The 43,024-nt window shown below is 69.5% G+C and carries 44 protein-coding genes, 1 tRNA gene and 1 pseudogene (1 of these 46 cut by a window edge); 22 read left to right on the top strand and 24 right to left on the bottom strand.

Going from position 1 to position 43,024, the window contains the following annotated elements:
- The 3 genes and pseudogenes from NJ4_RS10365 to NJ4_RS10355 form a co-directional block, all read right to left on the bottom strand.
- Positions 1-425: pseudogene (locus NJ4_RS10365) on the bottom strand (hypothetical protein); the annotation flags it as partial.
- Complete coding sequence (locus tag NJ4_RS10360; RefSeq protein ID WP_067434038.1) at positions 422-670, bottom strand: phosphopantetheine-binding protein; 249 nt, start codon at positions 668-670, stop codon at positions 422-424. The gene NJ4_RS10360 and the pseudogene NJ4_RS10365, both read right to left, overlap by 4 nt.
- A gap of 33 nt (positions 671-703) precedes the next feature.
- A complete protein-coding gene (locus NJ4_RS10355; RefSeq protein WP_067434035.1) occupies positions 704-1,528 on the bottom strand; it encodes an SAM-dependent methyltransferase in 825 nt (274 codons plus the stop codon).
- A gap of 38 nt (positions 1,529-1,566) precedes the next feature.
- On the opposite strand from NJ4_RS10355, the gene NJ4_RS10350 reads away from it, so the two are divergent.
- Positions 1,567-2,256: an LbetaH domain-containing protein gene (locus NJ4_RS10350; RefSeq protein ID WP_067434032.1), complete on the top strand. Its 690-nt coding sequence runs from the start codon at positions 1,567-1,569 to the stop codon at positions 2,254-2,256.
- A 16-nt stretch (positions 2,257-2,272) separates the two neighbouring features.
- Here the strand turns inward: NJ4_RS10350 and NJ4_RS10345 are convergent, their stop codons facing one another.
- Together NJ4_RS10345 and NJ4_RS10340 are read right to left on the bottom strand one after the other, a co-directional pair.
- Positions 2,273-3,463, bottom strand: coding sequence for a glycosyltransferase family 4 protein (locus NJ4_RS10345; protein WP_067434029.1), 1,191 nt, complete (start codon positions 3,461-3,463; stop codon positions 2,273-2,275).
- A gap of 5 nt (positions 3,464-3,468) precedes the next feature.
- A complete protein-coding gene (locus tag NJ4_RS10340; RefSeq protein WP_067434071.1) occupies positions 3,469-4,449 on the bottom strand; it encodes an NAD-dependent epimerase/dehydratase family protein in 981 nt (326 codons plus the stop codon).
- 124 nt (positions 4,450-4,573) lie between these two features.
- On the opposite strand from NJ4_RS10340, the gene NJ4_RS10335 reads away from it, so the two are divergent.
- Genes NJ4_RS10335 through NJ4_RS10325 form a run of 3 tightly spaced genes read left to right on the top strand, consistent with a single transcriptional unit; the run spans position 4,574 to position 7,505 of the window.
- Complete coding sequence (locus tag NJ4_RS10335; protein WP_169799241.1) at positions 4,574-5,470, top strand: class I SAM-dependent methyltransferase; 897 nt, start codon at positions 4,574-4,576, stop codon at positions 5,468-5,470.
- Positions 5,467-6,441, top strand: coding sequence for a GDP-mannose 4,6-dehydratase (gene gmd / locus NJ4_RS10330; RefSeq protein ID WP_067434023.1), 975 nt, complete (start codon positions 5,467-5,469; stop codon positions 6,439-6,441). The genes NJ4_RS10335 and gmd overlap by 4 nt, the downstream gene beginning before the upstream one ends.
- Positions 6,438-7,505 carry a GDP-mannose 4,6-dehydratase gene (locus NJ4_RS10325; RefSeq protein ID WP_067434020.1) on the top strand — a complete coding sequence of 356 codons (1,068 nt, stop codon included), beginning with the start codon at positions 6,438-6,440 and terminating at the stop codon, positions 7,503-7,505. The genes gmd and NJ4_RS10325 overlap by 4 nt, the downstream gene beginning before the upstream one ends.
- A 126-nt stretch (positions 7,506-7,631) precedes the next feature.
- Here the strand turns inward: NJ4_RS10325 and NJ4_RS10320 are convergent, their stop codons facing one another.
- A complete protein-coding gene (locus tag NJ4_RS10320) occupies positions 7,632-8,438 on the bottom strand; it encodes a class I SAM-dependent methyltransferase (RefSeq protein ID WP_217996821.1) in 807 nt (268 codons plus the stop codon).
- 94 nt (positions 8,439-8,532) lie between these two features.
- Here NJ4_RS10320 and NJ4_RS10315 point away from each other — a divergent pair, with 94 nt between their 5' ends.
- The gene (locus NJ4_RS10315) at positions 8,533-9,597 is read left to right on the top strand and encodes a glycosyltransferase (protein WP_082748384.1); all 1,065 of its coding nucleotides are present in this window, start codon (positions 8,533-8,535) and stop codon (positions 9,595-9,597) included.
- Positions 9,598-9,670: 73 nt separating this feature from the next.
- Here NJ4_RS10315 and NJ4_RS10310 read toward each other — a convergent pair whose 3' ends face one another.
- A complete protein-coding gene (locus tag NJ4_RS10310) occupies positions 9,671-10,864 on the bottom strand; it encodes a hypothetical protein (protein WP_067434014.1) in 1,194 nt (397 codons plus the stop codon).
- 124 nt (positions 10,865-10,988) lie between these two features.
- Between NJ4_RS10310 and NJ4_RS10305 the strand changes: the two genes are divergently transcribed.
- A complete protein-coding gene (locus NJ4_RS10305; RefSeq protein ID WP_067434066.1) occupies positions 10,989-11,876 on the top strand; it encodes a TylF/MycF/NovP-related O-methyltransferase in 888 nt (295 codons plus the stop codon).
- 94 nt (positions 11,877-11,970) lie between these two features.
- On the opposite strand, the gene NJ4_RS10300 is transcribed toward NJ4_RS10305, so the two are convergent.
- Positions 11,971-12,615, bottom strand: coding sequence for a CatB-related O-acetyltransferase (locus NJ4_RS10300; protein ID WP_067434012.1), 645 nt, complete (start codon positions 12,613-12,615; stop codon positions 11,971-11,973).
- Between the two features lie 13 nt (positions 12,616-12,628).
- A complete protein-coding gene (locus NJ4_RS25630; RefSeq protein WP_157551041.1) occupies positions 12,629-13,954 on the bottom strand; it encodes an oligosaccharide flippase family protein in 1,326 nt (441 codons plus the stop codon).
- A 141-nt stretch (positions 13,955-14,095) separates the two neighbouring features.
- On the opposite strand from NJ4_RS25630, the gene NJ4_RS25625 reads away from it, so the two are divergent.
- Together NJ4_RS25625 and NJ4_RS10285 are read left to right on the top strand one after the other, a co-directional pair.
- Positions 14,096-14,962: a sulfotransferase domain-containing protein gene (locus tag NJ4_RS25625; RefSeq protein WP_169799240.1), complete on the top strand. Its 867-nt coding sequence runs from the start codon at positions 14,096-14,098 to the stop codon at positions 14,960-14,962.
- On the top strand, positions 14,959-15,750 hold the full coding sequence (locus tag NJ4_RS10285) for a class I SAM-dependent methyltransferase (RefSeq protein WP_067434004.1): 792 nt from the start codon (positions 14,959-14,961) through the stop codon (positions 15,748-15,750). Before NJ4_RS25625 ends, NJ4_RS10285 begins: the two co-directional genes overlap by 4 nt.
- A gap of 98 nt (positions 15,751-15,848) precedes the next feature.
- Here the strand turns inward: NJ4_RS10285 and NJ4_RS10280 are convergent, their stop codons facing one another.
- Together NJ4_RS10280 and NJ4_RS10275 are read right to left on the bottom strand one after the other, a co-directional pair.
- Positions 15,849-16,292 carry a thioredoxin family protein gene (locus NJ4_RS10280; protein WP_067434001.1) on the bottom strand — a complete coding sequence of 148 codons (444 nt, stop codon included), beginning with the start codon at positions 16,290-16,292 and terminating at the stop codon, positions 15,849-15,851.
- A gap of 41 nt (positions 16,293-16,333) precedes the next feature.
- Complete coding sequence (locus tag NJ4_RS10275; RefSeq protein ID WP_067433998.1) at positions 16,334-16,636, bottom strand: MoaD/ThiS family protein; 303 nt, start codon at positions 16,634-16,636, stop codon at positions 16,334-16,336.
- A gap of 55 nt (positions 16,637-16,691) precedes the next feature.
- On the opposite strand from NJ4_RS10275, the gene NJ4_RS10270 reads away from it, so the two are divergent.
- Together NJ4_RS10270 and mshD are read left to right on the top strand one after the other, a co-directional pair.
- Positions 16,692-17,420 (top strand): response regulator transcription factor, encoded by a 729-nt coding sequence (locus NJ4_RS10270; RefSeq protein ID WP_067433995.1) that lies wholly within the window; start codon positions 16,692-16,694, stop codon positions 17,418-17,420.
- 17 nt (positions 17,421-17,437) lie between these two features.
- Complete coding sequence (gene mshD / locus NJ4_RS10265) at positions 17,438-18,316, top strand: mycothiol synthase (RefSeq protein ID WP_067433992.1); 879 nt, start codon at positions 17,438-17,440, stop codon at positions 18,314-18,316.
- A gap of 19 nt (positions 18,317-18,335) precedes the next feature.
- Here the strand turns inward: mshD and NJ4_RS10260 are convergent, their stop codons facing one another.
- On the bottom strand, positions 18,336-19,367 hold the full coding sequence (locus tag NJ4_RS10260) for an alpha/beta hydrolase (protein WP_067433989.1): 1,032 nt from the start codon (positions 19,365-19,367) through the stop codon (positions 18,336-18,338).
- An 82-nt stretch (positions 19,368-19,449) separates the two neighbouring features.
- Here NJ4_RS10260 and NJ4_RS10255 point away from each other — a divergent pair, with 82 nt between their 5' ends.
- Genes NJ4_RS10255 through NJ4_RS10245 form a run of 3 tightly spaced genes read left to right on the top strand, consistent with a single transcriptional unit; the run spans position 19,450 to position 24,200 of the window.
- Entirely contained in the window at positions 19,450-20,526 is a 1,077-nt protein-coding gene (locus NJ4_RS10255) for a hypothetical protein (protein ID WP_157551038.1), read from the top strand.
- Positions 20,523-21,974 (top strand): hypothetical protein, encoded by a 1,452-nt coding sequence (locus tag NJ4_RS10250; RefSeq protein WP_067433984.1) that lies wholly within the window; start codon positions 20,523-20,525, stop codon positions 21,972-21,974. Before NJ4_RS10255 ends, NJ4_RS10250 begins: the two co-directional genes overlap by 4 nt.
- Positions 21,975-22,025: 51 nt before the next feature.
- Entirely contained in the window at positions 22,026-24,200 is a 2,175-nt protein-coding gene (locus NJ4_RS10245; protein ID WP_082748373.1) for an RNA degradosome polyphosphate kinase, read from the top strand.
- Positions 24,201-24,227: 27 nt separating this feature from the next.
- Here NJ4_RS10245 and NJ4_RS10240 read toward each other — a convergent pair whose 3' ends face one another.
- The gene (locus NJ4_RS10240; protein ID WP_157551036.1) at positions 24,228-25,247 is read right to left on the bottom strand and encodes a hypothetical protein; all 1,020 of its coding nucleotides are present in this window, start codon (positions 25,245-25,247) and stop codon (positions 24,228-24,230) included.
- A gap of 125 nt (positions 25,248-25,372) precedes the next feature.
- Here NJ4_RS10240 and NJ4_RS10235 point away from each other — a divergent pair, with 125 nt between their 5' ends.
- The 5 genes from NJ4_RS10235 (at position 25,373) to pstB (ending at position 30,504) form a co-directional block, all read left to right on the top strand.
- Entirely contained in the window at positions 25,373-26,230 is an 858-nt protein-coding gene (locus tag NJ4_RS10235; RefSeq protein WP_067433978.1) for an NUDIX hydrolase, read from the top strand.
- Positions 26,231-26,400: 170 nt separating this feature from the next.
- A complete protein-coding gene (gene pstS / locus NJ4_RS10230) occupies positions 26,401-27,525 on the top strand; it encodes a phosphate ABC transporter substrate-binding protein PstS (protein ID WP_067433975.1) in 1,125 nt (374 codons plus the stop codon).
- Positions 27,526-27,625: 100 nt separating this feature from the next.
- Complete coding sequence (pstC, locus tag NJ4_RS10225) at positions 27,626-28,576, top strand: phosphate ABC transporter permease subunit PstC (RefSeq protein WP_067434059.1); 951 nt, start codon at positions 27,626-27,628, stop codon at positions 28,574-28,576.
- Positions 28,577-28,580: 4 nt separating this feature from the next.
- Positions 28,581-29,705 (top strand): phosphate ABC transporter permease PstA, encoded by a 1,125-nt coding sequence (pstA, locus tag NJ4_RS10220; protein ID WP_067433972.1) that lies wholly within the window; start codon positions 28,581-28,583, stop codon positions 29,703-29,705.
- A gap of 19 nt (positions 29,706-29,724) precedes the next feature.
- Entirely contained in the window at positions 29,725-30,504 is a 780-nt protein-coding gene (pstB, locus tag NJ4_RS10215; RefSeq protein WP_067433968.1) for a phosphate ABC transporter ATP-binding protein PstB, read from the top strand.
- Between the two features lie 73 nt (positions 30,505-30,577).
- Here the strand turns inward: pstB and NJ4_RS10210 are convergent, their stop codons facing one another.
- The 9 genes from NJ4_RS10210 to NJ4_RS10170 all read right to left on the bottom strand — a co-directional run bounded on the left by NJ4_RS10210 (position 30,578) and on the right by NJ4_RS10170 (position 37,863).
- A complete protein-coding gene (locus NJ4_RS10210) occupies positions 30,578-31,696 on the bottom strand; it encodes a hypothetical protein (protein ID WP_157551032.1) in 1,119 nt (372 codons plus the stop codon).
- Positions 31,697-31,840: 144 nt separating this feature from the next.
- Positions 31,841-32,845, bottom strand: a complete 1,005-nt coding sequence (locus NJ4_RS10205) for an inorganic phosphate transporter (RefSeq protein ID WP_067433962.1) — start codon at positions 32,843-32,845, stop codon at positions 31,841-31,843.
- A 4-nt stretch (positions 32,846-32,849) separates the two neighbouring features.
- Positions 32,850-33,467: a DUF47 domain-containing protein gene (locus NJ4_RS10200; RefSeq protein WP_067433959.1), complete on the bottom strand. Its 618-nt coding sequence runs from the start codon at positions 33,465-33,467 to the stop codon at positions 32,850-32,852.
- A gap of 76 nt (positions 33,468-33,543) precedes the next feature.
- Complete coding sequence (locus tag NJ4_RS10195) at positions 33,544-35,751, bottom strand: heavy metal translocating P-type ATPase (protein WP_067433956.1); 2,208 nt, start codon at positions 35,749-35,751, stop codon at positions 33,544-33,546.
- Entirely contained in the window at positions 35,741-36,634 is an 894-nt protein-coding gene (locus NJ4_RS10190) for a hypothetical protein (protein ID WP_067433953.1), read from the bottom strand. Before NJ4_RS10190 ends, NJ4_RS10195 begins: the two co-directional genes overlap by 11 nt.
- Positions 36,631-36,837 (bottom strand): heavy-metal-associated domain-containing protein, encoded by a 207-nt coding sequence (locus NJ4_RS10185; protein ID WP_067433950.1) that lies wholly within the window; start codon positions 36,835-36,837, stop codon positions 36,631-36,633. The genes NJ4_RS10190 and NJ4_RS10185 overlap by 4 nt, the downstream gene beginning before the upstream one ends.
- Before the next feature lie 43 nt (positions 36,838-36,880).
- Complete coding sequence (locus NJ4_RS10180) at positions 36,881-37,174, bottom strand: metal-sensitive transcriptional regulator (RefSeq protein ID WP_067433948.1); 294 nt, start codon at positions 37,172-37,174, stop codon at positions 36,881-36,883.
- Positions 37,175-37,269: 95 nt separating this feature from the next.
- The gene (locus NJ4_RS10175; RefSeq protein ID WP_067433946.1) at positions 37,270-37,455 is read right to left on the bottom strand and encodes a hypothetical protein; all 186 of its coding nucleotides are present in this window, start codon (positions 37,453-37,455) and stop codon (positions 37,270-37,272) included.
- Between the two features lie 204 nt (positions 37,456-37,659).
- Positions 37,660-37,863 carry a cold-shock protein gene (locus NJ4_RS10170; protein ID WP_045548871.1) on the bottom strand — a complete coding sequence of 68 codons (204 nt, stop codon included), beginning with the start codon at positions 37,861-37,863 and terminating at the stop codon, positions 37,660-37,662.
- Positions 37,864-38,191: 328 nt separating this feature from the next.
- Here NJ4_RS10170 and NJ4_RS10165 point away from each other — a divergent pair.
- Together NJ4_RS10165 and NJ4_RS10160 are read left to right on the top strand one after the other, a co-directional pair.
- Positions 38,192-38,264: transfer RNA gene (locus tag NJ4_RS10165), tRNA-Lys, on the top strand.
- Positions 38,265-38,332: 68 nt separating this feature from the next.
- Positions 38,333-40,039 (top strand): hypothetical protein, encoded by a 1,707-nt coding sequence (locus tag NJ4_RS10160; RefSeq protein WP_157551030.1) that lies wholly within the window; start codon positions 38,333-38,335, stop codon positions 40,037-40,039.
- Here NJ4_RS10160 and NJ4_RS10155 read toward each other — a convergent pair.
- Positions 40,028-40,552 (bottom strand): GNAT family N-acetyltransferase, encoded by a 525-nt coding sequence (locus tag NJ4_RS10155; protein ID WP_067433941.1) that lies wholly within the window; start codon positions 40,550-40,552, stop codon positions 40,028-40,030. The two genes, NJ4_RS10160 and NJ4_RS10155, sit on opposite strands and share 12 nt — an antisense overlap.
- A gap of 75 nt (positions 40,553-40,627) precedes the next feature.
- On the opposite strand from NJ4_RS10155, the gene NJ4_RS10150 reads away from it, so the two are divergent.
- Entirely contained in the window at positions 40,628-41,284 is a 657-nt protein-coding gene (locus NJ4_RS10150) for a PaaI family thioesterase (protein ID WP_067433937.1), read from the top strand.
- 1 nt (position 41,285) lies between these two features.
- Here NJ4_RS10150 and NJ4_RS10145 read toward each other — a convergent pair whose 3' ends face one another.
- Complete coding sequence (locus NJ4_RS10145) at positions 41,286-42,743, bottom strand: NAD(P)/FAD-dependent oxidoreductase (protein ID WP_067433934.1); 1,458 nt, start codon at positions 42,741-42,743, stop codon at positions 41,286-41,288.
- A gap of 184 nt (positions 42,744-42,927) precedes the next feature.
- Between NJ4_RS10145 and NJ4_RS10140 the strand changes: the two genes are divergently transcribed.
- Positions 42,928-43,024, top strand: partial view of an ATP-binding protein gene (locus NJ4_RS10140; protein ID WP_281178292.1) — the 5' end (the start) only. Its footprint extends 893 nt past the window's final position; only the first 97 of its 990 coding nucleotides appear in the window; its start codon is at positions 42,928-42,930; its stop codon lies off the right edge, out of view.

Genomic DNA, 43,024 nt, shown 5'->3' with positions numbered 1-43,024 from the left:
CGAACTGGCGACGGGTCGGTCAGAACTGGCGACGGGTCGATGAAGACCGCCGAGGCGTGGCCCGGTGAGAGCGCCAGCAGATCGTCACGGCGGGTCAGCACGACCGTGTGGTCGAAAGATTCCAACTGGGGCAGGAGCTCACCGACCGGGGTGTCAGGTTGGTACTGACAGGCCTCGACGCCGGCCAGCGCGGCACCGGCCAGCAGTCGGATCACCCAGGCGGCGTCCGGTTCGACGATCGCGAAACGGTCCATACCGGCCCGAACTGGCGACGGGTCACCCCGAACTGGCGACGGGTCGGCGAAGAAGGCGGCCAGGGCACGCGCATCACGCAGCAGCTCGGCGTACGTCGGCGAACCCTCGGGCGTGACCACCGCGACCTGGTCGGGCGCGGCGGCCGCGGCACGCGCGAGGAGTCGGATCATGCGGTTGCGGGGACCTCGTAGAACGCGAGGATGTCGCCCACGGTCTGCGGGAGCTCGTCGCCGGAGGAAAAGGGGTCGGTGCCGAACTCGTCCTCGAGCATGGCGGAGAGCTCCGCCGCCTCGAGGGAGTCGAGCTCGAGGCCGTCGCCGTAGAGGCCAGTGGCCGAGGAGAGGTCCGCGGCAGACTTGTCGGCGCGGCCGAGGAACGTGGTGATGACGGCGAGGGTCTGGTCCGGAGAGGTCACGATCGGGTCCTTGTCAGTGGTGGGTTGAACGGGTCAGAGCGGCGACTTCACCGCAGCGAGGATTCCATAGCCGAGGGTTCCGTCGCTCCAGAACTCCTCGAGCACGTGGGTGGAGCGCACGAAGTCGGCGACGCCCTGCTCGCCGAGCAGCCCGAGCAGGGTCGCGGAGTGAGCGGTGACGTTGGCGCGCCAGGCGGCGAAGGTGGGCAGTGTCGGGACCGAGATGTCGGTGGCCTCCACTACGGTCATGCCCAACTCCTCGAGAAGGGAGGCGTAGACCGACAGTGGCTCCATGTGCGCGTCGCCGAAGGCCGCCCGCAGCACCGCAAAGTCGTCCCTGCGATCGCGCACCTCCAAGAACGGGATCTCGCGCTTGCGGATGATGTCGCACAGCACGAGCCGGCCCTCGGGTGCCAGCACGCGCGCCGACTCCGAGAGCAGCCCCGCACGATCACGCATCAGATGGGAGGACTCCAGCGCCCAGACCACGTCGAACGCGCCGTCGGGCAGCCCGTTCGCCGTCCCGTCACGCTGCTCGAAGCGGGCCTCGACCCCGCGCGAGCGGGCCAGCGCGGACGCCGCGGCGACGCCACTGGCCGACGTGGTGATGCCCAGCACGCGGGCGCCCAGCTGCTCGGCCAGGTCACACGACTGGCGTCCGGTACCGCAGCCGATGTCGAGCACCCGGTCGCCTTCGCCGATGCCGGCCAGCTCGAGCATCTCGGAGGTCAGGGCGGCCGTCGCCTCGTCGAGCGGGGTGGCCGGGTCGGCGAAATAGCCGTAGTGGAACTCCTCGCCCATGATCAGCGTCCACGCCTCGTGCACCCGGTCGTAGTGGGCAGCGGGTTGGGTGCTCATGCGGGTGCTCCTTGGCTGGAAATGGTTATGCTCACGCCGTGCATCTCATCCTTGTCGTCCTCATGGTCGTGCTGCCGCAACGGCTCAAGCACCTGCTGGCCCGCCACGTGCTGAAGTGGGAGATCCACCCCACGGCGTACGTCGGCCGCAGCCTGATCCTGGTCGACAAGGTGACCCTCGGCCCCGGCTCCAGCATCGGCCCCGGCAACGTCATCCGCGACCTCGCGGAGCTGCGACTCGGGGAGGGCGCCAGCATCGCGACCCGCAACCGCATCGCCGGCATCCCGCTCAGCTCGACGGTGTTCACCAAGCCGACCCGCGACCCGAGCCTGGTCCTCGGCGACTACGCGATGATCACCGTCGCCCACGAGCTCGACTGCTCCGACCGCATCGAGCTCGAGGACTACGCGGTCGTGGCCGGTTTCCGCTGCTCGATCCTGACCCACAACCTGAACCTGGTGAAGGACCGTTTCGAGTCCAAACCGGTCGTGCTCGGCGCCCGCAGCGTGGTCATGTCGAACTGCACCCTGCTCAGCGCGGGGGTGCCGGAGCGCTCGATCATCTCCGCCGGCTCGGTGGTCACCACCCCGTTGACCGCCAACCTGACGCTCTATCGCGGCAACCCGGCCGAGGCGGTCCGGGCGCTGCCGGAGAGCCTGAGATTCTTCCACCGGGTGGGCCTGCAGGCGCAGATCGCCGACGAGGTGGCGGCGCTGCAGGACCTCTGAGGGCGGGCGGGAGGGGTCAGCGAGCAGCAACGCGCAGGATCTCCTCGAACTTGTCCGCGCACCCGGCCAGGGCGAACGACTCCTCGGCCAGGTCACGAGACTTCTCCCCCAACAGGTCGCGCAGCTCGGCGTCGACGATGACGCCGCGCACCCACTCGGCGGCGGCCCCAAGCGACTCTGCGGTCGGCGGCAGCACGCAGCCCTCGACGGAGGCGATCATGCCGGCGGCCAGATTCTCCGCGGGCATCAGGCCGAGCACCGGCCGGCCCGCGCACAAGTAGGACAGCGTCTTCGAGGGCACCGAGAAAGCGCCGGCGTCCTGCTCGAGCAGCACCACCAGCACGTCGCCGGAGCCGAGCACCTCGGGCAGTCGCTCGTAGGGCTGGAACGGCAGCAGCGTGACGGGCACGTCGAGGCGCGCCGCCTCCTCACGGAGTACGTCGACAGCGGGGCCCTCGTTGACCACGACCAGGCGCACCGGCTGCCCGCCGTCGATCACCTCACGGGCCAGGCCGACCAACAGCTCGGGGTTGTGCTTGAGACCCAGGGTGCCCGAGTAGACGATCGTCCGCACGTCGTCGAGCTCGTTCTCGACCGCCCAGTCGTTCTTGCGCGGCACCGGGTAGATCTCGTCGAGCGGCGCCCAGTTCGGGATCACCGTGGTCTTGTCACCGGTGCCCCACGCACGGTGCACGTCGAGGAACGAGTCGGCGATCACGACCACGGCCGCGGCGCGGCGCGAGCACCACTTCTCACCGGCCTCGATCGCCTTGCCGACCAGGGCGAACGCCCGCGAGAGCTGCTTGCCGGCGAACGACTTGATCGCCACTGCCTGCACGTCCTGGTGCCACAGCACCCACGGCGTACGTCGTACGAGAAGGAACAGCGAGAGCACCACCAGCGTGGGGATCGGCGCGTTGGCCACCAACACCGCGTCGGGGCGCTCGGCACGCGCCAGGCGGGCCAGCTCGACGCCGTACTTCAGCTCCTGGAGCAGACGGCGCGCGAAGGCGAGCTTCTCGATCCTCTCGCCGGCACCGATCGGGCGGAACCGCAAGGACTCGCCCGGCTCGGCGCGCAGGTGGCCCTTGCCCGAGGAGTAGGCGTCGCACCACGAATGGGTCACGTCATGGCCCCGCGCGGCCAGCTCACGGCTGAGCTCGACCTGGAAGGGGTGCCCGGCGTAGTCGTGCACGAGGACGCGCATGGGGATCAGCCGATCGAGCGCTTCACCTGGTCATAGACCCAGGCGTAGGTGGTGGCCAGTCCGTCGGCCAGCGAGATCGACGGCGCCCAGCCGTAGGTCTCCTGGATCTGGGTGTTGTCGCTGTTGCGTCCGCGGACGCCCTGGGGCGCGTCGAGCTTGTAGTCGCGGCGGCACTTGATGCCGGCGATGTCCTCGACGATGTCGACCAGCTGGTTGATCGAGACCAGCTCGTCGGAGCCGAGGTTGACCGGCTCGTTGGAGTCGCCGGCCAAGATCATCTGCGAGCCCTTGAGGCAGTCGTCGATGTACATGAACGAGCGGGTCTGCTCGCCGTCGCCCCAGATCTCGATCTCGTGCTCGCCGGTGATCACGGCGGTCGCGATCTTGCGGCAGACCGCGGCCGGCGCCTTCTCTCGGCCGCCGTCCCAGGTGCCGTCGGGGCCGTAGACGTTGTGGTAGCGCGCGACCCGGGTGGTGAGGTCGAAGTCCTCCTCGAAGTGGCGACACATCCGCTCGGTGAACAGCTTCTCCCAGCCGTAGCCGTCCTCCGGCATGGCCGGGTAGGCGTCAGCCTCCTTCAAGGCGGTGATCGCGGTGTCGGTCTGCTTGTCCGCGGCGTAGACACAGGCCGAGGAGGAGTAGAAATAGCGTTGTACGTCGTGCTCGCGCGCGGCCTGGAGCATGTGGGTGCTGGTCAGCACGGTCAGCATGCAGAGCGCCTTGTTGTTCTCGATGAAGCCCATGCCGCCCATGTCGGCGGCCAGCATGTAGACCTCCTCGGCGCCCGCGGTGCTGGTCATCGCGGTGTCGAGCAGCGAAAGGTCACCGACGACGTTCTGGGCGTCGGGGTGCACCTGGTACCACTCGGACTGCGGCTTGACGTCGACCGAGCGCACGGTCTTTCCCTGGCGCAGCAGGTCGGCCACGAGGTGCCCGCCGATGAAGCCGCCACCACCGGCGACGAGCACGTCCACAGAATTCGACACGAAGCCCTCCAAGCAAAACCGACCGACGGATGAGTGAGCCCCCGGGCCTCACGAAAGACTTCAACGACCTGGTTACCCGATGGTTATGCTTCGTGGGTTCACGAACCGGAAGGCTCCTCTGCAGATGGCTGTCCAGACCTGCCCCGCCTGTCACTCGGGCGGGTTGCACGACTACCCCGAGTCCCGCCGCACGGGGCGACTCAACTTCCGGTGCCGCAGCTGCGGGCTCGTCGGCTGGCGACAGCGCGACGAGATCGCCCCCGTCGAGACCGTCGGGCTCGAGACGATCTCGGTCGAGCAGCGAGAGGCGTGGTTCCAGCTCAAGCGGGACGGGGTCACCACCGCGGCGTGGGCCGAGACCCTCGACCGGCTCCGATCGCTGATCCCAGCATCGGTCGGCGCACCGCTCATCTACGACATCGGGGCCGGCGACGGCGGGTTTCTCGACTTCGCCCGGTCCCGCGGGTTCGACGTGGGCGGCAACGAGCTGCTCGAGGCGGCCATCGAGATCGCCCGCTCCACGTTCGACATCGAGCTCGACCTGGGTGACCTCTCGACGCTCGACCTGCCGGCGGAGCACGATGCGGTCACCCTGTGGTGCGTGCTGGCCCACGTGCCCGACCCCGACCAGCTGCTCGACGAGTGCCACGCCCTGCTCAAGCCCGGCGGTGTGCTGTTCCTCCAGACGCCCTACCGCTGCACGCTCGACGCCATGGCGCTCGGTGCGTTCCGGGCCTCGGACGGGCGGGTCAGCCGCTGGGTCGACCGCCGCATCGCGCAACACCACTGGCTCCTGCACACGCGACGCAGCATGACTGCGGCCCTCGAACGGGCCGGTTTCGTCGACGTACGGGTCAAGCCGCAGGCGCGCTACTCCCTCCAGGCGGCTCCCTACCTGGCCTCGCTGGGTCTGCGCGGACGCAAGGGCGAGGTGGTCTCCAAGGGCGTGGATCGCCTGCTGGACAAGGGATTGGCCCCGCGGATCGTGCTCGACGTCTATGCCCGCAAGGCCGCCGAGTGAAGCGCGCGTTCATCACCGGGATCACCGGCCAGGACGGCTCCTACCTTGCCGAGCTGCTGCTCGAGAAGGGGTACGACGTCCACGGGCTGGTGCGTCGCGCGTCGACCCTGAACCGCAGCCGCATCGACCACCTGCACGACAACCCGCACCTGACGCTGCACTACGGCGACCTCACCGACGGGGTCAGCCTGGTCAACCTGATCCACAAGATCGAGCCGCACGAGGTCTACAACCTGGGCGCACAGAGCCACGTGAAGGTCTCGTTCGAGATGCCGGAGTACACCGCCTCGACCGACGCGGTCGGCACCCTGCGGTTGCTCGAGGCGATTCGCGCGGCCGGCATCGACTGCCGGTTCTACCAGGCCTCCACCTCGGAGATGTTCGGCGCCACCCCTCCCCCGCAGAGTGAGCGGTCAGCGTTCTACCCGCGGTCGCCGTACGGCGCGGCGAAGCTCTACTCGCACTGGGTGACGGTCAACTACCGCGAGGCCTACGACCTGTTCGCGGTGTCCGGGATCCTGTTCAACCACGAGTCGCCGCGGCGCGGTGAGTCGTTCGTGACCCGCAAGATCACGCTCGGTGTGGCCGCGATCAAGCTCGGCGTCCAGGAGCGGCTCGAGCTCGGCAACCTCGACGCGATCCGCGACTGGGGCTATGCGCCCGAGTACGTCGAGGGCATGTGGCGCATGCTGCAGCGCGACGAGCCCGACGACTACGTGCTCGCGACCGGGGTCGGCACCTCGGTACGGGAGTTCTGCGCGGCCGCGTTCACGCACGTCGGGCTCGACTGGGAGGAGCACGTCAGCCACGACTCCCGCTACGAGCGGCCGACCGAGGTCGACGCGCTGATCGGCGACGCGTCCAAGGCGGAGTCCCTGCTCGGCTGGAAGGCGCAGACGATGCCGTCGGAGCTGGCCGCGCTGATGGTCGACGCCGATCTGGAGAAGATGGCGCGGCTGATCGAACGATGAGCCGGACCCACCTGATCACCGGCGTCGGCGGGCAGGACGGCATCCTGCTGGCCCGGCACCTGCTCGCTTCCGGAGACCGCGTGGTCGGAACCGTCACCACGACGTCCGACCCACGGCTGGTGGTCCATCTCTCCGGTGTCGCGCTCGAGGAGCTCGACGTGCGCTCGACATCGGCGTTCGCGACCCTGGTGCAACGGCACCGGCCGGACGTCGTCCACAATCTTGCGGCACTGTCCTCGGTCGGCGCCTCCTGGGACGCCCCTGCGCTGACCGATGAGGTCAACCACGAGGCGGTGCTCGGGATGCTGTCGGTGATCGGCTCGGCCGGGGTCGGGTTCGTGCAGGCCTCGTCGTCGGAGATCTTCGGCCCGGTCGCCTCGGGAGCAGTCGACTCGGACACCCCGCTCAACCCGGTCAGCCCGTACGCCGAGGCGAAGGCCCGCGCGCACGTCGCCGTCGCCGGGGCCCGTGCAGCCGGCGCGCGGGCCACCAACCTGGTGCTCTTCGGCCACACCAGCCCCCTGCACGACGCGAAGTTCGTGCTGCCCACGATCACCCGCCAGGCGGTCGAGGTCGCAAGCGGTCGGCGGGAGGCCCTCGAGCTGCGCGACCCGTCGGTGACCCGCGACTGGGGCTCGGCAGCCGACTTCGTACGGGCGTTCGCGCTGGCTGCCGCCGCCGCTGCGTCGGGTGACTGGGTGATCGCCACCGGCCGGGTGCACCGGCTCGCCGACGTCGCCGAGTGGGCGCTCGCCGCCGCGCACGCCGACCCGTCGCCAGTTCGGGGTGACCCGTCGCCAGTTCGGGACGATCCACAGAACTCACGACGGGTCGATCCGAATTCACGACGGGTCAGCGGGGAACCGGGCGTGCGGGCATCGGGCGAGAAGGCGCGGCGCAACGACTTCGGCGGGGTGTACGGCGACCCCTCGCGTGCTGCGGCCGACCTCGGATGGCGTCCCAGGATCACCCTGCGCGAGACGATCGAGCAGATGGTGCGCGCCGACCTGGCCAGGCTGCGCACCGGTGTGGCCGACTCCGAGGCCTACCTCGATCCGGCCTGAACGGCCTGATCCGGGCCGCCGCCGAACTCACGACGGGTCAGCCCGAACTCACGACGGGTCAGCCCGAACTCACGACGGGTCAGCCCGAACTCACGACGGGTCACGCCGAACTCACGACGGGTCGACTCAGGGGCGGTGGTTGGTGGCCTGGATCCCGAAGTCGGAGCGCAACGAGGTCTTCTCCAGCAGGCGCTGCCACACCGGGCCCTGCGTCGACCAGTAGGTGAACACCTCGACGTCGAACTGCTCCATGAGGAGCGTGCGGATGGCCTCCTCGTCGACGCCCTGACGCACCACGTGGTACTCCACGAGATCGGACTCGGCGCGTTCGTCGTACACCCCGCGGAGGCGGCGGATCCGGGTGGCCACGCCGCGGGCGTAGTTGCCCTGACCGAGCCGCCACGCGAAGTAGCTGCCACGGGAGGCGACGTGCGCGGCGCGCGAACGACGCGGATAGAACAGTGGGTCCTGCACCGAGAACATCGCGCCGCCCGGGGCGATCAGGCCCTGCAGCCGGTCGAGGAACGCGACGTAGTCGGGGATGTGGTGGATGACGCTGATCATCACCGCCAGGTCCCAGGTCTCCTCCTGGTCGAGCACGAACTCGCCGGTCTCGTCGTGGAAGACGCTGACCCGGTCGTCGCCGGCGTACGTCGCACGCAGGTGCTCGGCGCTGGCCTCACTGGCCTCGGTGACGGTCACCCGGGCACCGGCGGCGACGAGCACGTCGGTGAAGGTGCCGTGACCGGCGCCGATCTCGAGCACCCGGCAGGCGCCGGTGCGTGCGATCGAGTCCCGCACCAGCGCGGTCAGGCGTCGTTCGATGTCCTCGCGGAGCTTGCGGTGCCGCAGGTGCGGCGACCCCTTGACGTAGTCATGGCCCTCGGCATGCGCTGCATCCTGGGCACGAACGACCTCTCCCCCATGATTCACGCCGACAACCATTGCACACTCCAACTTGTCGGTGGGTAGGAAGCCTGAAACTGATTGCAGTGAGTAGTCTTCGGGCCATGAGCGGGCGCAACGCATGAGGGTTCTGGTGGACGCGCTCGCCGCCGACTTCGGCGGCATCCGGACGTATGTCGAGAACCTGCTCGCCGCGTGGGAGGCGCAGGCCGATGAGCTGGGCGACCACCTGCTGGTGATGGTGCGCGAGGGCTCCGACCTCGACACCGGTCGGCACAGCCGCCACGAGGTGCGGATCCCTCGGCCGGGGCCCGTGGGGCGCCCGTTCAAGCAGTCGGTGCTGACCCGCAGGCTGGTCGCCGACTTCGACGCGGATGCCGTGCTGGCCACCATGCCGTCGACCAGCCTGGTGCGCGTCGGCGTACCCCTCGGCGTGGTCATCCACGACCTGCGCCACGAGCTGCGCCCCGAGCAGTTCTCCCGCCCGCGCCGGCTGCTGCGCAAGGTCGCCTACGACCGCGCGTATGCCCTCGCCGACGTGATCGTCTCGGTCTCGCAACGCAGCCTCGACGACCTGCACCGCCTGCACCCACGCCTTGGTACGACGCCCGCAGCCGTCGTGCACCACGGGGCCGATCACGTGCTGTCGTGGCCGCGCGGTGAGCAGACCGGCACGGCGATCACCTTCGCCCACCACACCAACAAGAACCCCGACCTGGTGCTCGACGCGTGGGCCGACGGGCGCCGGCGCGGCATGAGCATGCCGCCGTTGACCGTGCTCGGCACCGGCAGCCAGCGCACGGTGCTCGCCGCCCGGGTCGCCGAACTGGGGCTGGCTGACCTGGTCACGCTGGCGCCGTACCTGCCCGAGCCGGAGTTCCGGGCGACGATGGCGAGCGCGTCGATGATCGTGTTCCCCTCTGACTTCGAGGGGTTCGGGCTGCCGATCGTCGAGGGCATGCTGCTCGGCGTCCCGGTGGTGATCGGGCCCGAGCCGGCCAGCCTCGAGGTCGCCGGTGGCCATGCCTCGGTGATGACCTCGTTCTCCGCGCCGGCACTGGCCAACGCGGTCGTGCGCGCGGGTCTCTACGACGCCGCGCACCTCGACGACGCCCGCGCACACGCCGCCGAGTTCACCTGGCGGCGTACCGTCCAGCAGACCCGCGCCGCGTTGTCATCGCACTGAAGCTCGCGTCGAGCGCACGATTTCGGTCGTGATCTGCGCCGGACAGGACATGGATCGTGCACTCCGCGTGGGGTCAGCCCCAGATGCCGGACTTGCCGACGACCTTGGACTTCATCGAGCTGGCCAGCTTCGGGAAGCGGTCACGCAGCCGGCCGTACTCCTCCGGCAGCGCCAGCCGGACACTCTTGGCGGCATCGCCCACGAGCTCACGACTCTTCTTCTTCCACGACGCACGGCGCCACGCGGCGAACTCCGCGGCCTGGCACGGGTCGAACGCCGACGGCAGGTCGTGGCCGGAGAGCCGGTAGGCCCGGCGCAGCTGACGCGAGATCCGCTTGCCCGAGGAGTCGGTCCAGTAGGGGTAGGCCGGCGCCTCACCCAACGCGGCACGGTGCCGCAGCACGCGGTCGGCGTACTCACGGCACAGTGCGTCGAGATCGGCGCTCGAGCTGCGCAGCTCGGAGGTCGACCCGATCTGGCGGGTGGACAGCTCGGTCGGGTTGTCGGCGTCGAAGGCGTGGAAGTGGAACAGCCGCAGCCGCTCACCCGTGGTCAGCATGACCAGGCCCTGGTCGTCGGAGCCGATCGGGCGCTCGTGCAGGTTCACCACCGACACGTTGTAGCCGTAGTGGCGCAGGCTGCGTGCCTGGAAGAGCACGCTGCCGATGTCCATCCACTTCTGGTCGACGAACAGGCCGGAGAGGTAGTCGAAGAGGCACTCCTCCTTCAGGCGCGCCCACCACCAGTCGAGGAAGTCCAGCGCGCGGCGGTCCCACGCCCCGAAGCCGAGGTTGTAGACGCCGACGGTGAGCAGGTGCCCCTGCGCGACGGGGGCGTCCTCGGGCAACGGCTCCAGGAAGTGCGGGGTCAGCAGGATGCCGCCGTCGCTGGCGTCGAGCTCCTTCGAGAGCTCCTCCATCGGCGCGGTGACGTAGGTGTCGGGGTCGAGGTAGGCGACCTGCTCGGCGGTCTCGAGCACCCGCTTGAAGGCCAGCGGCTTGATCGCGGTGGCGAACTCGACGAGGTCGTAGATCATCGCCAGGTGGTCGATTTCGGACTGCGGCAGACCGAGGAACGCGGTCGAGACCAGGCGTACGCCGGGCAGCTCGGCGTGGTCGATCGAGGGCAGGTCGGAGTCATTGGCGCAGTCGACCAGCAGCACCACCAGCTCGGCGTCCGGGTGGTGCTCGGCCAGGCTCTCGGCCAGCGCCAACGCCTTGGGCAGGTAGTTGGTGGCGAGGATCGTGCAGTACGTCAGGTCCGACATCGTGGCCTTCGCAGAAGAGTGACGGTCGGCAGGTTCAACGACCGAGAAGGCCCTGGGATACGGCCGATCCGTGGGGTGTTCGACACGGTGATCCGGCCCACGTGGCAGTGCTATGTTCCAGCGCGTGACCACCTCTGAAGCGACTCTCCGCGAGCTCTACCTCGACCTGGTCAAGCGCAGCCTCACCGGCGCCCTGGCCGAGGACAACGACACGATTCTCGGCGGCGCACGCAGCGTCGGCACAGGAACCCTCGGCGAGCCCGGCCTGAACCGGGCGACGGCCACCCAGGCGCTCAAGCGTGGCGCGCACGCGGCCGGGCGGCTCGCGAACAAGTTCAACCTGGAGATCGCCTACAAGCGTCCCTACTCCGCCGAGCTGCGCGAGGTCGGGCAGGACTGGCCCTCGCGCTCGGAGTCGATGATCGGGCTGCGGCGGATGGACAACATCCAGGAGGCGATCGCCACGATCGAGGCCGAGGACGTCCCCGGCGACCTGATCGAGACCGGGGTCTGGCGCGGCGGCGCGACGATCTTCATGCGCGCGAACCTCAAGGCGTGGGGCGACACCGAGCGCAAGGTCTGGGTGGCCGACTCGTTCCAGGGCCTGCCCGAGCCGGACGCCGAGCGGTACGCCGCGGACGCGGGCGACACCCACTACAAGTGGAGCGGTCTCGCTGTCGGCACCAAGATCGTCGAGCACAACTTCCGCCGGTACGGCCTGCTCGACGACCAGGTCGAGTTCCTCGTCGGCTGGTTCAAGGACACGCTCCCGACCGCCCCGATCGAGCAGCTCTCGCTGATGCGACTCGACGGCGACATGTATGAGTCGACCATCCAGGCGCTCGAGCCGCTCTACCCCAGGCTCGCCCCCGGCGGCTTCTGCATCATCGACGACTTCGGCAGCCACGCGTCCCAGGCCGGGCAGGCGGTGCACGACTACCGCGCCAAGCACGGCATCACCGCCGAGATCATCCCGATCGACGACTTCGGTGCCTACTGGCGCAAGAGCTGACCAGTCTCGAAAACGCACAAGGCCGTGGATCGCAGTCACCTGGTGACTGCGATCCACGGCCTTGTCGTAGGTCGTCCGGGCTCTCGTCCGGGAGTCAGCCTCGTCCGAGGCGCTTGTCGCGCTCGGCGGCGTAGGCGATGAGGGCGTCGACGTCCTTGCCGGCGATCAGCGGGACCGCGTCGCGGACGTCCTCGTCCGGCCAGTCCCACCAGGCGATGTCGAGCAGTGCCTTGCGCTGCTCCTCGGGGAACCGGTAGGAGATCACCTTCGCCGGGTTGCCGCCGACGATCGCGTAGTCGGGCACGTCCTTGGTGACCACGGCGCCGGCGCCGATGATCGCGCCGTGGCCGATGCGGATGCCGGTCAGCACGATCGCGTTGTCGCACAGCCACACGTCGGAGCCGATGAACGAGTCCTTCGACTTCATCGGGAAGCCGTCCTCGCCGGCGCCGTCCATCTTCCACAGGATGCGGTGGGGGTACGTCGTCAGGGCGTCCGTCGCGTGCTTGCCACCGAGCAGGATCAGCGCGTCACCGGAGATCGAGCTGTATTTCCCGATGGTCAGCCTCGTGTTGTCGTGGGTGAACGTCTTGATCATCGGCGGCCCGCCGTAGGTGTGCTCGCCGACCGTCACCCGGCCGGCCTTGACGAGCCGGTTGAGGTTGGCGATGTTCTTGCCGATCACGGCGTCGCGCCCTCGCAGCAGGGCGTATTTCACGAAGCGGAGGAAGTTCAACACGGATGGAGCCCCTTCACAGGTGGTCGTCTGCGTTGCCAACGAACGCAGCCGGGGTGAGGTCACGGGCGCGTCGCGCATGGCGGCCGCCGCGAGGCGACCCGCCGTGACGCCAGAAGACCGCCCACCAGATCGCGGCGATCACGGCCTGGCCGATCGCGACGCCCCAGAACGCACCCACCGCGCCGTCGATCGCCGCGCCGGTCACGGTCAGCACCAGCGCGATCACCGTGCTGACCACGTCGATCACCACCGTCTTCTGGATCGCGCGGACGCCGAGCAGACCCGATCGCGGACCGGTCACCAGGGCCAGGAACACGATCTGCAGTCCGGCCGGCAGCATCAGCGGCTCGGTCACCTCCCACGTCTCGCCGAGCACCGCGCGGCCCAGCCAGGTGGGCAGGAAGAGCAGGACCAGCAGGTTGATCACGGCCACCAGCACCGTGAGGACCGTCGTACGGCGGGCGTGGCGGCGCAGCACCGCCCGGCCCGCGTCGAGGTGGGCGATCTCGGCGATGCCGGCGGCCACCGACGCGGTCTGGAAGGTCATGAACGGACGCACCAGCAACAGCGCACCGCGTACGCCGCCCAGGGCTCGCGCGCCGGCGACCGCGGCGATCGCGACCGTGGTGGCCAGCGAGGCGCCGTACGTCGCGACGAAGGAGAGCAGGTAGCGCCAGGAGAAGCTCCACTTGGCACGTAGCCACGAGAGGTTCAGCGTGATGCGATGCGCGCGGTGCTGCCAGAACACCAACAGGGCGGCCACCGCACCGGTGCCGGCCCAGGCCACCATGAACCAGGTCAGCGTCTGCAGGTCGGCGACGAAGAGCACCACGATCGCGGCGACGAGCAGGAACAGCCAGACCAGGTCGAGGGCCAGGGAGCGGGTCGGCTCGTGGGTCGCGAACCCGAGGTAGCGGCCGAGGTCGTGCAGCACCAGGAGGGGCAGGCTGAGCGCGAGCACCAGCAGCCCGTTGCGCAGGTCGGTGTCGAACGGGGCGGCGACCAGGGCACTGGCCAGCACAGCGAGCGCGATCAACGACCCGACCACGGAGGCCGACCCGATCACCTCGCCTGGGTGGTCCCTGGCCTCGTCGGGGTGCACCAGCACCGGCTCGCAGACCATCGCCCGGGCCAGGCCCTGGGCGGTCACGTAGACCATGAAGATGATGCCGAAGAGCCCGAACGACTCGACGCCGAGAAAACGGGCGGCCAGCACCGCGATCAGCAGGTTCGAGGCCCCCGAGACCACCTGGTCGACGGTGATCACGCTGAGCCGACGACCGGCGGAGCCGCCCGCGGTGGCCTCCACCGGGGACGCCGACTGCTCGCTGTGACTCAAGAAGACCCTTCTGGCTGGAACCGCTGGTCGATGCGCGCGGGTAGCGTAACCGAACCCACCCCCGCGGCGTTTCCCCTACAACGCGCCCGAACCGGCGCGGTCACGCCCCGAACCGTCATGCACTGCCACCGGAGGTTTCGCTTGTCGCCGTCCACACTCGAGGCGCGTGCGCGGGAATGGTCGACCCGGGCCGTGCAGTGGGATCCCGCGCGCAACAACATCAAGCGCGCCGTCCACCTGGCCGCCCGGGCTCGCGGAGCGAGGCTCGAACGCACCGGCCAGGTGCCGGCGATCGCGAACATCTACGCCGCCGGGTCACCGAAGGCCGGCAGCCAGTGGATGAAGGCGCTCTTCGACCACCCGGTCGTACGCCGGCACACGGGGCTGTTCACCCTGCCGCAGCTGGACTACCAGCTGAAGCCGTCGAAACCGTTCCCCGCCGGGACGTTCGTGCCGGGGCTCTATTTCAGCCACGACGAGTACCTCGCGATGACACACCGCCACCCCTACCGCCTGATCTACATGTTCCGCGACCCGCGCGACCTGTTCGTCTCCGGCTACTTCTCCGCGATCGGCACCCACCGACCGGTCGCGGGCTACGAAGGCTGGCGTGAGGAGCTGCGCAGCAAGCCGGTCGGGGAGGGGCTGCTCGAGCTGATCCACCTCGGCGGATCCAGGCTGCAGGAGATGGCCACCTGGGCCGGCGTCGACGATCCGCACGTGGCCACGTTCAAGCTCGAGGAGATCAACGCCGACCCGCGCGGCAACGTGACGGGCATCCTCGAGCACTGCGAGATCGACCTCTCCCCCGACGAGTTCGAGACCGTGCTGCACGACGTGTCCCGGGAGGCACTGCAGGTCAAGGACCTCGCCCAGCGCTCGGAGGGCTCCGAGTCCCACTACCGGGTGGACCGGAAGACGTATCGTGAGCTGTTCACCGACGAGCACTACGCAGCGGTCGACGCACTCTCCCCGGGTCTGGCCGTGCGATTGGGGTACGACGCATGACCGGTTGGCAGCGGACGGCGACGCAGGGCACGGCGCAGGAGTTCCGGCCCGGTGACACGTTGTCGCGGCTCTATCCCGAGGCGGCCGTCGGAGGTTTCACCCGCCGCGACGGGTTCGTCGACTTCTACACCCGGGTCAACGCCCTGCTCACGCCCGAGTCCGACGTACTCGACTTCGGCGCGGGTCGCGGCCAGTGGGCGCACGATCCGATGCCAGCCACCCACCTGGCCCTGCGCTCCTTCCACGAGCGGGTCCGCCGGGTGGTGGGCGTCGACGTCGACACGGCGGTGATCTCCAACCCCACCCTCGAGGACGCCCAGATCGTGCCAGCGGGTTCACCGATCCCCTACGCCGACGAGACCTTCGACCTGGTGCTGGCCGACTACGTGCTCGAGCACGTCAGCGAGGCCGACGCGCCGGGCGTGGCCGCGGAGGTGCTGCGGGTGCTCAAGCCGGGTGCCTGGTTCGCGGCTCGTACGCCGAACAAGTGGGGCATGATCGGCCTCGGTGCACGGGCGGTGCCCAACCACCTGCACACCCGGGTGCTCTCGCGGCTGCAGCCCGGCCGCAAGGAAGAGGACGTCTTCCCGGTGGAGTACCACATGAACACCCGCCGCCACCTCGCCCGACTGTTCCCGCAGCCGAACCGGCTGGTCGTCTACGGCCACAGCTCCGAGCCGACCTACATGGGCAGCTCGGTCCCCGCCTGGCGGGCCGCGCAGCTGCTCGACCGGCTCACCCCGCCGCGCCTGGCCTCCACGCTGATGGTCTTCGTGCAGAAGGCCTGACCCGTCGCCAGTTCGTGGTGACCCGTCGCCAGTTCGTGGTGACCCGTCGTGAATTCGGCGAACTCACGACGGGTCGATCCGAACTCACGACGGGTCGACTAGACCTTGGCCAGGGCCACGAGCACCTGCTCCTTGCGGGGCGCACCGGTTGCGCGAGTGACCTCGCGGCCGTTCGAGTCCAGGATCAGCGTGGTCGGCGTGCGCAGGATGCCCACCCGGCGGACCAGGTCCAGGTGGTGCTCGGCGTCGACCTCGACGTGCTCGACCCCCGGTACGACGTCCGCGATGTCGGCCAGGATCCGCCGGGTGGCCCGGCAGGGGGCGCAGAACGCGCTGGAGAACTGCAGCAGCGTGGCCTTCTCGCCCAGTGTGTGCTCGAGGTCGACACCGTCGAGCACGCTCTCGACCCGCTCCTCGACGACCTCGGCCGCGCCCTGCACCCTGTGCGTGCCGCGGAACCGCCCGTCGGCGTACGCCCGCCACACCCCGAACGCGAGCGCGAGGGGGACGACGATCAGGAGGACGAGCTGGCCGGTGGTCACACGGTCCTCAACGGCCGCACACCGCCAGATGTTCCACGGCCTCAGCCACCCGCGAAGGGCGGCAGGAACTCCACCGACTGCCCCGGACGCACCCGGACCGTGTCGGGGTCACGCCGGCCGGCCGGCTCGTCGTCGACCAGCACCGAGCAGGCGCCGATGACCCGTTCGAGCGTCGGCGCGTCCGGGTGCAGGGCCAGCGCCCGGGCCCGGATCTCGGTCAGGGTGAGCGGCTCATCCACGTCGAGAACGTCCTCGTTCACGCCCGCCGCGGCCCGGGCGGATGCCCAGTAGCGGACGATGATCTGCGTCTCTCTCTGTGAAGCAGGAGCGGAATCGGGTGCCATGACCGATATCCTTCCTTATCCGCGTGCATCGATCACCTGGAGGAAGGAGCTCGGCATGAGCACACTGCTCCTGCTGACCAGCGCCCTCCAGCCATCGGCCGAGGTGCTGCCGGGGCTGGCGTTGCTCAGTCACCAGGTCCGCATCCTGCCGGCCGAGGGCGCCGCGCTGCTCGAGGCCCCCGACGCCGACCTGATCCTGGTCGACGGCCGCCAGGAGCTCGCCCACGCGCGTGACCTGTGCCGACTGATCCGCACCACCGGCTCCCAGGCGCCCGTGCTGCTGATCGTCACCGAGGGCGGGCTCGCGGTGGTCGCCGCCGACTGGGGCATGGACGACGTGGTGCTGCACACCTGCGGTCCGGCCGAGCTCGAGGCCCGCATCAAGCTCTCGATCGGTCGGCTGGCCGCCCAGCGTGACGCCGACGACCCCGAGTCCCACGTGATCCGCAGCGGCGAGGTGGTCGTCGACGACGCGACCTACACCGCCAAGCTCGGTGGCCGCGCGCTCGACCTCACGTTCAAGGAGTTCGAGCTGCTCAAGTTCCTGGCCCAGCACCCCGGCCGGGTGTTCTCGCGCCAGCAGCTGCTCCAGGAGGTGTGGGGCTACGACTACTTCGGCGGCACCCGCACCGTCGACGTGCACGTACGCCGGCTGCGCGCCAAGCTCGGCCCCGAGCACGAGACGCTGATCGGCACGGTGCGCAACGTGGGCTACCGGTTCGTGCTGCCCACGAAGAGCAAGGAGCCGGCCGAGGAGAAGGCGGAACAGTCCGCTGACTCCTAGGTCGCTACTGTCACTGCATGTCCTCCGCACTGCTGACCGAGATCACCACGCTCGACGACGAGGTTCTGGTCGCGCTGCAACGGATCCGGGCTGCCTGCGCGACCGGTGACAAGCACGACCCGCTCGACGAGGCCGCCGCCCTGCAGCTCAAGCACCGTGGGCTCGACGGCTCACGACTTTGGATGATCGGCGACTCCGGGTTCGCGCTGCTGCACGGAGACGCGCTCGACCTGGCCGTCGCGCCGTCGGTCCGCGGGGCCGGGTTCGGGACCACCCTGGCCGACGTCGCCGCGCCGGTCGCCGGCACCGCGTGGTCGCACGGCGATCACCCCGCGGCCGTCGTACTCGCGCAGCGACACGGGTTCGACCGGGTCCGTGAGCTGTGGGTGATGCGCCGGCCCGTCGCGAGCGGGCTGCCGGCCTCCCCGGACCGGCCCGAGTCGTCCAGCATGGTGGAGATCCGCGGCTACCGGGCGAGCGACGAGTCGGAGCTGTTGCGGGTCAATGCCGAGGCCTTCGCCGACCACCCGGAGCAGGGTGCGATGGACGCCGCGAACCTGGCCGAGCGGATGGCCGAGCCGTGGTTCGACCCGGCCGGTCTGCTGGTCGCCACCGAGGGCGACCGGATGCTGGGCTTCCACTGGACCAAGCGGCACTCCGCCACGACCGGCGAGGTGTACGTCGTGGGCATCGACCCCCAGGCGCAGGGCCGGGGGCTCGGCAAGGCGTTGACGTCGGCCGGGTTGCAGCACCTGGCCGACCGGCTCAGCCCGGGCGCTGAGGTGATCCTCTACGTGGAGTCCGACAACCTGCCCGCGCGCGCGGTCTACGAGGGCCTCGGATTCACCCACGCGTCGACGGACACGCACGTGCAGTACCGCCACCCCCACCCGTGATCCCACGGGCCCAGCCGTTCTAGCGCAGCGCGATGGCCAGGCGCGAGGCGATGTCGGCCACCGCGGCGGGGTTCGAGGTCCCGACGGCGATGGTGTTGAAGAACCCGTGGATCAATCCGGGTTCGCGGCGATGTGTGACCGCGACGCCGGCGGCGCGCAGATGGTCGGCGTACGCCTCACCCTCGTCACGCAGCGGGTCGAAGCCGGCGGTGACCACGTGCGCCGGCGCGACCGTCGGCGGGATCTCGCCCAGCAACGGGGAGACGCGTGGGTCCTTGCGGTCCGCATCGTTGGGCAGGTAGGTCCCCAACGCGAGGTCGATGAACTGCGTGGTCAGGAAGAAGCCCTCACCGAACAGGCGCCGGCTCTCGGTGACGCCGGCGGCGTCGGTCATCGGGTAGACCAGCAGCTGCCAGGCGGGGGCCACCTCGTCATCGGCGACCGCGATCGCGACGGTCGCGGCCAGGTTGCCGCCGGCCGAGTCGCCACCGACCGCGATCCGCGTGAGGTCGACCTTCAGCGACGACGCCCGCGAGACCACCGTGCGCCACGCCGTCACCGCGTCGTCGTACGCCGCCGGGAACGGCGCCTCGGGGGCCAGCCGGTAGTCCACGGAGATCACCTGGACCCCGGACTGCTCGGCGAGGAAGCGGCAGGCCAGGTCATGGGTGTCGTGGGCAGCGCCGTAGATGAAGCCACCACCGTGGAAGAAGACCAGCGTGGGCCGCTCGTCGGAGTCCAGCAGTGCGGTCGGCAGATAGACCCGGGCCGGGACCCCGGCCAGGCTGATGTCGGTGGTGGAGCCGATCGGCTGGCTGCCGCCGACCAGCCGGCTCTGTGCGGCCAGCCGCTCACGGCCCTGCGGGATCGGCAGGGTCTCGGCCGCGGTCTCCCGGGCCACCTTCTGCAGCCGCAGCAACAGCTGGACGTCGACGTCGAGCGGTGCCGCGTCGACCACGACCGGGCGCCCGGCCAACCTGCGCTTGACCGCCAGCGGCAGGCCGAGAACGCCGGCCACGGTCAGCTTCTTGAGGCGATCTTCGAGAGACATGCCGAGAAACCTACCTGCGGTACGCGTCGCCGACCCAGTCCCCAGGGGTGTGAACCGTCCCGTCCGGGGGAATGACGAGTCCGTGATCGCCTCCCTTGCCCTGACCGCCGCTCTGGCCCTGATGCCGGTCGGCGTGGGTGCGCCCGTCGTACCGCAGGCGCATCCTCCGGCCGACGACTACGTCGCGACCGTGGCGCAGGCCTGGGCCGACGACCCGGTCCACCTCAGCCCACAGTCCGGTGCCCTCTCCCGGGAGGACGCGGAGCAGCTGAGCGCCCGCATCGACGGGTGGCGTGACGACGTCCACATCGCGGTGCTGCCGGCACTGGCGCTGCGCTCCGAGCCCGGGTCCAGCGACCCGGAGAGGGCGCGCGCGTTCCTCGAGGCGGCGGCCGACGCATTCGGTCCCGACGGCGTGTACGTCGTCGCGTTCGGCGGCGTGGGCACCTACGGCGCGGCGATCGGCACCGACGACCAGGTGGGGCCGATCGTCGCCGACCAGGTGGCGAGCCACACCCTGGGCCAGCTCGACCAGATCTTGGACGGCATTCTCGACGACCTCGGCGCGCCCGAGGAGTCCGGCGGCTTCCCGTGGTGGTGGCTCGGTCTCGGCGTCGGCGTCACGGCCCTGGCGGGGTGCGGCCTGCTGCTGTGGCGACGGCGTTCCGGTGACACCCGCACCACGCGGCCCAGCGGTGAGGTGTGGGCCGGGCCGGCTCCCTACCGCCCCAGTTTCGACGTCCAGCCCGATGAGCACGACACCGTCGAGGAGCGGGCCGCGCTGGCCCGCGAGGACGTCACCCGTCTGGGTGAGCGCATCGACAAGGACGACCTGCCGACCACCGACCCGGCGGTGGCCGCCCACGTGCAGGCCGGGTTGGACGCCTACTACGACGCCTCACGCCGGGTGGACGCGTTGAGCACCGACGACGAGCTGCGCCAGCTCAAGGAGATCACCGACTACGCCCGGTGGCAGCTCGACTGCGCTCGGGCGCGCCTCGACGGCGTCGCCCCGCCGGCTCGCCGGGTCGCCTGCTTCGTCGACCCCGAGCACGGCATGTCGGTCGCCGACTGGGCCTGGGCCCCACCCGGCGGGGTCGAACGACCCGTGCCCGTCTGCCGTGCCTGCCTGAACCGGATGTCCGGAGGAGAGTCATGAAGATCAATCTCGCCAAGGTCGTCCCGTTCGTGTTCGTGGCGATCGCGGCGCTGTTCGCGATACTGGCGCAGAACAGCGGCACCGCCACCGACGACACCGGCTCCTCCTATGCGTCCGGTCCGACCAAGTCCGACCGGGCCCACACCGCGGCCGACGCCTACCTCGACCAGGTCGCCATCGAGCTCGCGCAGCCCGGGTTGTACGTCGACCCCGAGGTGAGCGAGTCCGACTTCTCACGCGCCGAGGCCGCCCGGCTGGGCGAGCTGGCCGCGAAGGCCGACGGGCCCGTGCGCATCGCGGTGATCCCGGTCGCCCGGATCCGACCCGACGACAGTGACCGCGACTCCTCCTACGTCTCGAGCCAGGTCGCCTACACCGGGGTCGAGCTCGCTGGCCAGATCTACGACCGGGTCGGCTCCGACGGCACGTACGCCGTCCTGGTCGACGCCAGCTCGCAGAGCGCGGGCCGGTCCTTCTACGCCGGGCAGTGGGCAGAGGACGGGCCGACGTACGACGTCGAGGGTGCCGCGGAGGACGCCATCTCGTGCTGCGCGCCCGGCTACGCGTCGATGGTCGAGGAGTTCATCTCCGAGAGTCAGGACGTCCAGCACAGCTTCTGGTGGTGGGCGGCCTGGATCTGTGGCCCGATCGCCGCGCTGATCGCGGCGGTCAAGGGGATCAAGGTCCTGGGTCGGCGCCGGCGCTCCGCGCGGGGGCAGGCCGAGATCGTGGACGTCCTGCGCGCCCCGCTCAACGAGGAGGTCATCGAGATCTCGGCCGTGGTGTCCGCGCTGCCGCCCGCCGGCGGTGATCCGGACTCCGACCTCTCGGTCGCCACGCTCAAGGTGCTCGACCTCGTCGAAGCCGCCCGACACCGACTGGACGCGCTGAAGACCGGGCAGGACGCCACCGAGATCACCAGCCGACTGGCCGACGCGCGCTACCAGCTGACCGCGATCGAGGCCCTGCGCGCCGGCCGCAAGGCACCCGACCGGACACCGCCGTGCTTCTTCGACCCACGCCACGGACCCAGCAGCGTGGCCGCCGAGTACGCCCCCGAGGGCGGCGCCGAGCGCCAGGTGCACGCGTGCCGGGCCTGCGCCGACATGGTCGCGGCCGAGCAGCAGCCCCCGATCCGGATGATCGAGAAGGCCGGCCGGCTCCGGTTCTACTGGGAGCTCGACATGGCCAGCAAGCCCTACCTGGACGGCTACTGGCAGCGCAACCGCCACCCGGTCCGGGAGGCACAGGCCGCCCGGAACCTGACCTTCGCCTCCCTCGCCGACGACCCTGACGACGACGGTGAGCCCGCCTTCACGTTCGTGTGGGAGTCCGGCGACGGTGGGAGCGGGTGGGGCGGCTCCGGTGGTTCGAGCAGGGTCCGCTCCTTCGGCGGCGGCAGCAGCTCGCGGTCCTCGTTCCGCTCCGGGGGTGGCGGCGGGTTCTGAGCCTGGCTCTTCGTCACCTGCCGTTCACCAAGCGGTGCCACACTCGAGGGCATGACGCACGACAGCCTGCCCTCGCACACTGCCGGCTCTCTCGATGAAGGTCCCGTCGAGCCCGGTCTGAAGGTGGTCAGCAGCGAGACCTTCGACGTCGAGCCGCCGTACGTCCCGGGTGAGGGCACCCTGCCGCTGGAGGACTTCCCCGACCGCTTCCTCGACCGCGAGCTGAGCTGGCTGCACTTCAACCAGCGGGTGCTCGAGCTCGCCGAGGACGCCGACCAGCCGCTGCTGGAGCGGGCCCGGTTCCTGGCCATCTTCGCCAGCAACCTCGATGAGTTCTTCATGGTGCGGGTGGCCGGCCTCAAGCGCCGCATCGCCGCCGGGGTCGCCGTACGCGCCGCCAGCGGGCACCTGCCCCGCGAGGTGCTCGAGTCGATCTGGGCCTCGACCGGTGAGCTGATGGCCCGTCATGCCGCCGTCTTCCAGACGCAGATCGTGCCGGCGCTGCGGGCCGAGGGCATCGAGCTGGTGCGCTGGGAGGATCTCGACAAGGACGAGCAGAAGCAGTGCAAGCGGCTGTTCAAGGAGCGGGTCTTCCCGGTGCTGACCCCGCTGGCGGTCGACCCGGCCCACCCGTTCCCCTACATCTCCGGGCTCTCCCTGAACATCGCGGTGCTGGTGCGCAACCCGAAGACCAAGAAGGAGCACTTCGCTCGGGTGAAGGTGCCGCCGATCTTCAGCCGGTTCGTGCCGCTGGGCAACCAGCGGTTCGTGCCGCTCGAGGACGTCATCGGTGAGCACCTCAAGCGCCTGTTCCCGGGCATGGAAGTGCTCGAGGCGCACACCTTCCGGGTCACCCGCAACGAGGACCTCGAGGTCGAGGAGGACGACGCGGAGAACCTGCTGGCCGCCCTCGAGAAGGAGCTGCTGCGCCGCAAGTTCGGCCCGCCGGTGCGGCTCGAGGTCGAGGAGTCGATCAACGACCGGGTGCTCGAGCTGCTGGTCTCCGAGCTGGGCGTCTCCCGCGAGGAGGTCGTCCAGCTCCCCGGGCCGCTCGACCTGCGCGGGCTCCACGACATCGCCGATCTCGACCGCGAGGACCTCAAGTACGACGCGTTCGTGCCCACCACGCACACCCAGCTCGCCGAGGTCGAGTCGGCCAGCCCGGTCGACGTGTTCAAGGCGGCCCGGCGCAACGACGTCCTGCTGCACCACCCCTACGACTCGTTCGCCACGTCGGTGCAGCGGTTCCTCGAGCAGGCCGCCGCCGACCCGCACGTGCTGGCGATCAAGCAGACGCTCTACCGCACCTCGGGTGACTCCCCGATCATCGACGCCCTGGTCGACGCGGCCGAGGCCGGCAAGCAGGTGCTGGTGATCGTCGAGATCAAGGCCCGCTTCGACGAGACCAACAACATCCGCTGGGCCCGCAAGCTCGAGCACGCCGGCTGCCACGTGGTCTACGGCCTGGTCGGGCTCAAGACGCACTGCAAGCTCTCGATGGTGGTGCGCGACGAGCCCGAGGGGATCCGCCGCTACACCCACATCGGCACCGGCAACTACAACCCCAAGACCGCGCGCCTCTACGAGGACTTCGGCCTGATCACCGCCGACCAGGCCATCGGCGAGGACGTCGCGCACCTGTTCAACAATCTGAGCGGGTTCTCCCGCAACGCCTCCTACGACCAGCTGCTGGTCGCCCCCGACAGTGTCCGCGACGGCCTGATCGAGCAGATCCACGCCGAGATCGAGCACCACCTCGCCGGGCGGCCCTCGGGCATCCGGCTCAAGGCCAACTCGATCGTCGACGAGGCCACCATCGACGCGCTCTACCTGGCCTCGCAGGCCGGCGTACCGGTCAAGCTGCTGGTGCGCGGCATCTGCGCCCTGCGCCCCGGCGTACCCGGCCTGTCCGAGACGATGGAGGTGCGCTCGGTGCTGGGCCGGTTCCTCGAGCACAGCCGGGTCTTCGAGTTCGGCGGCGGCGGCACCCCGGTCGTGTGGATCGGGTCGGCCGACCTGATGCACCGCAACCTCGACCGCCGGGTGGAGGTGCTGGTCAGGCTGCCCACGACCGAGCTGGTCGAGCGGGTCGGCTCTGTGCTCGACCAGGCCTTCGACGCCGACACCGATGCCTGGACGCTCGGGCCCGACGCCGCCTGGACCCGCACCGGCGGCTCCGTGCGCCTGCACGAGGCGCTGATCGCGCGCCAGCGCCGTCGCCGCTGACTTCGACACTCCCGAGAAGGGGCAGGGTCAGCAGGAGGCGAGCAGGACCGGGCCGGTGGCCAGGTTCGACATCGGGTAGCCGTCCGGCTCCGCCGTCGCAGTGAGTACGACGGCCTTCCCGTCGGTCCTGGTCGTCGGGTCGGAGAACACGTCGGCGTAGGAGACCATCTGGCCCGGGTCCTCGGCAGTGGCCAGCGCGCCCCGCGACTCGGCGTTGCGGGAGGCCTGGTCGTCGGAGTCGAACCCGAAGACCACCGACAGCCGGTCATCGGTCGACAACGCCACCAGGTAGCCCTTGAGCGGCGAGACGCCGCCGGCCTGCTCGACGAGGTCGTCGGCCACCGTGCGGGCCGCGTCGTCGGCCTGGCTCATCGCCAACGCCTCGCAGGCGTAGTCCTTCATCAGCACGGTCGCGTCGAGGGGATCGCCCTCGAGCGGGTCGGTCAGCGGGGTGATGTCGAGGCCCTCCTCCTCGCCGAGCACGGTCTTCATCGCGGTGCGCAGGTAGTCGGCCTGGTCGGAGCCGACCAGCAGCCCCTCCTCCTCGACGAAGGCGACACTCTGCAGCTCGTTCGAGGTCAGTCCCAGGCCCGAGACCACGTCGGGACCGCCCTCCCACACGCCGCCGTCGAGCCGCTTCGAGCCGGGCGGGGTGTAGCCGGCCTCCTCGAACGCGGAGGCGACGTCGGTCAGGTCGCCGGGCAGCTTCATGACCACGACCATGCCCTCGCGGGACTGGCCGAGCAGCTCCCAGTCGGACTGCAACGGGTCGAACCCCAACGACTTCTCGATCTCGGCGGCCGAGGAGGCCAGCGAGGAGACACTCAGGTCGCGGTCGCTCGCGGCGGTGAGCAGATCGGGCCCGGAGACCTCGTCGCGGACCCGATCCCAGTCGGTCCATCCCACCCGCAGGGTGTCTGCCGGAAGCAGCGCCGCGGCCTTCTCGAACTCGCTGTCCCGGGGCCACACGAACCAGCCGACCACCGCGGCGACGGCTCCCACGAGCACCACCACGGCAGTGGCCATCGCGACGCGGCGACGAGTCATCTGGGTGAACTCTCCTCGACCTGGACGACAACCGGACAGCAACGGGGTGGCAACGCAGTGGCGACGGGGCGGCAACGGGGCAACCGACGCGGATCGACCCGCACACCAGGACATACGCTAGCCGCATGCCGCAGGCCGACATCATCGCCGCAGGTGCCGTGGTCGTCCGCAAGGGCGGCGACGTGCTGCTGGTGCACCGCCCCAAGTACGACGACTGGTCCTTCGCGAAGGGCAAGCTCGACCGCGGGGAGCACATCACCGCCTGCGCCGTCCGCGAGGTCCGGGAGGAGACCGGTCTCGACGTACGCCTGGGCCGGCCCCTGCCCGACCAGCACTACGACGTCGGCGTGCGCGGCAAGGTGGTGCACTACTGGATCGGCCGGGTGGTCGGCAGCCACGACATCTCCGGCTACGCGCCCAACGCCGAGATCGACGAGGTGCGCTGGGTCCCGTTCGACAGCGCCGAGGGGCTGCTCACCTACCCGCGCGACCGCGAGACCCTGGCTCACGCCCGTGCCGCGAAGGGTCGTACGACGACCCTGGTCGTGCTGCGTCACGCCAAGGCCCGGTCCCGTTCCTACTGGCGCACCGACGACCGTCTGCGCCCCCTGCTGCGGATCGGCGAGGGCCAGGCCGAGAACCTGGTCCCCCTGCTGGCGTCGTACGACGTCCGTCGGCTGGTCTCCTCCTCCTCCAACCGGTGCGTGCAGACCCTGCTCCCCTATGCGGACGCGACCGCCCGCGAGATCGACACCCGGACCGCACTCAGCGAGGAGGATGCCACTCCCGAGGGCGTGCTCGAGGTGGTCGACGGCCTCGTCGACGACGCGAAGCGGACGGTCCTGTGCACGCATCGTCCGGTGCTGACCGACGTGTTCTTCACCCTCGGACTGGCCGACCCCGAGCTCGAACCGGGGCAGATGCTCGTCGTTCACCTGCGCGACGGCGCGGTCGTGGCCACAGAGACCCATCGGGTGCGCTGAGTCAAGAGGGGCACGGGCCAGTTCACGTGATGGCCGTCTCTTCTCCGCCCACCGGCGACCAAAGGGCCCACCATCGTTCACCGCTCGTTCACCGAGGCCGAGCAATCCAGTCACTTGGAGGGCTTTCACTCACTGATGTCATCAACATCAAGCACATCAGGAGCGTTGAAGTGAAGCGCACTTCTTTCCGCAGCATCGCGGCACCCGCCGTTGCGACGATCGCCGTCTTCTCCCTCGCCGCATGTGGTGGAGGAAACGACAGCGACACCGAGCTCACCGGTGACGCCGGCGACACGTCCGTCTACGAGGGCCTCTCCGGCAAGCTCGTCGGTGGCGGCGCCTCGTCGCAGGCATCGGCCCAGGACGCCTGGATCGCCGGCTTCTCCACCGTCGCCAGTGACGTCACCGTCACCTACGACCCTCAGGGCTCGGGCACCGGCCGCGAGAACTTCATCTCCGGCGGCTACAAGTTCGCGGGCACCGACGCCTACCTCACCGACGAGGAGGGCGAGCTCAGCGACGCCACCAAGAACTGCGGCAGCACGCCGATCCAGATCCCGAACTACGTCTCGCCGATCGCGGTCATCTTCAACGTCGAGGGCGTCGACGAGCTCAACCTCGCCCCCGACGTGCTGGGCGACATCTTCGCCGGCAAGATCAAGAAGTGGAACGACCCGCGGATCGTGGCCGACAACAAGGACGCGAAGCTGCCGAACGCGGACATCCGCCCGGTGCACCGCTCCGACGAGTCGGGCACCACGGAGAACTTCACCGACTACCTCGACGCGGTCGCCAAGAAGAACTGGACCGCCGGTGTGGTGGAGACCTGGCCGAAGGAGTTCGGTGGCGAGGGCGCCAAGGGCACCGACGGTGTCGTGAAGTCCGTGACCGACGGTGAGAAGAACGCCATCGCCTACGCCGACGCCAGCAAGGCCGGCGACCTGGGCGTGGCCAAGATCAAGGTCGGCGACGCGTTCGTCGGTCCGTCGGCCGACGCCGCCGCCAAGATCCTCGAGGTCTCCCCGGAGGCCGACGGCGCCGGCGACACCGCGATGATCTACGACCTCGACCACACCACCACCGAGGACGGCGTCTACCCGATCGTCCTCACGTCCTACCTGCTGGCCTGCCAGCAGTACGACGACGAGGCCACCGCCAAGCAGGTCAAGGGCTACCTGACCTACATCCTCTCCGACCAGGGCCAGACCATCGGCTCCGAAGAGGCCGGCTCGGCGCCGCTCGCCGACGACCTGCGCACGCGTGCGCAGGAGATCGTCGCGACGATCGGTTCCTGATCGTCTCGTTCAGGCTCAGGGGGTCGGGCCCGAAGTCGGGTCCGGCCCCCGGTCGTGACTCCACCCCCGTTCAGCTGTTCTTGGAGGTTCAGTGAGCACCATGGTCGATCCGGGCCCCGAGGCCCCAGAGACCGCGCCGCAGCAGGCGAAGCCGCCCACCCGACTGGGTGACGTGCTGTTCAGCAAGATCTCGCTGGTCTCCGGTCTGATCGTCATCCTGTTCCTGGCCGGCGTGGGCACCTTCCTGCTCATCCAGGGCCTGCCCGCCCTCGGTGCCTCCGGCGAGACGGCGTACGGCGAACCCAGCATCTGGAAGTTCGTCGGGATGCTGCTCTACGGCACGATCTACGCCTCGGTGATCGCCATCGTGATCGTGACCCCGCTGGCCATCGGCCTGGCCCTGGTCATCTCGCACTACGCGCCGCGGTCGCTGGCCAAGCCCGTGGGCTACCTGGTCGACCTGCTGGCCGCCGTACCCTCGGTCGTGTTCGGCCTGTGGGGCCTGGAGGTCCTCGCCCCCCAGCTGCTGCCGGCCTACAAGTGGCTCAGCGAGCACGCCTCGTGGATCCCCCTCTTCGACGGTTCGGTGAACTCGCGTTCGCTGCTGACCGCCTCGATCGTGCTGGCGCTGATGGCGCTGCCGATCGTGACCGCGCTGTTGCGCGAGATCTTCGCCCAGACCCCCCGCGCCCACGAGGAGGCCGCCCTGGCCCTGGGCGCCACGCGCTGGGAGATGATCCGCCTCGCGGTCTTCCCCTACGCCCGCTCCGGCATGGTCGCCGCGATCCTGCTCGGCCTGGGCCGCGCGCTCGGCGAGACGATGGCCGTGGCGATGGTGCTCTCGGCCACCGGCACCGGCTACCTCACGTTGAGCATGATCTCGGCAGAGAACCCCAACACGATCGCGGCGTTCATCGCCAACAACTACGCCAATGCCTCGGGCGCCAAGATCAACTCGATGATCTTCGCCGGCCTGGCGTTGTTCCTCCTGACTTTCGTCGTCAACTTCGCGGGCCGCTGGATCGCCACCCGCGGGCAGAACAAGGGGTGAGGTCATGACCCGGAACACCGGGGCCCCCGAGGCTCCCGACAGCACCGACGCTGCGTACACCGAGTTGCCGATGCCCGACACCCTCAGCATCCACAGCGGCCAGCTGCCCCGCCAGGCCACCCTGATGACCGTCGTGTTCGCCGCGGCCATCGGGGCCGTGGGCGGGCTGATCCTCGGCGCCGGCCCGACCGTCATCGTGCTGCTGGCATGGGCGATCTTCCTGGTCGCCCTCACCACCTGGTCCACGATCGTCGAGGGACGCCGCAAGGGCACCGACCGCCTGGTCAACGCGATGGTGTGGTCGACGTTCGTGATCGCGATGCTGCCGCTGCTCAGCCTGCTCTGGACCGTGATCACCAAGGGTGGCCCGGTGCTGACGCCGGACTTCCTCTCACGCGACATGACCGGGTTCGCCGCACTCGGCCAGGGTGGCGGCATCTACCACGCGATCATGGGCACGATCATGGTCACCGGCATCGCCGCGATCATCGCGATCCCGGTCGGTGTGTTCACCGCGATCTACCTCGTCGAGTACGGCGCCGCATCACGCCTGGCCAAGATGATCACCTTCCTGGTCGACGTGATGACCGGCATCCCCTCGATCGTGTCCGGCCTGTTCGCGATCTCGCTGTTCATCGTGATCACCGGCGACCCCCTGCCGCGCCTGGGCATCGGTGGCGGTGTCGCCCTGGCCCTGCTGATGATCCCGACGGTGGTCCGCTCCGTCGAGGAGATGCTCAAGCTCGTGCCCGACGACCTGCGCGAGGCGTCGTACGCCCTGGGTGTGCCGAAGTGGCGCACCATCGTCAAGGTCGTGCTGCCCACCGCGGTGGCCGGCATCGTCACCGGCATCACCCTGGCCATCGCCCGGGTCGCCGGCGAGACCGCGCCGCTGCTGCTGATCGTCGGCACCTTCCCGTCGGCGAACTGGAACCCGTTCGACGGGGCCGTGCAGACCCTGCCGGTCTACATCTACACCTCGCTGAACGGCACCACCGACCCGAAGTACGGCGACATCTGGACCGACCGGGTCTGGGGCGCCGCCCTCGTCCTGATCATCATCGTGATGGCGCTCAACCTCATCGCCCGCATCATCGGCAACATCTTCGCCCCCAAGACCGGGCGCTGAACGTAAGGAACTCTGCACCATGGCCAAGAGCATCGACGTCAAGGACCTCGACATCTACTACGGCGACTTCCTCGCCGTCCAGGGAGTCAACGTCCACATCAAGGCACGTTCCGTGACCGCGTTCATCGGCCCCTCGGGCTGCGGCAAGTCGACCGTGCTGCGGTCGCTGAACCGCATGCACGAGGTGATCCCCGGCGCCCGGGTCGAGGGCAAGGTCGTCGTCGACGGCCAGTCCCTCTACGGCGCCGGCGTCGACCCGGTCGCCGTACGCCGCCAGATCGGCATGGTCTTCCAGCGGCCGAACCCGTTCCCGACCATGTCGATCTACGAGAACGTGCTGGCCGGCAACCGCCTCAACGCCCGCAAGATGAAGAAGTCCGAGGCCGACACGATCGTGGAGAAGTCGCTGCGCGGCGCGAACCTGTGGAACGAGGTCAAGGACCGGCTGAGCAAGCCCGGCATGGGTCTCTCCGGCGGTCAGCAGCAGCGCCTGTGCATCGCCCGCGCGATCGCGGTCGAGCCCGAGGTGCTGTTGATGGACGAGCCGTGCTCGGCGCTCGACCCGATCTCGACCTCCGCGGTGGAGGACCTGATCCACGAGCTGAAGTCCGACTACACGATCGTGATCGTCACCCACAACATGCAGCAGGCCGCCCGGGTCTCCGACGACACCGGCTTCTTCAACCTCAAGGCGGTCGGCGAGCCCGGTCACCTGGTGGAGTTCAACCCCACCACCAAGGTCTTCTCCAACCCCGAGGAGCCCGCCACCGAGGCCTACATCTCCGGCCGCTTCGGCTGATACTCCCTGACGTTCGGACCCTCCGGAGGCGGTAGTCCCTGACGTTTGGACCCTCCGAGATATGGCCGAGGACTCACGAAGCCCGGCGCCGCAAGCGCAGTAGGTTCTTCCTGTCGAGCTCGCTCAAGTTCCGACGCTGCTCCACCGTGAACGTCGGGATCCACCACCGCGGTAGGTCAGCCGTCCACTGACGTCGCGACGCCGACTGAAAGAGAGCACGCTCCCGCATCTCGTGCATACGTTCCGCCAAGGTCCTCCTGAAGGCTGTCGCACCACGTGTGACCGTGAGTGTCTCGAGCCCGACGCGTCGGAACCGCTCCATCCGTTGAGCGTCGATCGTGTCCCGGCCCGGCGCCAGGTGCACGTCGCCGTTGTACTCCACCACGACGCCTGCGACCTCGTCGAGCAGATCAGGAGTGCCCAGATGGTTGCCGTACCGATCGAAGATCGGCCTGTTCGCCAACAGCCGTGGGAGCTCCGCGTCGATTCTCCACACCAGGTGGGTCCTGTCCTCCCAAGGTGACCAGGAGTTCTCCTCAAGAAACGGACAGGCAGCGCGCACCTGCGGGGCACCCGTCCAACCGCGGCGGACGAGGGCGTACTCGTCGATCTCGGCGATCGACACGAGATCGGAGTACGCCGCCATCCCGAACGCGACCACCGCCTCCCGCTTGCTGGGGGCGTAGCGCATCTCTTGCGTCAACGAGCGGACCGGATCGGTGACGACCAGGCCGTCAACGACAGTCAGTTCCCGGAGGTCCCGACGCTCTTCGATCACGACGAACCCGTCCTGGCTGCGGATGTTGTGGTCCGCGGTGAGAATCGGCACCGGCAATTGGGTCACACCGTCGGGCGCGAACCCGTCGAACCACGCGGCCCCCTGCCACCGCAGTGACGCCCACCCCGTGACTCCCGCACCGATCGGCATGACCACGCTCGCCTCGACGATGCGCTGTTCGGGGCGGCTGGCGTCGACGCCGGAGGGCACGTAGTACCCGCGCGAGGTACGGCGCCAGGCCGCGCCGCCGGCTTGCCGCTTGGAAGGGCCAGCCGGCCCACCGACACGCGCTGGCACCACGAGTCCCGAACGCGGTTTGCCCGGGTACGGGCACGACAGCTGTCCCGCCCGCGAGACGGCGTACGTCGGGCCGCCGGTGCTGGTGACCGCGGGGTGCGGCTGCTGCTCGAACATGCAGAGATCGTGCACTGTTCGGCTCACGTGCCGACGCGTTATCCACAGCCCCCACCAGTGCCCCGGGACGGGAAGGGTCCGAACGTCAGGGACTATCGCGAGTCGAGGGTCCGAACGTCAGGGACTATCGCGAGAAGAGGGAGGTCAGGGGAGGACTTCGATGAAGAAGTGCGCGACCCAGTAGGCCAGGGCGGCCACCGCACCGGCTGCGGGGAACGTGAGCACCCAACCGGTGAGGATCGACTTCGCCACGCCCCACCGCACGGCCGAGAGGCGCTTGGTCGCCCCCACGCCCATGACCGCCGAGGTGATCGTGTGGGTCGTGGAGATGGGCGCCTCGAAGACGTAGGCGGTCGTGTAGAGCACCGAAGCGGCCACCGACTCGGCAGCGAACCCTCGGGCGGGGTCGAGGTGGATGATCCGCCGTCCCAGGGTGCGCATGATGCGCCAGCCACCGGACCAGGTGCCCAGGGAGATGGCCGTCGCCGCGGCGACGATGACCCACAGCGGCAGTCCGTCGCTCTTGTCGACGTAGCCGACGGTGAGCAGCGCGAGGAAGATGACACCCATCGTCTTCTGGGCGTCCTGGAGCCCGTGGCCCAGCGCCATCGCGGCCGCTGAGGCGGTCTGCGCCATCCGGAAGCCGCGGCTGACCCGGCTCGGACTGGCCCGACGGAAGATCCACATGATGGCGAGCATCACGATGAATCCGGCCCCGAAGGCGAAGAACGGCGAGAGGATCATCGGGATCAGCACCTTGTCGACCACGACGTGCCACTTCACGCCCACCCCGGCGGCCAACGCGGCACCCACCAGGCCACCGATGAGGGCGTGGGAGGACGACGAGGGCAGACCGTAGTACCAGGTGATCAGGTTCCAGGTGATGGCGCCCAGCAGGCCGGCCATCACGATCACCAGTCCGTGGGTGGTCGAGGGCGGTGTGATCACCTCGGCCACCGTCTCGGCGACCTTCTGCCCGAGGAACGCGCCGACGAAGTTCATGACGGCGGCCATGGCCAGCGCGACCCGGGGAGTCAGCGCCCGGGTGGAGACCGACGTGGCGATCGCGTTCGCCGCGTCGTGGAAGCCATTGGTGTAGTCGAAAACGAGCGCGACGACAACGACCGCGATGACAATCGCGAGTTCCATCCGGTCAGGACTCCTTGACCGCGATCTGTTCGACGATGTTGGCCACCGTCTCGAAGGCGTCGATCGCCTGCTCGAGCGCCTCGATGATGTCCTTGAGCTTGATGACCTCGAGTGGTTCGTACTTGCCGCTGAACAGACTCGCGAGGGTACGGCGGTAGTTCTTGTCGCCGGCGTTCTCGAGGCGGTTGATCTCGATCCAGTACTCGTCGAGATCCTTCATCGCCTGGAGACGCGGCATCGCGTCGGCGGTGAGCTCGGCGCAGCGCTGGAGCACCTCGACCTGTTTGGAGAGCTCCGAGGGCAGGTGCTGCACCTCGTAGAGCAGGATGAGGTCGACCGCCTCGTCCATCTCGTCCATCACGTCGTCGAGCCCGGAGGCCAGCGAGTAGATGTCCTCGCGGTCGAACGGCGTGACGAAGGTGCTGTTCACGCGCCGCACGATGGCGTGCGTGGTCTCGTCAGCCTCGTGCTCGGCGGCGCGCATGCGCTCGGCCACGTCTTCACGATTGCTGTCTGCGCCGAGCATCTCTGCGAGCAGTGCTGCGCCACCGACGAGGTGCTGGGCTTGTTCTGAGAAGAGGTCGTAGAAGGAAGCATCGACCGGACGAAAGCGGAAAGCCACGGAAAACTCCTGGTGAGGAGGACCTGAACGCTGAACATGCTAGGGCCAACATCGGCGCGTCGCGCAACTTGGCCCGTCAGCGGCCCGGCGTGAACCCGCGCAGACGGAGGCTGTTCGTGACCACAAACACGGAACTGAAGGCCATCGCGGCCCCCGCGAGCATGGGATTCAGCAGCCCCGCGGCGGCCAGTGGCAGGCCGGCCACGTTGTAGGCGAACGCCCAGAACAGGTTGCCCTTGATGGTCCGGAGGGTACGCCGGGACAGGCCGATCGCGTCCGCTGCGAGCCCGAGATCCTCGCGCACCAGGGTGAGATCGCCGGCCTCGATGGCGACGTCGGAACCCGAGCCCATGGCGATGCCCAGATCGGCTCCGGCCAGCGCAGCCGCGTCGTTGACGCCGTCGCCGACCATGGCCACGACACGCCCCTCCCCCTGCAGCCGACGCACCTCGGCCACCTTGTCGGCGGGCATCACCTCGGCGACGACCCGGTCGATGCCGACCTGGCCGGCCACCGCCTCCGCGGAGCGCCGATTGTCGCCGGTGAGCAGCACCGGCTCCAGGCCCAGGGCCCGGAAGCGTCGTACGGCGGCCGCGGAGGTCTCGCGCACCGTGTCGGCGACGACGACCACCCCGACCGTGACGCCGTCGACGACGACCGTGACCGCGGTGTGGCCGCGCGACTCGGCGTCGTCGAGGGCAGTGGCCAACACACCGGTGGCGGTGCCGGAGCGCCCGACCGAGACCGAGCGCCCCTCGACGACACCGGAGACGCCGATGCCCGGCGTGTTGGCGAACTTCTCGACTGGGGGCAGCGCGCCGCCGAACCCGGCCGCGACGGCTCGTCCGACTGGGTGCTCGGAGGCGTCCTCGACGGCCGCGGCCAGGCGCAGCACGTCGTCCTCGGACTCCCCTGGAGCCGCCACCACCGCGACCAGGGACATCCGGCCGTGCGTGACAGTGCCGGTCTTGTCGAGCACGATCGTGTCGACCCGGCGGGTCGACTCCAGCACCTCGGGGCCGCGGATCAGGATGCCGAGCTGGGCGCCCCGACCGGTGCCGACCATCAAGGCGGTCGGCGTGGCCAAGCCCAGCGCACACGGGCAGGCGATGATCAGCACCGCGACCGCGGAGGTCATCGCGAACGACACCGGCGCGTCGGCGCCGAGCCAGAAGCCCAAGGTGCCAGCCGCGATCAACAAGACGATCGGCACGAAGATCCCCGAGACCCGGTCGGCCAGTCGTTGCACGGGGGCCTTGCCGTTCTGGGCGTCCTCGACCAACCGCGCCATCCGGGCCAGCTGCGTGTCACCGCCGACGCGGGTGGCGCGGACGACCAGCCGCCCGCCGGCGTTGACCGTGGCCCCGGTGACCGCGTCCCCGGGCGCCACCTCCACCGGCACCGACTCCCCGGTGAGCAACGACTCGTCGACGGCCGACGTACCGCTCTCGACGACGCCGTCGGTCGCCACCCGCTCCCCCGGTCGTACGACGAACGCGTCGCCCACGGCCAGTTGGTCGACGGGGATGCGGGACTCGACACCGTCGCGCAGCACCGCGACGTCCTTGGCGCCGAGCTCGAGCAGGGCGCGCAACGCGGAGCCGGCACGTCGCTTGGCGCGGTCCTCGAACCAACGCCCGACCAGCAGGAAGGTGGTGACGCCGGCGGCGACCTCGAGATAGATGTTGCCGGTGCCCGACTCGCGTCGCGGGGTCAGGTCGAACGGGTGCACCATGCCGGGTGTCCCGGCGGTGCCGAGGAACAACGCGTAGAGCGACCAGCCGAACGCGGCCAGCGTGCCGACCGAGACGAGGGTGTCCATGGTGGTGGTGCCGTGGCGCAGGTTCCGCCAGGCGGCAACGTGGAAGGGCCAACCGCCCCACACCACGACCGGTGCCGCGAGAGTCAGTGACGCCCACTGCCAGTAGTCGAACTGGAACCGCGGCACCATCGCCAGCACGATCACCGGCACCGCGAGAGCGGCGCTGATCAGCAGGCGCTCCAGGGAGGCACGGGCCGCGGCGTCGGCGGCGAGGTCGGCCGCGTCCTGCGACGGGCCCGACGCTTCGTCGAGCGAGGTCGACACGACGCCGTAGCCGGCCGCCTCGACACTCGCGACCAGGTCGTCGCGACCGATCGTGTCGGCGAAGGTGACCTTCGCCTTCTCGGTGGCGTAGTTGACGGTCGCCTCGACGCCCTCGAGCTTGTTGAGCTTGCGCTCGATGCGATTGGCGCAGGAGGCGCAGGTCATCCCGGAGATGAGGATTTCGGCATCAGTGCTCATGATTCTCGCCTTCCTCTCCGTGGCTGTCGGACTGACCATCGGCCCGCTCGGTTCCGTTGACGGTGAACTCCACCCGGCGTACCGCCCCGTCATGCTTGAACTCCAGGAACATCCGGTGCCGTTCGGCCGATTCGGCGACCTCGAAGGAGACCTGCGGGCCGGGCGGGCCGTCGAGGGGGTGGGCGTGCAGGTAGTCGAACCCGGCGGTCTCGATCACCACCAGGTGCCCGTTCGCGCCCAGGTAGGGCTCGAGCTCGGTGACCGGCTTGCCGGCGCGCGAGATCGTGAAGGTCACCCGGCCCTCGCCACGGGTCATCGCGACGGCATACGGGCCGGTGCGCTCGAGCACGGTCGCGGCCGGCACCGGCGCGGGCCGGGGGTGGTGACCGGTGACGGTCAGCTCGGTGTTGGCGACGAAGTTCTCGCCACCCGTGGTCGCGTCGGCATAGACCTGATAGCTGCCGGGAGCGAGTGCGAGCCGCGCGGTCCAGCGCCCGTCGGCGGCCATCGTCGGGTGCACGTGCTGGAAGTCGGTGAGGCTCGGAGTCCCGATCACGACCAGGTGCAGCCGCTTCTCGTGCACCACGTCGTAGTCGAGCAGCGGATCGCCGTGCTCGTCGACGATCGTGAAGTCGACCGTGCGGCGGCCGGGTTCGACCTCGGGCCGGGCCAGGTCCAGCTGGTACGCCGCACCGTGGTCGCCGTCGGCGTGATCCCCGCCGGGCTCACCGGACATGTCCTCCATGTCGCCCATGCCGTCGTGCTCCTCATTCGCCACCTCATCGGTGACGTCGGGTCCGGCGGCCCGGCCAACGTAGACGGCGAGACCGAAGACGACGGCGAGACCGACGGCGAATGCTGCGATGCGCCCGAGCGTGCTCATGTCAGCTGGTAGCCGGCCTCGGTCACGGCGGCCTCGACGGCCCCGCGATCGAGGGGCTGGTCACTCGTGATCACCACGGCGCCGCTCTCGAGGGTGACCTCGACGGCTTCGACGCCGGGCACCTCCTCGAGCTCTTCGGTGACGGAGGCGACGCAGTGGCCGCAGGTCATGCCGGTGACGGCCCAGGTGCTGGTGTGAGACATGGGACTCTCCTCAGGTTCAGGGGGCAGGTGTTCGGGTCGGGGGTCAGGAACGGATCAGGCGGGCGATGGCGTCGGTGGCTTCCTTGACCTTCTCGGCCGCCTCCATGTCGCCGACGCGCGCGGCATCCACGACGCAGTGACCCATGTGCTCCTCGAGCAGGCCGATCGAGACGGCGTGGAGCGCCTTGGTCATCGCGGAGACCTGCGTGAGGATGTCGATGCAGTACTTCTCCTCCTCGACCATGCGCTGGAGTCCTCGGGCCTGGCCCTCGATCCGCTTGAGCCGCTTGAGGTAGTCGTCCTTGCGGTGGATGTAGCCGTGCTGATGTTCGGTCATGTTCAATAGGGTACCCCCCTAGGGTAAGCATGGCAAGACAAAGAACAGGGCCGGCCCCGAACGGGCCGGCCCTGTCACGTCGTACGGCGTGCCGACTACTCGGTCGCCTCGTCGGCGACCGCAGCCTCGGCGGTTGCCGGAGTCACGCCCAGGATCTCGTCGATCTGCTCCTGGGTCAGCGACTGGTCGGACTCACTTGCCGCGATGATCAGGCTGGTGGTCAACTCGACCTCCTCCAGCAGCTCCTGGTCCTCGAGCGTGACGTCGAACTGGTCGTGCACGCTGCCTCCCTTTCAATGGAGCGCCCCCCAAGCCCTGCTCTGGGCATGCTCCATGTCCCATGCTGCCCTGCATGGGTGGGGCCGAAACATCCTTGTTTCCACAAAATGACTCGAAAATGACCCGTTGGCCCCAGCCTGAGGCTGGGGCCAACGGTGTGAAGTCAGGTCAGTGGACCTTCTTCGTGTCGTGCTCGATCGATTCGATCAGAGCGGGCGAACGTTCTCCGCCTGCGGGCCCTTGGGGCCCTGGGTGACGTCGAACTCGACCTTCTGGTTCTCGTCCAGCGACTTGTAGCCGTTGGTCTGGATGGCCGAGTAGTGCACGAAGACGTCGTCGCCGCCGTCCTCCTGGGCGATGAAGCCGAAGCCCTTCTCAGCGTTGAACCACTTGACGGTGCCCTGAGCCATTGCTCGTTACTCCTTTGTCGGGGCGAGAGGTCATCACTGCGACAACCCCACATCAGCTGCGGTGATACGTCGCTCCGACTCGTAGAAGCAGGCCCACGAAGAAGAAACGCCGTTGGATCACAAACTCCAAGGGCGTCAGCCGTACTGGAACTTGCATCTGATGTAGGCATGACACTACCAATCCCCTAGAGAAAAGAAACCGTCACGACCCATCGAATTCTCGGGATGAGGTGAACTCTTCGCGACAGGGGTGTAACAGGAACCGCAATCGCGGCGGGATACCCTGTTCCACCGCGGATCAGGCAGTCGTACGACGACCTGGTCCTCCGGGCCCTTAGCTCAATTGGCAGAGCTCCGGACTTTTAATCCGTTGGTTGTGGGTTCGAGTCCCACAGGGCCTACTCGTCATGACCGTCTCAATGGCTGATCGTCCCCATAACGTCGCGCCGATTGACTAGTTTTCTCTGACATGGGATCCCCTTCGCGCGACGAGCCTGTTGAGCCGGGCTTGATCGACCGTTGGCTGGTCAGCCACGAACCGGCTGCCGACCCACGCCCGACGCTGCGACACGGCCAGGACGACCAGGCCGCGCCAGATCCGCTGACCGCGCCGATCGAGGAGGTGCTCGGCCTCTCCGAGCCCGAGCCCGAGCCCGAACCCGAGCCCGAGCCCGAACCCGAGCCCGACCCCGCGAGCGAGCCCGAGCCACAGTCAGAGTCAGACCCGCAGGCCGAGCCCGAGTCAGACCCGCAGAGCGAGCCCGAGTCAGACCCGCAGGTCGAGGCGGATGCCGAACCTGCGCACATGGTCGAGGCTGACGCCGGACCCGACTCCGACGCAGAGCCGCAGACCGAGCTCGAACCACCGGCAGCACGATCGCTGCTGCCCACCCGTGACGTCGAGGTCGACGACTTCACCCCGTCGAGCCCGGTCGACGTGTTCGCCGCCCTGCGCGAGGGGCCTGCCGGCGACGACTCGACGCACGAGCGGCCGCGTGGTCGACTCTCGGATCGCCTGACCGGCCGTCGCCGGCTCGCGCCCACGCCCATCCCCACACCGATGGACGTTCGCGACGACGCAGCTCCGGCTCCGCAGCCGGCCTCAGACCCGACCCCGACGAACGGGGCGAGCGACGTGACGGAACCGGCCGAACCGACCCAGACCCCTGCCGAGCCGTCTGCCGAGACGCCTGCGGTCGCGACCGCCGGTGTCGAGTCCCCGCGGATCACCGACAGCGCCGTTGCCGGACCGGCCCTGGCCGCCGTCCTCCGCGCCACCGGCGAAGCCGCAGAGCCCACCGACCCACCCGTGGCGACCCGGCCCGAGCCCGGGCCTGACCCCGAACCCGAGCGGCGCTACGAGACCCTCGAAGAGATCCTGGCCGCGGCAACCGCGCGGGCCGACAGCACCCGCACGATCCGCAAGCCCAGCGTCCCCGACCCGCCCCGGCCGACCGAGCACCGACCAGCACAGGTCGAGCCCGCGGTCGAGCCCGACCAGCCCGAGCCGCTGTCACCCACCCGGGAGATCTCGGGCGCGAGCATCGCCGCCATGGTCGCCGCAGCCACCCGACCCGAGACCGTCCCACCCGAGACCATCCGACCCGAGACCGTCCGACCCGAGACCGTGCAGCCCGAGACCGTCCGACCCGAACCGGCCCAGCCCGAGCCACGGCCCGAGCCAGTGCCCTCGGCAGCGACCCCGAGGAAGCCGGAGCCTCCGAGCCGTCAACCGGACCTGAACCACGAGACCATCGAGCTCTCACCGCAGCGCAGCACCCAGACCTTGCTCCTGGTTCTGCTCGCCGTCGGCGTGGTCGCCACCGCGTTCCTGGCCTGGCAGGCGTGGCAGGACCGCACGACGACGAACATCGCCGTGGCCGCCGTCGCCGCGCTGATCACCTTCGTCATCTGGAGCGCGCACTCCACCGCCGCCCCGCCCACGGTGGTCGTCGAGCGCGGCAACCTCGACATCCGCACCCACGACAGTCATCACCGCTTCGACCTGACCAGCAGCTACACCGACTTCGAGACGGTCGGCACGCCCGGGCACCGTGGCTGGAAGGTGCTGATCCACCGCACCGGCATGCCGCCGTACGTGGTCAACCCCACCATGGTCGACCCCGAGGAGTTCACCCAGGTGCTCGAGCGCTTCCGGGGCGGCTCAGCCCACTGAGCTCCCCACGGCGATCCAGTAGCGACGCTTGCCCCGGCGTACGTCCTCGAACACGCCACCGTTCTTCTCGATGGTGCGCCGCGACCCGGCGTTGTCCTCGTCGCAGGTGACCAGCACCCGGTCGATGCCCAGCGACGCGGCGACCGGCAGCGACAGGGCCAGCGCCCGCGTGGCATGCCCCTCGCGCCGCCGGGAGGGCCGCACCGAATAGCCGATGTGGCCGCCCTCCTCGAGCAGGAACGGCGTCAGCGAGTGCCGGATCGCCAGGTAGCCGACGAACTCGCCGTCCTCGACCATCCAGAGGTAGGTGCAGTGCACCCGATCCTCGGGCATCGGGGTGGCCGGGTCGCCCTCCGCCAGGCGCTGCGCCACCATCAGGTCGTACGACGACCGCTCCGTGCTCTCCCGCCCGCCGAACGCACCGGAGCCGTCACGGTGCTCGTCCCCGAAATCCTCCTCGGCCGCGAGCCAGGAGTCGTACAGGTCGGGTGAGGGCGGCACGAGCTCGGTCATGCGGGACAACCCATCACGTCCCGAAGGCAGGACACAACTAAATATGTGCGGAGCCCAACCTCTAGGGTGAGCAGCATGTTCAACTACCGGTCCGAGGACCTCAGCCCCGAGGAGATCGAACGCGAACGCGAGGTCGCCGGAGGCCTGGCCCAGAGCACCCGTGAGCTCGTCGACGCGGTCGTCCGCAGCACCGTCGAGCATGAGGAGCTGGCGGCGGTCCGCGCCGAGATCGATGCACTCACCTCCCGGCTCCGTGCCAGTCAGCTCGACGGCTCCTACGGGGTCACCGTCGGTGGCGACGGCTCGATGCGCAACTGGGGCAACAGCGTCATCGGCGTCCGCAACCCGATCGCACCGCCCTTGCTGATCGAGCGATCCGAGCAGGGCCGGGCGTGGGCCGACTTCACCCTGGGCGCCGCCTACGAAGGGCCGCCCGGCCTGGTGCACGGCGGAGTCAGCGCCCTGATCCTCGACCAGATCTGCGGCGAGGCGGCCGCGGCCGGCGGCTCACCCGGCATGACCGGGCGGCTCACCCTCAGCTACCGACGCGGCACGCCTCTGGGCCCGCTCCACGCCGAGGGCGCGATCGTCAAGGTCGAGGGCGTCAAGACCTACGTCGAGGGACACATCGGCGACGCCGACGGCCCGACGGTCCACGCCGAGGGCGTGTTCATCCTGCCCCGCTGGGCACGCGAACGAGCCGACGGCCCGAAGCAGGAGTCCTTCGAGTAGCTCAGCCGGCGTCGGCGTGGACGCCGCGCTGGCCCTCGTCGGTCAGGCGCGCCTCCTCGGCAGCCACCCTCTCCAGCTCGGTGCGCCGGGCCTCGAGCTTGGCGTCGAACTCGCCGGGCTCGCTGACCAGGTCCTTGGCTCCGCCACCCAGCCGCTCCAACGCCACCCGGGCGAAGATCTGCTGCTCGGTGACGGTCCGCTCGGAGCGGTCGTTGCCGATGAACGTGATCGCCCAGCTCAGCAGGGCTCCGATGCGGTTCTTGAAGCCGGTCAGGTAGATCAGGTGGACGCCCAGCCACATCAGCCAGGCGATCGAACCGTTGAGCTTCAGCTTGCCGACGCTGGCGACCGCGCGGAACTTGCTGATGATCGCCATCGAGCCCTTGTCGAAGTACTTGAAGGGCTGCTGCGGGGCCTTGCCCTTGAGCCGGTGGTCGATCTCCTTGGCGGCGTACTTCGCGCCCTGGATCGCCACCTGGGCGACGCCCGGCAGGTTGTCGAGGGCGATCATGTCGCCGAGCACGAACACCTCGGGGTGACCCGGGAGGGTGAGGTCGGGGTTGACCGCGATGCGACCGGCGCGGTCCAGCGGCGCGCCGGTCTGCTCCGAGAGTGTCTTGCCGATCGGGTTCGCCTGCACGCCGGCGGCCCAGATCTTGGCGACCGAGTCGATGCGACGGATCGTGCCGTCCTTGTCCTTCAGCTCGAGACCGCGCTCGTCGACGCTGGTCACCATCGCGCCGAGCTGGACCTCGACGCCGATCTTCTCGAGCTCGCTCTTGGCCTTGGCGCCGAGCTTGGCACCGAACGGCGGCAGCACCTGGGGCGCCGCGTCGACGAGGATGATCCGGGCCTGCTTGGTGTCGATGCTGCGGAAGTCGCGCTTGAGGGTCTTGTGGGCCAGCTCGGCGATCTGGCCGGCCATCTCGACACCGGTCGGGCCGGCGCCCACGACCACGAAGGTCAGCAGGTGGTCGTAGGCCTCGCCGCGGCGGGCGGCGTTCTCGGCCATCTCGAAGGCGCCGAAGATGCGGCCGCGCAGCTCGAGGGCGTCGTCGATGCTCTTCATGCCGGGGGCGAACTCGGCGAAGTGGTCGTTGCCGAAGTAGGACTGGCTCGCCCCGGCCGCCACGATCAGCGAGTCGTAGTGGGAGACGGTCTCGCGACCCAGCACGTGGTGGGTGACGGTCTTCGCCTCGAGGTCGACGTCGGTGACCGTGCCGAGCAGGACCTGGGCGTTCTTCTGCTTGGCCAGGACCTCACGGGTCGGCGGCGCGATCTCGCCCTGCGACAGGATGCCGGTGGCGACCTGGTAGAGCAGGGGCTGGAAGAGGTGGTGGGTGGTCTTGGCGACCATGGTGACCTCGACGTCGGACCGCTTGAGGGCCTTGGTGCCGAACAGCCCGCCGAACCCGGAGCCGATCACGACCACCTGGTGCTTGCCGTTGTTGCTTGCCATTCCCCACTGGCCTTTCTGATCACGTGTACGACGTCTTGCTTGCCGTACCCCATGATCCCACCCTCGCTCGTTTTCTCCGAAACGGGCCTGCCCGCCGGCCGCCAGGAGGCCGCCACGAGAAACTTTTCGAGAAAATCGGTGCTTCAGGTTTCAACCGCCGCGATGCTGGGCATGACCACCCCCTGTGGCCCAAGATGGGGTCACCGACAACCCGACACAAGGTGAGAGATTGCCGCTGAGTAGGGGTGCGCTGCCGCTGGAATCCAGCCCGCGGTCCGTTT

Source organism: Nocardioides jensenii JCM 1364 = NBRC 14755, assembly GCF_001552535.1.
GTDB lineage: Bacteria > Actinomycetota > Actinomycetes > Propionibacteriales > Nocardioidaceae > Nocardioides > Nocardioides jensenii.
This window is presented reverse-complemented; position numbering and strand designations above follow the sequence as displayed.

What these genes read in the sequence shown, in the direction of transcription:
- NJ4_RS10150 (WP_067433937.1), top strand. Translation starts at nt 40,628, where the DNA reads ATGTTCAACTACCGGTCCGAGGACCTCAGCCCCGAGGAGATCGAACGC.
- NJ4_RS10195 (WP_067433956.1), bottom strand. Translation starts at nt 35,751, where the DNA reads ATGAGCACTGATGCCGAAATCCTCATCTCCGGGATGACCTGCGCCTCC.
- NJ4_RS10285 (WP_067434004.1), top strand. Translation starts at nt 14,959, where the DNA reads ATGACCGGTTGGCAGCGGACGGCGACGCAGGGCACGGCGCAGGAGTTC.
- NJ4_RS10210 (WP_157551032.1), bottom strand. Translation starts at nt 31,696, where the DNA reads ATGTTCGAGCAGCAGCCGCACCCCGCGGTCACCAGCACCGGCGGCCCG.
- NJ4_RS10270 (WP_067433995.1), top strand. Translation starts at nt 16,692, where the DNA reads ATGAGCACACTGCTCCTGCTGACCAGCGCCCTCCAGCCATCGGCCGAG.
- pstB (WP_067433968.1), top strand. Translation starts at nt 29,725, where the DNA reads ATGGCCAAGAGCATCGACGTCAAGGACCTCGACATCTACTACGGCGAC.
- NJ4_RS10190 (WP_067433953.1), bottom strand. Translation starts at nt 36,634, where the DNA reads ATGAGCACGCTCGGGCGCATCGCAGCATTCGCCGTCGGTCTCGCCGTC.
- NJ4_RS10160 (WP_157551030.1), top strand. Translation starts at nt 38,333, where the DNA reads ATGGGATCCCCTTCGCGCGACGAGCCTGTTGAGCCGGGCTTGATCGAC.
- pstC (WP_067434059.1), top strand. Translation starts at nt 27,626, where the DNA reads ATGGTCGATCCGGGCCCCGAGGCCCCAGAGACCGCGCCGCAGCAGGCG.
- NJ4_RS10315 (WP_082748384.1), top strand. Translation starts at nt 8,533, where the DNA reads ATGAGGGTTCTGGTGGACGCGCTCGCCGCCGACTTCGGCGGCATCCGG.
- NJ4_RS10180 (WP_067433948.1), bottom strand. Translation starts at nt 37,174, where the DNA reads ATGACCGAACATCAGCACGGCTACATCCACCGCAAGGACGACTACCTC.
- NJ4_RS10240 (WP_157551036.1), bottom strand. Translation starts at nt 25,247, where the DNA reads ATGACTCGTCGCCGCGTCGCGATGGCCACTGCCGTGGTGGTGCTCGTG.
- NJ4_RS10275 (WP_067433998.1), bottom strand. Translation starts at nt 16,636, where the DNA reads ATGGCACCCGATTCCGCTCCTGCTTCACAGAGAGAGACGCAGATCATC.
- NJ4_RS10170 (WP_045548871.1), bottom strand. Translation starts at nt 37,863, where the DNA reads ATGGCTCAGGGCACCGTCAAGTGGTTCAACGCTGAGAAGGGCTTCGGC.
- NJ4_RS10335 (WP_169799241.1), top strand. Translation starts at nt 4,574, where the DNA reads ATGGCTGTCCAGACCTGCCCCGCCTGTCACTCGGGCGGGTTGCACGAC.
- NJ4_RS10310 (WP_067434014.1), bottom strand. Translation starts at nt 10,864, where the DNA reads ATGTCGGACCTGACGTACTGCACGATCCTCGCCACCAACTACCTGCCC.
- NJ4_RS10235 (WP_067433978.1), top strand. Translation starts at nt 25,373, where the DNA reads ATGCCGCAGGCCGACATCATCGCCGCAGGTGCCGTGGTCGTCCGCAAG.
- NJ4_RS10205 (WP_067433962.1), bottom strand. Translation starts at nt 32,845, where the DNA reads ATGGAACTCGCGATTGTCATCGCGGTCGTTGTCGTCGCGCTCGTTTTC.
- NJ4_RS10260 (WP_067433989.1), bottom strand. Translation starts at nt 19,367, where the DNA reads ATGTCTCTCGAAGATCGCCTCAAGAAGCTGACCGTGGCCGGCGTTCTC.
- NJ4_RS10245 (WP_082748373.1), top strand. Translation starts at nt 22,026, where the DNA reads ATGACGCACGACAGCCTGCCCTCGCACACTGCCGGCTCTCTCGATGAA.
- NJ4_RS10325 (WP_067434020.1), top strand. Translation starts at nt 6,438, where the DNA reads ATGAGCCGGACCCACCTGATCACCGGCGTCGGCGGGCAGGACGGCATC.
- NJ4_RS10155 (WP_067433941.1), bottom strand. Translation starts at nt 40,552, where the DNA reads ATGACCGAGCTCGTGCCGCCCTCACCCGACCTGTACGACTCCTGGCTC.
- mshD (WP_067433992.1), top strand. Translation starts at nt 17,438, where the DNA reads ATGTCCTCCGCACTGCTGACCGAGATCACCACGCTCGACGACGAGGTT.
- NJ4_RS10145 (WP_067433934.1), bottom strand. Translation starts at nt 42,743, where the DNA reads ATGGCAAGCAACAACGGCAAGCACCAGGTGGTCGTGATCGGCTCCGGG.
- NJ4_RS10345 (WP_067434029.1), bottom strand. Translation starts at nt 3,463, where the DNA reads ATGCGCGTCCTCGTGCACGACTACGCCGGGCACCCCTTCCAGGTCGAG.
- NJ4_RS10185 (WP_067433950.1), bottom strand. Translation starts at nt 36,837, where the DNA reads ATGTCTCACACCAGCACCTGGGCCGTCACCGGCATGACCTGCGGCCAC.
- NJ4_RS10250 (WP_067433984.1), top strand. Translation starts at nt 20,523, where the DNA reads ATGAAGATCAATCTCGCCAAGGTCGTCCCGTTCGTGTTCGTGGCGATC.
- NJ4_RS10355 (WP_067434035.1), bottom strand. Translation starts at nt 1,528, where the DNA reads ATGAGCACCCAACCCGCTGCCCACTACGACCGGGTGCACGAGGCGTGG.
- pstA (WP_067433972.1), top strand. Translation starts at nt 28,581, where the DNA reads ATGACCCGGAACACCGGGGCCCCCGAGGCTCCCGACAGCACCGACGCT.